The sequence below is a fragment of the Okeania sp. SIO1H4 genome (genome assembly GCF_010672695.1).
GTDB classification, from domain to species: domain Bacteria; phylum Cyanobacteriota; class Cyanobacteriia; order Cyanobacteriales; family Microcoleaceae; genus Okeania; species Okeania hirsuta.
Genome location: NZ_JAAHGB010000054.1, coordinates 1 through 50,084 on the forward strand (window position 1 = coordinate 1; position 50,084 = coordinate 50,084).

A 50,084-nucleotide genomic window follows, 5' to 3' on the forward strand; every position below is an offset into this window, starting at 1 on the left:
AGTGCGCAGTTTTTTGTCAACTTCAACTGGTTCTTTCTGGATTTTTTTCTCCTTGTTTTTCAAATCCGATACAGATGCGTAGTTGAAAGTCAACTATTAACCATCTCTGTTGAATCCCCCCGTAGGTTTTTGAGAGTTCTTGATAGCTATATCCTTAATTGATTGATGCTCTTGACAGGAGTTTAATTCCTCCTGTGTTTTCCGCTGCTAACAGAACTTCCTAGTTCACCAGGAATACTCATTTCACATACTTTTTTATGTTCTATCAATTAATTTGTTAGCTAAAATTCTGATGATGATTTATGTATTCTTTTGTAATACAATTGAAGTTTAAAATGTAGTATAGCAATGATCTAAGTGAGTAAACTAGCATTATAGTGATCAACAAAATACCAAATTGCACCAATATGATTGTCGAGAGATTTTGAGAATGATCAAGTTTTACTTACTCAGCTGGAAACTCTTTGACGTCAAGTATGATTGAATCGTTCAATATAACTTGTATCACCAGTTTCTTGGCCAACCCCACGGTGACGCTTACTGGGTAATACTTGTGAGTAAGCTGGCCCAAAATCGGTGTCACAAATAGCCCATTGACGGTAAACTGGAGCAAGTGAGTGCCACAATTGCTTTGCTGATTGGCTAGTGCGATCACCAATATATACTCCCATAATTTCTCCTGTTCTGGCCTCAATCGCAAGCCAAATCCATTGTTTTTTTGCTTTTGACCCTACATCTGACCACATTTGATCCATCTGGACAATTAATCGACCTGGTTTTTTTTAGTCACCTCAACTTGTTTGGGAACCTGGTAGTATTTCTGATTGACATAGTATTGAAGCCAAGGTGACGAAACTCCAGTTACGCGAGCGATGGCAGCCAGCGACATCCTTTCCAGTAGAAGTTGATTGATGAATTCACCTGTTGAGTGATTAATGGGTTGTCGGGTTGGCTTTCAACAAATTGTCGCCCACAATTGTTGCATTTGAATCTTTGTTTCCCGTAGTGAGTATGTCCATTTTTGACAAATTTTTGGGAGTTACATTGAGGGCAAGGCATATTTCAATCTGGATGCAACAAAGCCGATTATATCATTACTATGCACCACTACCCAATATTTTATTTTTCAATAGATTTACCGCTCTAAAATAATAAGGGTCTGATATTGTAGCGAGCACGCCTGGTTGCCGATATAAGCGCCGTTTTTGAGAATCTGTCAAATTTATACTTACGTCAGGAGTAACACCTTTTTTACTAATATCAGTTCCTTTAGGAGTGTAATAGTGAGCAATAGTTACTGCTAAACCCGAACCATCTGATAAAGAATGCACCGACTGTACTAAAGCTTTACCAAAAGTTTGATCTCCCATAATAACAGCACGACCATTATCTTTAAGTGCCCCTGCTAGAATTTCACTAGCACTAGCTGAGTCACCATCTACCAAAACGACTATTGGTTTATCAGTTAAAGCTGAACGGTTTGCCCGCAATTCTTGCTTTTCTCCATTACGGTTAACTGTGCTAACAATAGCACCTTGATCCATTAACATCCGAGCAATATCTATACTAATGCGCAATAAACCGCCTGGGTTGCCCCGCAAATCTAAAACATAACCATCAGCATTTTGATTATCCAGATTTTCGATCGCTTTCTGCATTTGTTCTCCAGCGTGGGCACTAAATTCTTGTAAATGAATATAGCCAATACGTTTATTCCCTTCACGCTTAAGCTCGTAACGAACTGCTTGTAATTCTATTCTCGCCCTGGTTAAAGTTACATCAAATTCTGTTTCTCCAGAACGCATGACTTGCAGTACAACATCTGTACCCACATCACCTCGAATTAGTTTTGCTGCTGCTGATACACTCAAACTAGCAGTAGGTTTGCCGTCAATTTCCAGGATTTGATCTCCTGGTAATAAACCTGCTTTCATAGCTGGAGAATTTTCTACAACGTTCACTACCGTAATTACTTTGGTCAGCTCATCCTCCTTTAGCTGCATTCCCACTCCAGACATTTCCCCTGATGTTTGATTAGTCAAAGTTTTGAACTGCTGCGGGTCTAGAAAACGAGTATATGGGTCATTAAGTTGATCTAATGCTTGACGTAATGCTTCATAAGCTTGTTCGCTAGAAGTATAGTTTTTCTCTAACAAAGTTTGCCTAGTCGCTTGCCAATCTGTCTGATTAAAACTACCATCAACATAGTCTCGATTGACAATTTGCCATGCTTCATCCAGAACTGCTTTCGGGCTATTTTCTAAATTTGCCTCAGCAGGCTTACTCAGGGTAGGAGCCAATAAAGATAAAGCTGTGGTTGTAGCGATCGCTCCACTGTACAAAATGGCTTGAAGGATGGAGTTGCGTTTTGAGGCTGAGTTCATTGAATTTTTTTAGTAGTTGGACATTTATTGATATTGACATTCCCACTAATTTATGATATATGGGATAGTATTTTTTTGAAAGAAGTCTAATATACTACAATATTAGCTGAATATATTTATTATTGTATCTATAGTGACAAGGGAATTTATTGTCTAGTCAAATTTTACCGTTACGACTATTGTCTCTAACTCTATATTTGAGAAGAGTTAAGTAATTAAAATAAATTAACTGATAATCCTCTTACCGAAAAATTGTGGTTTAAAGCTTCCCCTTTTAAGGGGATAATAAAGAAAAATTTTCATGATTAGTCAATCCTATCTGTTTTAAAGGAGAGGTAACTATTAATTATTAATTGTTGAAAGTACTTTTTAGGATGAATAAGTACAGTTTAACTTGAAGTAAAGAAGGAAGAGGGAAAAAAGATGATTAATTTTCCTGCTTTTTTATTCCTATTCTATGTTGCTAAAAGCCGGATCGACTTGTAACTAAATTAAGTCGAAAACTACTGTAATTTTTGATCTCTCGCTCGTTAGTTTTCTTTACATAAAAATTTAAGACATGATGGAAACAAAAGCCAAAACCTCAAATTGGCTAGGTTCATTCGTAAATCTAGCCGTTTTCATAACAGCTTTAGGAAGTATAATAACTTTACAAGTATTCTGGCCTTCAGAAAATTCTCCCTTAAAAGAGAAAATCGTTTTAGATTTGGCAGAAGCAGTAGAAGCTGAAGAAAAAGAAGCTCTACAGCTAAAATTATTGAAGGCATCTCCAACTTTTGGATTTGATAATTTGATTGCAGATTGGGTGTTTCTCCAATTTTTGCAATATTTCGGGGACGACACTGCCAGAAATCAAACAGGTTATTCTCTTAGTGAAGATTACTTTGATATCATCACCCGCTTAGATCCAAGATGGGTTGATACATATCTATTTGTGTCTAACTCTTTATCTATATATGAAGGTAAACCAGAAGTCGCGGTAGAATATATGACTCGTGGTACCGATGTACTTTCTTCAGAAATAGATCCGAAAGCTTGGCAAGTATGGAGATGGAAAGGTATAGATCAATTACTGTTAGTAGGTGATATTCCTGGAGCAATTGATTCTCATGAAATGGCAGCTGAATGGGCTGAAAATACATCATATCAAAGCTTAACATCTCTGTTTAGACAAACAGCAGAATTTCTGAAGCGAGACCCCGATAGTAAATTAATCAAGTTTAATGCTTGGTTGTGGGTATACGGTCAAACAAGAGACCAAAGAGTACGCGATCGCGCTCAACAAGAAATTCTCAAGCTTGGAGGGAAAGTAGAAATCGATCAAAATGGAGAAATGCGTTTTGTCTTACCAGAATCTTCTGAATAACTGTGGTGATTAATAGACATAGGTGCGAAAATAATGTAGGGAGTTCCCTAAGAATTTCACTATTGTATTGTAAGAGAAAGTTTTTCAATCAGATTCCATGAGGACTTAAAATTATATGAAATATAAAAAATTGTGCAAATATTCGAATCTCTCCATCTCCCCATCTATTTTTAAATAGAACCCATTTGGGATCTATAATAATGCAAATACAGTCCACCCTTAGCCATAAGATAGACACTAAAAATGGTTCTACAAATAAAATCCACTAAACCAGAACCAACAGTAACTTGGAAAGCACTACCAGCAGACTTTACCTTACCAGACGACCCAGTGGAAAATATTCAACAACCTATTCTTGCTGCTGCTCTGACTGATGCTTTGGGAGCTGCATTGCTCATTCAACCTCAAATGCTCATTGGTTCAAATTTCGGATTAGTAGCCACTGTCAACAAAAAAATAGTTGTCAAGGCTCCCGATTGGTTTTATGTCCCCCAAGTACAACCAGTGCCAGAGGGGGTAATTCGCCGTAGTTACACTCCCCATCTAGAAGGCGCTCCTGTAGCTGTAGTGATGGAGTTCCTCTCAGAAACAGAATGTGGGGAACTATCAGTGCGTTCGACTCCACCATACGGCAAACTTTACTTTTATGAACATATCCTCAAAGTACCAACCTATGTAACTTATGACCCCTACGAAGGGAGTTTAGAGGTGCGCAGTTTGCAGGATGGAAAGTATTGCTTCGAGTCAGCTAATGAGAATGGACATTTTTGGATACCGGAATTAGACTTGTTCTTGGGAATTTGGCCAGGGGAAAGACTAGGGCAAAATATTAGCTGGCTTAGATGGTGGGATAAGTCCGAAAATTTGTTGTTGTGGAGTAGCGAACAAGCCGAACAGGAAAAGCAACGGGCCGAACAGGAAAAGCAACGGGCCGAAAAATTAGCTGCTAAATTACGCGATTTGGGTGTCGATCCAGATTCGCTCTGATATAGGAAATTATATCTGATTCATCAATAGTTATAGCGTTATGGGACGGAAGTGAGGGAATGGGGAAGTGGGGGAAGTGGGAGAGTAGGGGAATAGGGAGCATTTTTCTACCTTTTTTCCCTATTCTATTTCTGAATTTCCTGACTTCTATGCCAAAAGCACATACCATCTACAAGGATATCAAATGGGTTCTATAAAAAATAGGAAACAGGAGGAGCAGTGGGCAGATTAGAGGTAAGCTCAAATAACCCGCTATAATTTCTATGACAGGAAATCCAAACATTCGTGGCAATCAGAAAATCAGGAAAATATTGCTGTTTTTGCTTTTTTCTATACTTTCTAGTCTATTAGTGTGGTTGGTGGGAAGTACTATTTCACTCCAGTCTGCAGCAAAATCTCCTGTGGATACTTATTTAGTTTTAGGTGGGAGTATTAAACGGGAAATTTATATTGCTCAAGTGGCTAAACAATATCCTCAGACCCCAATATTAATTTCTGCTGGATCTAAAGACCCTTGTCTTGTGGGATTATTTCAACGGGAAAATGCTCCTGTAGAGAAGGTTTGGTTAGAACATTGCGCTAAATCTACTTTTGGTAACTTCTATTTTACTTTGCCAATTCTCAAGAAATGGGGAGTGGAGCATATTAAACTGGTAACATCTCCTACTCATTTACCCAGAGCTAAATGGTTAGCACAGATTATTTTGGGTGCTAATGGAATATGGGTAGAAACTGATATTGTTGAGGAAATAGGGGTGCCTGGTAATAGAGAATCTCATCTCAAGACTGGTTTAGATGTAATTCGTAGTTTATTTTGGGCTGTGGGAAGTAAGATAATAGAACCAAAATGTGCTGATGTGCTAAAATTGACACAGGTAAATATGGCACAATGGTGCAAGGATGGTTTTCGCTGCGAGCATCAAGCAAAATTGAAGTCTGAGTCAATTTGTAGGAAATAGCTTTACATCATGTTCGTTTGAATACTTATAAATAACGATTGAGGAGTCAGGAGTCAGGAGTCAGGAGTCAGGAGGGAAGAAGAAGGAAGAAGAAGGAAAAATCTTGTGCTTTACCTAATAATAATAGGACTTACGCAGATACGCTATATATAGCAGTCGAAACTATTGTCCAATAGTTAATTGAATCTATACATAGTGCCTTTGCGTAAGTCCTGAATAATTAAGATTTAAGGTTTCAGCCTTATTAGGTTGAAAAAAAGTGCCAGCTTTTCGGTCAGTAAAGCTGAAAAAACTAGCATTTTGTGCAAGAGTTGGGGAGAACAATCTTGGGACAAAACTTAGCTCCTACCTCCTCGCTCCCAAGCCATGTCTCCTGTCTCCTGTCTCCTACTAAAAGACTTTTTCAGCAAACCCTAATTATCAATTGTTGAATATTTTTCCTCTTCCTTTTCTAATACAGTTATCGCAGTGACCGCAACGCATATTCTGAGCTTCCTTAGAAAAGCCAAATGCTTGTAGTAAAAACTGCCATCGACATTTGCTAGTGGTGAAATATCTATTTGTTTCCTGAATACCGGAATTGTAATCTAAGGATGCTGTTTTGCCAGTAGCAGATTTATTCATAATATAGTTAAAGGGATCGCGCCATCTCAGTTTTCCAGAAGAGTGCAAGATAGAGAGGGCGATCGCTGCATCAGGAAATTCATCTGTTACAGTATCAATATTTCCTGTAGTTGGCAGTTGTTTGATTAATTTTTGGGCTGTTTGATGTTGCGATCGCAACTTATCCACTAGAAATTTTTGTCTTTGCTTATCCTCTGGGTCTAACCAACCAGTAGGTTCGCTGACTAATGTTAAAGCTTCGGCAGGTTTCCCATCTCTACCTCCTCTACCGACTTCTTGAATATATTCAGACAAAAGTGATGGTGCTTGAAAATGTATTACCCACCGCACATCTGGTTTATTTATTCCCATACCAAAGGCAGATGTACAGACCACAAAATTTATTTCTCCACCTATCCAAGCTTTCTCTATATTTCGTCTTTCTTCTGCACTTAAACCTGCGTGATCAGCTATAGTTTTATAATTTTTTTGTCGTAATATTTCTGCTAAGTTTTCACTGTCTTTTCTGGTTCTAACGTAAATTAAACCTGCCTGTTTTTCTCTGGTTTTGATAAACTTAAATAACTGTTGACGGCGACTTCTAGGAGTACAAATTTTTTGAATTTTTAAATATAAGTTATTTCGGTAGGGGCTAAGTAAAAATGCTTGTGGGTTTTGCAGTTGTAAAGTTTTTTTGATAATATTTTGGGCTTGGGGGTCGGCAGTGGCGGTAAAGGCGGCAATAGCAATTTTAGTACTTGGAGCTTTAGATTTAATTAGTGCTGAACGTACTGCTCCTAAACGACGATAAGCAGGACGAAAAGTTTCTCCCCACTGTACTAGACAATGAGCTTCATCTAATATTAAACCGTTGATTTTTATCTGGGGTTGGCAGAGCAAATTCCAAACTTTTTGATTAAATAATGTTTCTGGGGAAAGATAAAGTAATCTTAGTTTTTTTTGTTGTAATGCTTGAAGGGTTTTTTGTTTTTGGGAATTGGGAATTTGACTATGGAGAAGAGAGGCAGGAAGTGAGCGATCGCGCAATTCTTGAACTTGATTTTCCATCAGGGCAACTAAGGGGGATATTACTAAAGTTAAGCCTGTTTTTAGTAGAGCTGGTAGTTGAAAACAGATTGATTTTCCTCCTCCAGTTGGCATGATTATTAAGGCGTCTTTTCCTTTTAATAAGCAACTAATTATTTCTCCTTGTGGTGGTCGAAAATTATCATATCCCCAGATTTGGCGGAAGGCTTCGATGATGTTATTCCAAGAGGTTTGTTCGGAACTATTCATGGTTTAATATTGTTTTTTTCTGATGTTTGAAGTTGTAGGGTAAATAAATATTAATTTCTTTGTTCTAGGGTTTTTATGTTGAATAAAACATCATGTGTAGGGGTGAGTTCCACCCACTAGCATTATACTATCAAAATTTGTTTGGGGATGCAAGCTCATTTTTGATTCCCCGCCGACTTTTTTTGGTGCTCAATAAAATGATTATTTTTGATTAAAATAATATGGGTCGCGCAACCCCGCCTTGATCGGCGAAATATTTTTGGAGCTTTTCTCAAATCCCCGTTACAAAAATAACTTCTGTAGGGGGGGAACGGCCGTTCCCCCCCCTACTGACTTCTGAGTTCTGACTTCGTTAACCCTGGGGTGGTTTTTCTGGAGATTGGCGATCGCCTAGCTGTCAATTTATGTTGAATAAAACATCATGCGTAGGGGCGAAACCGACCCACCAACACTATACTATCAAGTTTGATTTGAGGATGCAAGCTCTTTTTTTGATTCGGCTTTCTGGTGCTTCATAAAATGAAAAATTATGTTGTAGGTGATGGTTGACTCTACTCCGTTTGTTTAAAGTGTAATTACTAAGTAAGATTGAGATTGCTTCGGAAGATAAAATAAAAAGCCAAAGCTAGCTACAGTAACTTGAGAAACACTTTTAATTATGGTTTATACTCGCAAAACTTTAAATTTACCTGATATTCAACTTTCTTACTTGGAGTGGCAGTCAGAGGAAAGTCAAGAGAAAAAACAGCCACTTTTGCTATTACATGGTTTGGCAGATGTGGCTTTAGTTTGGTCAAGTTTAGGAGAGTATTTAGCGGATAAATATCATATTGTTGCGCCAGATATGCGCGGTCATGGAGAAAGTGGAAAACCAGAAAGTGGGTATACTTTTGAGAAAACAATTACTGATTTAGAAGCGCTCATGGAGCATTTAAACTGGTCTGATGCTCATATTTTAGGTCATTCTTGGACAGGAAAATTAGCTTGTATTTGGGCAAGACAAAATTCAGAAATATTTAAAAGTATGATTTTGATAGACCCAATTTTTATTGGCAAAATGCCAGGATTAATTAAAGTTACTTTTCCTATTCTTTATCGGACTTTAGAAACCCTCAAAGGCATGGGTCCATTTGATAGTTTTGCTGAGGCAGAAGCTCAGGCAAAGAAGTTAGGAAAATATGCAGGTTGGAGCGAATTTCAACAGATGGTTTTTCAGGAAAGTATGGAGGAAAAAGCTGATGGTAAGTGGGGAAGTAAATTTGTGATTCCGGCGCGGGATGAAATATTTGAAGAGGTGATGCAGGTGTCTGGTTTAACAGAATATATTGATGTGCCTACCTTATTTATTCAACCGGAAAAAGGTGTAAATAGAAGTGAGTTGCAAATTAAGCCTTATCGGAAATATTTAAGGAATTTAAAAATGGAAAAAGTTCCGGGAAATCATTGGGCATTTTTGGTAGATCCAGAAAAATTTAATCAGACAATTGGGCATTTTTTAGAGTTTTTTGAAATCTGAAAAAATCAGCAGTAAATTGAGGTAGCATAGTGTCTAATATTATGTTTGTAGTTTGGCTTTAGCCCTAAGACAAGTATTTAAAGGGATAGAACAAAACTATAGAGAGAAATTTTATTATATAGCTATAAGCATTTCCTACGGAATGCTACACAAACAGCTATCAGCTAGAGTCAAAACTTTTAACTGTAATGTTTTGAAGTTTCTTAGCTGTCCTCATCTTAATGCGTAGTGCTATAATACCATCTTCGGACGTGTCAGTTATAAATAAAATTTAAGAACTGACAGTACCGAAGAAATACTGAAATTGTTTTTACTTTTCTACCTTCCTTTTTTCTTCCCTCCTGACTTCTGAGTCCTGAGTCCTGACTCCTCACTAAGTTATTTATAAGTATTCAACCGTTAGCGTAGCTCCCCCGGAGGGGGAACATGATATAACTCATTATCCAAAAATAATATAACTAGGGTGAAAATCTATAATCAAATATTCTATCTTTCTTAAATATTAAATTCGTTTTGGGCATAAATAATGAGCTTTTAAAATATGTAATTGCTATGACTGTTAAGCTGATTATTGACTAACTATTACACGAGATTATTTCGTAACCAATCAATTACATCATCAGGATTTCTATCAGGCGGGAATACTGGATAGAAAACTTTGAGAATTTTTCCTGCTTGTGCAATTAATGTAACTCTTTTGAGTAGTTGCTTTCCTTCTATTTCAAATATTGGCAATTTTAACGCTTGGGAAAAGTTTAAATCACTATTACTCAGAAGTTCAAAAGGTAAATGAAGTCGCTTCGCTGCTTCTATCTGATATTCAATTTTTTGTGTGCTGAGGCCAAATACTTGCACTTTGAACTCTGTTATTTCTTGGTGGTGGTCTCGAAAAGCGCATGATTGAGGGGTACATCCTCTTGCTCCAGGAATTTTGTCCCATTGTTCGGGTAGTAGAATACCTGGTTTACCAGTCATGGGATAACAGTAAATAACGACGTAACCTGAAATTTTAGATAAATCTACATATCTGTTATGGGTTGAAGGTAAAGTAAGTGATGGCAAAAACAAACCTTGTAGGTGATTACAAGTTCCATCATCTACTGGGATAGGAAGATTTGCAGGTAATTCTGTAAAATTGCTCATAAAAATCTCCATTTTAGGCGTGACATTTTTTACATACAGCAGTAGCTATAGCTGTTAGAATGGTCTAAGGAATGGTTAGGACATACTAAAAGCTTAAAAATCAAACGACAGCAAATTTTTCGGCGTTGCTGAGTGGTAATGATTTTGAGATTAACTTTGGGTGCAAAACATCAGTTTTTCAATTTTACCTTTAGCTAATAGACATCTCCAAGAATCAAAAATCAATATCTATATCCCAAAGAAATTATCAATTCTTTACCCCTACAGCAAAGCTGCCTACTCCCTACTGCCTATGGGTGGAGTAGATGTCTAATTATCATTACATTTAAGCAACGTCAATTTTTCTTTCTTCCTTCTGCTATAGAACATATCAAAAGCCTAATACTGAGAGTGTTGGATAATTTTAATATCATGTCCGGATAAGAGGGTGATAAAAAACTTTCTCTTTCTCCTCCTCTTTCTTCTTTTTTATTTCCTCCTGAGTCCTGACTTCTGAGTCCTGACTCCTCCGTCGTTTATTTATAACTGTTCAAGCGGACATAATATAACTTCTGCTTTTTAGCCAAGTATCTCTTGAGTTTTCCGAGCGATCGCTCTTCATCTCCATCACAAAATATCAAGGCGATCGCTCATACCATCCTAAACTTTTAGTTCAGTCATTGTTACTGTTTCTCCAATTATTTTTGACTTTTGTCTTTTAACCTTTGACTTGTTGTAAACTTATGAATTGATTGGTAACTTTTCACTTAATTCCTCTTCATTTTCACCCCATTTTTCCAGCCAATCTCCATCAATATTTTCCACGTATAAATTGACATGATTTATTCCCCAAGTTAGTCGGTCTTCTTGTAATTTTTGAGCCTCTTGGAGAGCGTGCCAAACTTTTTCTAAACGTTCTTTATTTGACAGAGTTTTGCTAATTGTTACCATGTATCCTGCCTAGTGTTAAAATGTGTAGTTTGATGTGCAAGTTGAAATATAATAGGAATTGAGCAAATTCCTATCTAAAACAAAATTTAATATATTTAGCCTCCGTTAAATGTTTGCTGTTATGCAGAACAAGATTTACTAATTGAATAACTGAGCGATCCTGTCCGGGATTATAACTAACAAAAATACCCCTTCTAATTTTCCATTGCTGTAGTGTATCTTTCCATTCCTTATACTTATGATTACATAATTCTCCGGACATAGTAGTAAGTTGAACACAGAGAGGCTTACCTGTGCTACTACTCACAATTACATCTGTTGCCATAGACAAGTCTGCTATATAACGATGAACAACACACCCGTCACGACTTTTAATCTGACGAGAGACAGATTTTAGTAGTTCAGCATCTTCTTGATTAAATTCCCCCGATCTTAACTTTTGTTTCCATATATAAAATTTATGATCATTTTCATTAAACCATTTTGGAAAAAGATTTTCATACCAGTAAGATACTGGTGATGGAAGATGTTTTAAAAATAGTTGCCTTTCTTCATTTGTTAAGGATTGCAATTTCAACCAAAATTCTCCATCCTTGATTAATTCTAACAAAAATCCTACTAAGACTCCTTTCTGCATTAGCAACCCTGGCCTAATATCCTTAATCCAGCGTGTTACTTCATCTAACCTCTGGGCTAACGCAGGTTCAGTTGACCAGGCAAGATTGCTAAGTTGTTTTAGCTTAGGCTCGATTTCTCTTGCTTGCAATCATCCTCCTACATTAAGACCCATCTTAGAATCTGTAAAAAAGTTTTTTTATATCACTATAAATATTGTAGCGCTTGATTAACAGTATAAAGGGTTAACTATTAGGATATTATCGCCCCTTCGGGCTAAGGAGTCAGTCCTCAGGAGTCAGGAGCCAGAATTAATCAGAATGTTTTTTGAATTTTCTTGATCAGGCCCTTGCTGATTTTGGGTTAAATACCCCATCTTCTACCAGTTGACAGAAATAGGTTGAGATTCTCACTCCCATCCCAATTTCTCTCCTGACTTATGGCTCCTGTATTATCATTTCCCTTATGGGTTTAATACCCCACCGTCAACGGGGGTGCTCAAAATTGTTTGGGGTTAGAGTCCCCATGCAATTTTCCCTTCTGCCTTCTGCCTTCTGCCTTCTGCCTTCTTCAAAACTTCTTCTTCAAAACTACTCAAAATATTTCTACAAATATTGAGATTAAAATACTTTCATCTATTGACTAATTTCTTTCTAAATGGTATTGATTCTTGAACACAAGACAGATGGGTATTACCCTCTACAAATCTTAAAGCTAGCTTAAAAAAAATAAAGATTCTGATGTTCATTCTAGGTTAACAATAATTATTAGAAGTAACTATAAAATACAAAAAACAAATGTCAGAATCAACTATCGAATCAATCCTAGAAGAAAAACGTCTTTTCCAACCACCGGAACAATTTGCCCAAGCAGCCCATATTAAAAGCATAGAGGAATACAAACAACTCTACGAAAAAGCTAGAAATGACCCAGAAGGATTTTGGGCAGAACTAGCCGAAACAGAATTAGACTGGTTCCAAAAATGGGACAAAGTTCTCGACTGGCAACCACCTTTTGCTAAATGGTTTGTTAATGGCAAAATTAACATTTCCTATAACTGCCTTGACCGTCATCTTAACACCTGGCGACGAAACAAAGCAGCCCTAATATGGGAAGGAGAACCCGGAGACTCTCGCACCCTTACCTACGCCCAACTGCATCGGGAGGTTTGCCAGATGGCCAACGTTTTCAAGCAATTGGGAGTGAAAAAAGGCGATCGCGTGGGTATTTATATGCCGATGATTCCTGAAGCCGCAATCGCTATGTTGGCCTGTGCAAGAATAGGCGCTCCCCACACTGTTGTTTTTGGTGGATTCAGTGCTGATGCCTTAAAAAACCGCCTCGTCGATGCTGAGGCTAAATTAGTCGTCACTGCTGATGGAGGTTGGCGTAAAGATGCTATTGTTCCTCTCAAAGAACAAGTAGACAAAGCATTAATAGCAGGTGCCCCCACTGTGGAAAATGTCTTAGTTGTCAAACGCACTGCCCAAGAAATTCACATGGAGTCTGGGCGAGACCATTGGTGGCATGAACTCCAAAAAGGTTCTTCTGGCGAATGTGCAGCGGAACCGATGGATAGTGAAGATATGCTATTTATTCTGTACACAAGTGGCACAACAGGTAAACCCAAAGGAGTCGTACACACTACAGGCGGTTATAATCTTTACACCCACGTTACCAATAAATGGGCATTTGACCTCCAAGACACGGATGTATATTGGTGTACTGCTGATGTAGGTTGGATTACAGGTCACAGTTATATTGTCTATGGCCCCCTTTCCAACGGTGCCACTAGCCTCATGTATGAAGGCGCACCTAGAGCGTCTAATCCTGGTTGTCTCTGGGATGTAGTAGAAAAATATGGTGTTACCATCTTCTACACTGCTCCTACTGCTATCCGGGCATTAATGAAAATGGGAGAAGAACATCCCAACTCCAGAAATCTAACTTCTCTACGTTTGTTGGGAACAGTAGGAGAACCGATTAACCCAGAAGCTTGGATGTGGTACCATCGTGTCATTGGTGACAGTAAGTGTCCAATAGTTGATACTTGGTGGCAAACTGAAACAGGTGGATTTATGCTGACTCCTCTACCCGGTGCAACTCCGACTAAACCAGGTTCGGCGACTTTGCCTTTTCCTGGCATTATTGCTGATATTGTTAACCAGGAAGGAGATCCAGTGGATGGTAGCAGTGGTGGTTATTTGGTGATTAAGCATCCTTGGCCTTCCATGATGCGCACTGTGTATGGTGATAATGATCGCTTCCGTCGTACTTATTGGGAGTATCTGAGTCCGAAGAATGGTGAGTATCTTTATTTTGCTGGTGATGGTGCTCGCAAAGACGAGGATGGTTATTTTTGGGTGATGGGTCGTGTTGATGATGTGATTAATGTGGCAGGTCATCGTCTGGGTACTATGGAGGTAGAGTCGGCATTGGTGTCTCACTCTGCTGTGGCGGAAGCTGCAGTTGTTGGTAAACCTGATGAGGTTAAGGGTGAGGATATTGTGGCTTTTGTGACTTTAGAAGGCGATCGCGAAGCAAGTGAGACTTTGGAGAAGGAATTGAAGCAGCACGTTGTCCAGGAGATTGGAGCGATCGCTCGTCCTGGTGAGATTCGCTTTACTGAGGATTTGCCTAAAACTCGTTCTGGTAAGATTATGCGAAGGTTGTTACGGTCTCTGGCGGCAGGTCAGGAAATTGCTGGGGATACTTCAACGTTACAGGACAAGAGTGTATTAGATAAGTTACGGGGTGGAGCGTAGGGAAGTCAGAAGTCAGAAGTTAGAAGTTAGAAGTGAGTGTGTAATTCTGAGGTCTCCTGCGGCGCTTTTCTGGTGCGGAAATGTTTCCGCACACATTGCCTCCAGAATGTATAGCGTTGTGCGCAGGCAACAGCTCCGGAAGGGGGAATAAATTGCCGATAATATAAGACTTTTAGCTATTTTGCCCATCCTGCAATTTGTAAATATACCAGCGCTCATTGCTATAATATCATGTCCGGATAATTAGTGATAAGAAAACTCTCTCCTTCAACTCCAGTTCTTCTTCTTCCTTCTTCTTTCTTCCCTCCTGACTCGCCCCTCCACCGGAGGGGGAGGGGAAGGGGCGAGGGGTGGGTTGGGAGGGGTTAGGGGTGGGTTGACTCCTGAGGACTCCGTAGTTATTTATTTATCACTGTTCAACTGGACATGATATAAGACACACTCAAGACAGTCAGAAATTATATCATGTCTGGATAATTAGATATCTCCAGAAAAGAGGGAGTAAAGAGGGAGTAGGGAGTAGGGAGTAGGGAACCCACCCCTAACCCCTCCCGGGAGGGGAATAATTGATAATTTATGTGCGATAATTGATTTGATTTTTTATTATTGGAGATGTCTATTAGTGATCAAAAAAACTTTCTCTTTCTTCTTCTTTCTTGCCTTCTGACTCCTGAGTCCTGACTCCTTTTAAATTTGTAATAGAGAACCAGGCTTAACAATACCTTTAACTGTTGCAGTTCCCAATAAACCATCACGAGATTCAAAAATTAATTTAGCAGCGGATTTTTCTTTTGAATTTACAACATTAAATACAGCACCTGTTGTTAATTCAGCAATTTTTTTTATATCTAATCCTCCTAACCAAATTTGAGCTAGATCGCCCTTAATTTCTGTGACTACTGCATTAGCAACAGGACTGGAATTTTCAGTCAAATATATAACTTTACTATCTAATTTAGTACCTGTCTTAACTTCATAAAGTGAATTCTGTTTTAACCTATCTGGAATTTGTCGATTGACATAAGCGATCGCCTCTTTTGGTGTAGCTGTTTCTTGCCATAAATATTGTGTGAATAAATAACTAAAAATTCCAGCATGAAAATCAAGAATTTTCACATCTTTAGCAGTTTGAAAAGGTTTAGCAGAAGCAAAAACTACTCCTTTTGCTACACCACTTTGATAACCTTTCACAAATTCATCTTCAGACATATCGAGCCGAGATAACCATTTTTCTTGATAAGCCTTTTCTTGGGATACAACTTCTATTTTTTCCCCTCCTGCACGAGAACGAACAGTAAAATCTCTAGTCGTCATTCCCGAAAAACAACTATCAAGAATTCCGGTAAAATTATCTGTCTTTAAAGCTGAAGTAAGTAGAAACAAAGTATGCCCCATAATATCATTAACAGTACCACCAACATTAGGATATCCTTGAGGCAGAGAACTATCTACTGGAACTAATGTACCACTTAAACCACTACCATCCATCAAAGAAGTTTTGACAATAGGATTAGGATCTTTGACGTGGGAACCATGACCGGAATAATGAAAAACTGCTACATCTCCTGGTTTTGCTTGTTTAATTAGGTGTTCTTCAAATGCTTCTAAAATACCTTGGCGAGTTGCTTTTTCATCAGTAACAATATAGATATCTTTTGGATTAAAACCAAAGCGGTGAATTAATAGATGACGTTGCATTTCTGTATCATATACACAACCTCTTAAAGGGGCTTTTTTATATTTATTAATTCCTACTAATAGAGCAAGTTTGCGTGGGGTACTTTCAGCTAATACTTTGCCATAATTTTCGACTTGGGAGAGAAATTTTAATTGACTTATACCAAGGGTGGCAAGTATTGAACTAGCAAATTGGAAAAAATGACGGCGAGAGATGAGAGGCATTTTGAATTATTCCTTATTTCTCGGTTTTGCTAAAATTTTAAACTAATTTAAACTAAATATTATTTCAATGTTTAAATCTCTATAGAATTTGCTGCTAACCACTTCCCTAGAGATTCTTGATTTTCTTCTCCACTTGCTAGTTGTTCCATCATTTTTACAACTTCTGATTCGGGAACTTCTAGCAAATAATTATTTAGCCCTAAAAAAGTATACATAACCATAAAAGCTGTTCTTTTATTCCCATCAATAAATGGATGATTTTTCTCTAGACTATAACCGTAAGCTGCTGCAAGTTCAAATAAGTTTGGTTGACCATAAGTAAACAAATGTCGAGGTCTAGCTAAACTAGCAGAAAGTAAATTTTCATCTCTAATTCCTGGACTTCCTCCATGTTGAATAATTTGGTCTGCATGAATAGCTTTAGCAATAATTTCATCTATCCAAATAGGTTCTTTCATTATGCTAATTCTCGCAACGCATTTTTATATTTTTCACTTCCTTTTTTATAAATAGCCATAGCTTTTTCAAAATTAGCTTTGTTAGTTTGATTAGCTTGTATTTCTTGAGTTTCAGAATCTTCTGGCATAAGAATAATAACTCGCACATTTGTAGGAGTATTTATTTCTAGAGGATGTTCTAAAATTAGATTGCCATTTTTATCAATTTTGCCGTTAATTTCTATTGCTTTCATTGACATTAGCTAAATTATTTAGTGATTATTATAAATATTCTAACATCAAAATTTAAAAGTAGGTTGGGTTAAGCGATCGCGCAACCCAACAGATACCTATTTTTGTTAGGTGTTGTTGTTTATTCAAGCAATTTTTTGGGTTTCCTCCGTCAACCCAACCTACATCTTTTAACTTCTGACTTCTGTACGTCGCCAATCCGACGGCTCCCCTATTAAACTTCTGACTTCTACTCATTCCACTCACCCTGCACAACAAATGCTGCCCAGTAATAGGGTGCTTTCCAATTATCTGAACTCAACATTTCTAATTGAGTTTCTCTCATTGACTCCACAGGATTTTTACCTGTTTCTAATATTTTCTGATAATAATTTTCCATTAATTCAGCAGTCGAATTATCTGCCACACTCCATAAACTTACTACTACTCGTTTAGCTCCCGCATACATAAATCCTCTGGTTAAACTGACTAATCCTTCCCCTCTTATTTCTTCCCCAACTCCCGTTTCACAAGCACTTAATACCACTAATTCCGCTGGCATTTCTAAATTAAATATATCGTTTAATTGTAAAAATCCTGGTTTTCCTTTGCCAGTTTTATCATACAAAGAAAGCACTAATCCTGATAATTCTGGTTGAGTTTCATTTAATAATCTGTGGGTAGCTAAATGTACTATTTGATATTAGGATAAGTTGGGATTTATTGCGCTTTCTCGATTGGCATCGAAGTCTAAAGATAGTTGTTCTAAATTATCAGGAACTAATGCTAATATTGCTTCTGCTTCTTGACGGGTTCCTTCTAAGCGAGAGAATGATAAACCGAGAAAATCTTCTAGAGAACGGGTTAATGCCATTGCGGTTAAATTATTAGTTTCGGTTTCTTTTTTTGTTTGAGAAGCTGTTTGAAACCGGGGGTCATTATCTGCAAATACTGGGTCAGCAAAAACGGCTACTTTTTTCGGTGCAGGGGTTCTGCCTTTGACTTGTTCTCTGAGAATATCAATGCTTGAAGCTGAAGGTAAGGTGACAATTTCATGGTTGACAATTAGGGGTTGATAGTTGGTTTGATTGAGATTTTGTGGCAGTGGTAAAGCTGCAAAAGGAATGGTCTGTAATATTCCATCTCCTACTATTAGTAGTCGTTTATTTTCTAATTTATTTGCTACAGGCGACAATAATATTTCACTTAATTTAGTTCCAGTTTCTGGTACTGGGGAAAGAGAGGTTATTTCTTCTCTAAATTGTTTAGCTAATTCTTCTATTTCCGTTCTTGGAGGTAATTCATAACTGCGCTATTGTAGACACCGCCAATATTATGGAGAGTGGCAGCTTCCCCTCCTTTATCCCCTACTTGCTCATATAGAGGTAAAGCTTGATTGTAGAAAGTGAGTGCTTTTTGTTTTTCTCCTAAGCTATTGTAGACACCGCCAATATTATGGAGAGTGGCAGCTTCCCCTCCTTTATCCCCTACTTGCTCATATAGAGGTAAAGCTTGATTGTAGAAAGTGAGTGCTTTTTGTTTTTCTCCTAAGCTATGATAGACAAAACCGATGCAAAGGAGTGTGCTTGCTTCTCTTTTCAGGTTGCCCGTTTTCCTAAATAGTAATAGTGCCTCTTCCCATTTAGCGATCGCTCCCCTCAAAGATTCTGCTGTACCTTGCTTAAATAGTTCATGTCCCTGCTTAAATAATTTTTCTGCCTCTGCATTGGGGTCTGTCTGAGCAATAACTTCTCCCCCATTGACAATATTGGGCAACATTAATACAGGCAAACTGACATTAAATAACATCAGACTATTCACACTGAGAATAGACAACCACCTCTTGGGAGAAACCATAGATTTAACCCTTGCCTCACAACTAGAAATTTTCAATACTATTATATTTCTAGTTTCAAGGAAGATATGCAATTTCAGTTATCAGTCATCAGTTATCAGTTATCAGCTCCCATAAATGTCCTACGAGAAACTGAGTTTGCGTAAACTCAATATTGAACTCTGGATTAAGTCGCTTATTTTATGGCACAATAGTGAAGGAACCAAATTGACGAAAATGGCGATCAAAACTAAATGCTTGAGTTATATCATGTCCGGTTAAACAGTGATAAATAAATAACTACGGAGTCCTCAGGAGTCAACCCACCCCTCGCCCCTCCCCTCCTGGGAGGGGAAAGACCGAGTCAGGAGGGAAGAAAGAAGAAGGAAGAAGAAGAACTGGAGTTGAAGGAGAGAGTTTTCTTATCACTAATTATCCGGACATGATATAATATAGATAATATTTTCTCTAACTCGCTTACCTCTGTTCCATCCCACTTGCATCAGAGCATAGCGATCGCTCTGTTCATCAAAAACAGTATCCAATCTAATATTTCCATGAGAAGGACGTAATTTAGCATATTTCCTAATTACTTGTTTGACGATTTCTCTATAGGTCTTTGGGGTATCAATTGTAAAACCTCGACTTTTTCTAAATCTACAACCAACAATTTCTTATGCAAATTATTAATTACTAATTTGCCGATAGATTCACTAAATATATTATTATAAGTAAAGCTACTAATAGCTAGATAAATTTCCCTTTCATTAACTGTTGAAGTTTCTCATATTGTGGTTCATAAAAAAATCTGTGGTCAGAAAAAATTTGTTAATTGTTGTTCTAACTCATCTAACCCTTAACCAGGAGAAATTCCTAAAGCTTGTTTCTGCTCCATAAAACTGATACAAAGCGTCACATAACGTAACAACTTGATGTTTACTTCCTGCTTCTACTGAGGCCGTCGGCGGTTACTCATCCACAGGCATTCATGCGCAGGCATTCACGGTCGAGCCGACCGCATTTCTTAAATTTATACTGGCGTTTAAATCTCTATCTATTGACAACCCACAATCTGGGCAATCATAAGTTCTCAGATGCAAGGGCATATCTTGGACATGACCACAGTTGGAACAAGTTTTTGATGATGGGAAAAACCTGTCAACTACTACTAGCTCAGAACCGTACCATTCACACTTGTACCCAAGCTGTCTCCTAAACTCATAAAATCCTTGGTCGGCTATTGATTTCGCCAGCCTATGGTTAGCTAACATACCCCTGACATTCAAATCTTCTATGACTACACTGCCGTGGTTTTTGGCTAAGTATGTTGTCAGTTTATGAAGTGCGTCTTGACGGATGTTTGCTACTTTTCTATGCGATCTGGCTATCTTCTGTTGTGCTTTTTTCCAGTTGGCAGAGCCTACTTCTTTATGACGATTTAGGTATTGCAGCCTAGACAACTTAGCTTCAAATTTCTGATATGCTCTCACACTCTCAAATACTTTCCCATCACTTAATGTAGCTAAGGTTTTCACACCTAAATCTACACCTACTACATCAATTTTTTGGGATGTAGTGTGAAAATTAAATTCATAGCTACAGCTTAGATACCAATCACCTGCTTGTCTACTAATGGTGATTTTTTTGGTTGTTGCTTCAATGGGTTCGTAAGTTTTGACAATACCAATAAAAGGTAATTTGTGACTCCATCCATTTAATTCTATTGGTTTTCCGCAATTATCTATTGTGAAAGAGTCAGACCTACCTTTTCTCTTAAATCTTGGATATTTACCCAACCCTTGAAAAAACCTCTTAAATGCTTCACCTAAGTTTATGTTTGCGCAGCATTCCGTAGGAAAAGCATATTGATAGACCCGGGAGGACAAGTTTTTCATCCAAGGATAAAGAGGTTTTGTGTGATTGGTAAAAACTTCTCTAATTATACGAACATTGGGTTTATAACCATTTTTATAAGCGGCATTCCACAAGCTTAAACCCCAGTTATAACACCATCTGGTATAACCTGCGTGTTGAGCCAACAGGGTTTTCTGCTTGTTATTTAGTTTGAGCTTTGTACGAATTGACTTGTACATATTTCTAGCCCTTTTTTAAACTGTATTTTTTCACGTCTGTAAAGAACTATCAAGTTATACTACGTTATAACGTAAATTGTCAACTAGGTCAAAACTCTCCCAAAATTGCCCGATAAGTTTTTAGTTCATTAGGGTATGTTAATTGGGTTATTGCAAAAACTTATAGTGTTTCTCTGTTGCTTGTTGCCTGTCCCCTAAAATTCAAAACTTTTGTATCTCACCAAATTTGAGAACTACTGAGAACTACTATCTATAGCAGTCGAAGCACGCGGTCATGGACATATCAAAAGCTTAAAACTCAGACAACGCCAGATTTTTCCTTCTCTCCTAGATAACTAAAACCTTCTTTCTTTTTCTTTCTTTCTTCTTCCTTCTGCTATACTTTGTCATAGATTGTTCTAATTTATCAATCCCATAGATTTTTCGGCGTTGGTAAAGCGCGTGTATGATATTCATCTTAATTCTTTAGGACTCAACCTACCCCTAACCCAACCCACCCGCGCGCCCCTCCCAGGAGGGTAACTCAGTCGGACTGAGTCAGGAGGGTAGAAAGAACCAGAAACCCCGAGTAGAAGGAGAAAGTTTTTTGGTGGCGTAAAGGTAACGGAGTTCTATCGCGCTCTTATCGGGACATTATATCATACCTCTTTTCACCAATGCCAATATAAGGAGTTGGTAAATGAAGGTATGATTTATATTTGGGGTAGCGCTCTGTAATATCATGTTCGGACGGGTCAGTTATAATAAAATTTAAGGACTCCGGGTATCGACAGTACCAAACAAATACTTAAATTATCAATACCCCCAATACCAATATTTGTTCTTTTTCTCCAATATTTCCTCCTGACTCCTGAGGACTCACAACAGTCATTTATAAGTATTCAACCGTTAGCGTAGCTCCCCCGGAGGGGGAACATGATATAACCTATCCCGGTTAATCATTGGGGGATTGCCCCTACAATTTTCATCTTGTATAGCAATGAGCGTTGGTATATTTACAAATTGCAGGAGGGGCTAAATAGCTAAAAGTCTATATTATCGGCAATTTATTCCTCCAGAATAGCTGTTGCCTGTTGACTGTTGCCTGCGCACAGCGCTATAATTTATCAACACCGATTTTTCAAATGACAAGTACTACCTTGCAATGATAAAATCATGTAAGGTAGTACCTATTAAATATAATGTTGCAATAATATGTGTTAAACAGATGCGTAAGCTTGTTCTAGTTGAGAACCAACTTGCGGAATAGACAGAGCATTTACATTCTGAGTTTTACCAGAACACTGCCAGAAAGCTTGAGCTACTCCTAAGTATCCTCTGGAAACTTTAGAAACGTTTATAGCTGTGCTGATAACTGTTGGCAAACAAGGACTGGGTATGAAGGTTGTTAAAAAGGTATTAACCATAGAACACAACACTATAGTCCAAAAGAATCCTAATGCCGGTAATAAAACTAATTCAGGCGTGACGAAGCGACAGATGCGCTTCCATACAGCTTGTTGAGGTATTACAATAACTACGGCAAGCGTCGCAAAAAAGGGAATATTCAGTTTTTCTAACATTATTTTAGATCGTCAGAGTCAGGTTTATCGGGCGCAACAAATCAGACCTATACAAACCAAGGATACTGAATTGACAATCTGTCTAAATTTTCATAGAAAGTTGGCTCTTCATTCTCCTCTCAATGCCTACGAAGTTAGCTGACGGGCTAGGGCTGAGAGATTCCCTTCTCTGTATCTTTGTTTTTCTACATTCAAAGACTTCTAATCAGAGATAAGCCCCCTGTATTTGGTTCCTCCGCTCCAGCTACACTCTTACTGTGTCTTTACTTGCCGGATTAGGCTGACTGTCTTTTGCTTTTGATATTATATTAACTTTTTTCTATCAGCTTTGTCAACACTTTTTTACAGATTTTTTTTTTAAATTGTATCAAAATTTTCAGCCTGAAATTTGAGAATATGGTTAGTAAAGTATTGAACTTTGGTTATACTGTTGCTCCCACAAGGTTAAGGTACACCTAATATGTTCCTAATACTTAGTACAGTTTTCCGGAAAATTTTAAATTTAGTGATTTGCAACATAAGTCACTAAGCCCATTGTTAGTTGTCACATACTAATAGTGATTAAAATCACTATTAGTATGTGATCACACTTACTATATTAATGTTGCATAAGTATGTAACAATGAAAAATTATTAATACTATAACTCTAAAATTTAAAGGTGATTCTTATGTCTGTAGATCCTCCTGTCCATCTTCTTCCATGTGCGTTAGGAGACCTTTTCGCTCAAGCCAATGAAAACGGCTACATTACCCTAGCTGACCGCTATGGATTAATGGCTGCTATATTTGATGAATCTTTACAAGAATATGAAAAACGCTCAATAGACCTACTAATTCGTTCAATTTATAGAGGACGAATTAAAGTAGTTGATGAAATATCTGCTGTAGTATTAAATTATACTTAACAAAATAGTAAATTCAACTGTATCAAAACCTTTGCATAAAAACCTAAAAAGCTTCGGGAGGAAGTACGCAGCGCCCGTTTTAACGGCTGGTTGAATAACGACACGCGGGTAATAAAGCGGAGTGAAGTTCTGCTATAATAGAAATAGTAAGTAAGAACAAGGTTTGTTGCCATGATCTCTAGCTAGTGCGGTGAAATTCCGGTGGACAGGAGACGGGGAATTGATTTCCTACGACGGCTGTTAGCTCCGCATTCAGCACCGAAAAGCAAGAAGGCAGCTAGAGCAGCGAGAAGATTGCTCCAACATATTGAGAAAACCACTCGTGAAAGCTATTCAAAAAAAGTAAGCTAACAGCTAGATAATAGTCTATGCCGAGAAGCCTAGAAGTCTGCCCTTCAGGCTTGAAGCAAATGTGGATTTATCCCATTTGCGGTGGGTTAACCGCAGAATCCAGGGTGTTTCAACCCCTGGAGATGTCAATCCAATCGACAACCTCTATATTTTTGCCATTAGAGCAATCTCTATTTTTTGTCATTAGAGCAATCTCCTTTTTTACCACTAGGTAGAGTAGCTCCACAAAAATCTGTTTGCTCTAATTTTGCTTGATTAAGATTTGCATTAGATAAATTAGCTCTGTTTAATTTAGCTTCCTCCATATATGCCTGGTACAAATCAGCCCAAGATAAATTAGTATCTGTCAAATCTGCCTTTTGCATAGTTGTACCATGCATAATTGCACCTGATAAATTAGCCCCTGCTAAATTTGCTTCAATCAAATTAGCACCGCTGAGAATAGCACCTCTTAAATTAGCTCCTGCTAAATTTGCTTTTTGTAAGTTAGCTCCTAATAAATTGGCTTCACTTAAATCCGCTTCGCTTAAGTCCGCTTCGCCCAAATCACAACCTTGACACTCATAAGTACTTAATAAACGCTGAATAGTTTTGATGCGTTCCATTGAATTAGATTTAGATTGAGCAAATACTGGAATAGTTAACCAGGATACTGTTAATAATGTCGCTGTTAATGGGTATAAAAATTTCATATTTTACTTCTTAATAAATTACTGAATTTAATGTTATTTTAGATATTTAATTTTGTTGACATCATATCATAAAAATTACATCATCATTTTTGCTGATTTTCATAGCAACCCTATCTCAAGACATTTTAGTTTCCATGCTCTTGTCTCTGACTGAGAATCAGAGTGACTTATCTAGTCGTCCACAAGGCTATGAATAACTATGTAGTATCTATTTTGTTTTTAAGGTACAGATGACTTGGTTTGCTTTGATCTATATTTTTATACTACATAAATAATATAAGACAAAAATTTCAAGGGTTGGAAGGAAAAAAAATTTTTTAACTGATTTGAGTTTGAGGCAATTACTCTTGACTAGGCCAAAACATAATTATGTAGTACACTTGATTAGTAATTTGAAGAAGGAGACAGGAGACAGGAGACAGGAGGAAAATTACATGGGGATAGTCTTCGACAAGCCGTTCCGCGTCTACGCTCCCCCAAGTAATTTTGAACACCGTGTAGACGGTGGGGTATTAAACCCACAAAGAAAATGATAATATACAAATTCCCCAATGGGACAAAAATATTTTTATGAGGAGTTGGAAGCGATCGCGCAATAGAGTTTTATGCTAATTTTATTCCTTCTTCCTTCTTGCTTCTTCCTTCCTCCTTCCGATAGTATGATGATGAGAAATTGTATTTTCATCTCCAAAGGAAACAGTCAAGATGACGAAAACACCGCCCCCAGAACAGTCTAAAAAGTTGGGCATAGTTAATCAAGCACTTATTTTTATTGAAAAAGTTGGCAATAAATTGCCAGACCCAATTACATTATTTTTCTATCTTTCTATTGCAGTAATTTTGATTAGCGCGATCGCTAATTTGACAAATCTATCTGTTGTACATCCTGCAACTCAAGAAACTATTAAAGCAGTCTCTCTGTTTACTCCTGAAGGTATCCGCAGAATAATTACCGAAGCGGTGAGTAACTTTGTTAATTTCCCTCCCCTGGGTACCGTACTTGTAGCAATGTTAGGGGTAGGAGTCGCAGAGTCTACAGGATTAATTTCTGCTCTACTGCGTCAGGTAGTGTTAGTTGCTCCAGCAAAGTTTATTACTCCAGCGATTATTTTTTGTGGGGTAATGTCTAATCTTGCTTCTGATGCTGGATATGTGGTTTTAACTCCTCTTGCTGCGTTAGTATTTTTAGCATATAAACGTCATCCCATAGCAGGTTTAGCTGCTGCTTTTGCTGGAGTTTCTGGAGGTTATAGTGCTAATTTATTAATTGGATCTATCGAACCTTTATTAGCAGGAATTACTGAAAATTCGGCTAAATTAATTAATTCTGAATATACAGTTAATCCAGCAGTTAATTATTATTTCATGGTAGTTTCTACATTTGTTATTACTTTAGTTTGTTGGTATATTACGGATAAAATTGTTGAGCCTCGTCTTGGTAAATATCATGGGGAAATTAATCAAGAAGAAATTCCAGAATTGACTACTGCTGAACGAAAAGGTTTGCGTTGGGCTGGATATTCTTTATTGGCTTTTGTAGTGCTTTTATTAATATTAGTTTTACCTCCAGAAGGAATATTGCGCGACCCCGAAACTTTAACTATTATTCCTTCTCCTTTTTTCCAGGGAATTGTACCAATAATAATGGTAGGATTTATTCTGCCTGGTATTGTCTATGGAAAAGCAGCAGGTACAATTCAGAGCGATAAAGATATTGCTCAAGGTATGACTCAGGCTATGAGTTTAATGGGTTATTATATTGCTTTATCATTTTTTGCTGCTCAATTTGTTGCTTATTTTGGTTGGAGTAATTTAGGCATTATCTTAGCTGTTAATGGTGCAAATTTTCTCAAAGCTACTGGTTTTACTGGGTTGCCTTTGCTCATAAGTTTTATTATTGTTAGTGGTTTTATTAATTTATTTATTGGTTCGGCATCGGCTAAATGGAATATTATGGCTCCAGTATTTGTGCCGATGTTAATGTTAGTTGGTTATACACCAGAGTTGACACAAATGGTTTATCGAATTGGAGATTCTACAACTAATATTATTACGCCTCTGATGCCTTATTTTCCAATTATTGTTGCCTTTGCTCAGAGATACGATAAAAATACAGGAATGGGAACTTTAATTGCTACAATGCTACCTTATTCTTTAGCTTTCCTAATATCTTGGTCAGCTTTATTTATCTTCTGGTTTATTTTCGGAATTCCCATTGGACCGGGAGCAGCAATTAGACTTTAAAATAGCACTCAGCGGTCAGCGGTCAGCCATCAGCTCTCAAGGGATAAATTAGGTGTTGCATAAATGCGGGATGATTTTAATAGTTTTGTGCGTGGGGGCATCTTGCCCGTTCCCGTTCCTGATATTTTCCCGTTCCACCTTCTTCAAGAAATAGCGATCGCCTCTGATATCAAATCCGTTGGCTTCGGAGCAATATAATTCTGTCGTCGTCATACAATGGTTAGAGGCGAATGGCATTCGCCCCTAAAATATGGACTCTTATCTTTAAATAGGGCTTGCTGATTAAATATCAAAGCATTGACTGATATTGGTTTTAGCATTTTTTGGTCTAAAAAAGTGCCAGTTTTTCAGCTCAAAGAGCTGGATAAAGCTAGTATTTTGGGACGATTATGGCAGAAAAATCACTCTTACAATTTTTCCGACTACCTCCTCTATAATTCCCATTTCTCCTGTCTTCCCCTCCTGGGAGGGGGAGGGGCGAGGGGTGGGTTGTCTCCTACCCCTACTAAAAGACTAGTGAAGCGCAAACCCTACTTATATCAAGGAAACTCAAGTTGTGAACTATAAAATAATCTTTCGACTACTCAAAAAAACTTTTCAAGGATGGCAAAAAGATAAAGCACCAATTTTAGCCGCAGCTTTAACTTATCATACATTGTTTTCTATAGCGCCATTATTTATTATTGCAGTGGCGATCGCTGGTTTTGTATTTGGCAAATCTGCTGCTGAAGGAGAGTTAGTTACACAACTAGAAAATTTTATGGGTCAGCAAATTGCAGAAACCATTGAACAACTGGTAATCAATATTTCTCGTCCCCAGTCAGGAATTGTTGCCACTCTCATCGGTTTTGCTACCCTGTTTTGGGGAGCATCAAATTTATTTGCCCAATTAAAGCTAGCTTTAAATATGATTTGGAATGTTTCACCTCCACCAAATCGCGGTATTGTCGGATTTATTCAAGACCGTTTGTTGTCAGTGGGGATGGTCTTAGGAGCGGGTTTAGTATTAATTTTATTATTGGTAGCTAGTGCTGTATTAACAGCAATTAATCAATGGCTTAATAAAATACTTAATACTCCAGATGGTATTTGGAGTCTGATTGATGTTTCTATTTCCTTTGGTATAGTAATGTTATTATTTGCTGGAATTTATAAATTTTTGCCAGATGTAAAAATAGCCTGGAGTGATGTTTGGATCGGTTCAGCAATTACTGCTGTATTATTCACAGTTGGTAAAAGTTTAATCGGATTATATTTAGGTAATAGTGGAGCAGGTTCAGCTTACGGTGTTGCGGGTTCTTTGGTGGTACTATTATTATGGATTAATTACTCCTGGCAAATTCTATTTTTTGGGGCAGAATTTACTCAGATTTGGGCTAATAAATATGGTTCGAGAATAGTTGCTAAAAGTAAGGAAAAATTGCATAGATAAATTTAGTTAAATTCTTCAAAATAAATGATGGTGAGCGATCGCTGAATTAATATTATTTATTAGTAATTGGAAACTCATCAAAAAACTTTTTGTAGAAGTTGGCAACATTTTGCTGATTATAGTCAGGATATTTCTTTAATGCTTTATAAGCAATTGGATGGCGAGTTATTTGATATATCTTGTCTAAAGCAGGTTCAACTTCTTCTCGAACACTACTAATTGGATCGTTACGCCACCTATCAATTAAGGCATTGATAACTGGTGTTGGATCAATATTTTCATCTTCTTCTGAAAGCTTTGATTGTAAGTTTCCTAGTGCTCTAACAATGTACTCCCGTGCAATCCAATCTCCACGTTCTACTTTTTTGAGTTTACCGAGCAGGGGTTTTAAAGTGAGTAAATTACCTATTTTACCTAGTGCGTCAGCAGCAGCAGCAACTATACTTGGATTTTCATTCTCTAGCACTTTTATCAATACGTTATTTGCATCATCCATAAATTCTGGTTCTTGGCAATTACCAAGAGTTTCAGCAGCTTCGATTAGTCGATCGAGCAGTTCGTTACTCAAGCTACTGAAATTACTAAGATATCTTAGAGTTTCAATTGAAGTTTCTATACCTATTTCTAGCTTTTGTAATCTGTCTGGGTGCATCAGTTGAAGGTGACGTTTCGCTCGTTTTCCTATCAAAGTATCTAGATTTGCTATTTTTTCTAATGCTTGAGAAGCAACTTCACGCACCTGCTTAATAACATCTTGCCGACAAGCTTTATTGAGAGCATCTACAATTTCTATCGTAGGTGTCAATCTTCCCAGGGTTATTGCTGCTTCTTGTCGCAGATAGCGATCGCTATTCTTATTATTGAAGTCTAGAGCTTTAATCAGTTCTGGCACTGCTGAGTCGGCAGCAGGTGAACCTTTTTCTCCCAACTCTCTTGCCGTGGCAGCTAGAATGTCTAGGTCATTGAGCTGGCGAAGAAATTTTGTGAGCAACTTTACTGCTTCTGACTTACTTGAAGGGAGTTCAGAAAAACCTTCAATTTGTAAATATTCGTGGAGTATTTCATGGTAAAACCTACTAGCTTCTTGATTATTTTCGCGCCTCCAAGTTCGGTCAACTTGGATAATATTTGGGTGTGGAGAAGGTTGCTTTAGTTGCTCTCGAACCTTATAATAAATTTTTTCAAGTGATTCTTTAGTGGCATCTCGCACCTGACTAATTTCATCTTTACGAAGAGTTTGAACTATTGGTTCAACTGCTTGCAATAAGATTTTCTGAGTAACATCTGCATCAATCATCCTCCCTAAAGCACGCACGGCAGCTTCACGAACATAACGATCTGGATGTTTAGTTTCTAACGGGTAGAGAAAATCATCCAATTTTTGGACTGTGAGTTCAGGGTCGTGGCGGATTAATGATTCAATTTCTTCCCATTTTCTCTGGCTAAGTAATTCCTCCAAATTATTGGATTGAAAGTCAGTTAGTAAAACCAAATTTCCTTCTAATTGTCCTAAAACCTGAGCTTTCAAACGAGCAAACGGACGAAGTTCAGAATCTGACGAAGATGCTAACAAACGAGCTTCAAACTCTAGCACAGACAAACCCAAACGTTTAGTAATATACTCAGAAACTTTTTCTATAACTAAAAGAGTCTGACTTTTAGGCACAGACTGCAGCAATAACTCTCGTACTCCATCATAAAATTCATACTCAATATATTCTACCTCTGTTTCTTCTAACGACACCCGTTTCAACAACCCACTCATAAATACTTCTGCTGCATGAACTTGCTTAGACTGAGGTAACATCGTCTGTTGAATTAAATTAACTACAGGAAAACTAACTGGCGCACCTGCTATCAACCCTGCCAAACGACGTGCCAATTTAGAGGCAGTCGCACGAAACCGACTTACTCTTTCCTGAGCAGTTATAGTTTCTTCCTGTGGTTGAGGAGAATAAATTTCAGACTCTACTAAAATAGGGGAAAATATAAATCCTGCAGTTGTATTGCTGCTAAAACCTGCTATGACACGAGACCAACTAGCAAAAGATTGAGCTTCGAGAGTAATAACTGGTACTTTGACTACATCGGTTAACTCCTCTTCTTCTTCTAACTCATCACCAATTTCCCATTCCGCTTTGAGTTGAGAGTTGAAAGTTCCGGGAGTCAGAGAGCTTAGTTGAGTAGAGATACCTTGAATTAAACCAGTGCGATGCCAAAGTCTTTCTGGAAATAATTGTAGAATTGTCAGTAAACCTCGATCGCCCCACAAACTCAGCAGTGGATAAATGGAACCATTTCGCCAGGAAATAGAAACACAGTCACTCACCAGTAATACTAAACGTTGCCCTCGTGGATGAATAATTTCTTTCGGGTTACGGGGACGTTGTTGTTTGTTTTTACTAATATTTGGAAATAGTTGTGCCTTGGTGCCATTCATTTCTAAACGCCACACTCGCACATCCCGAAATGCTCCATGGTATGCCAAAAATTCCTGAAGTTCCTGAATAGTTTGCTTCCAAATAATTGTAGAGTTACTTTCCTCAATGACTAATGCTAACTCCAACCATTTTTGAGGTGCTGGTTTGAGAATAGGTAGCCAGATTTTTTCATCGACAATACGTCGAACTGTGGTAGGTTCATCCAGGATTTTTTCTGTAGAGGAAGATATTTTCCGCATTAAAGGGCGTATTGCTCTAGCTAAAGCTAAGGTATTTCTCAAAGCAGGAGCAGCAGGAATTTTGATAGTTGTTCCAGTAGTGCTGGTTTTGGGAAGATATACTTCAGCAGCTTTTTCTTTTTTTGTCTGAGAAGCAGAAGTTTCTGGGATGGCTTTGCTTGCCAAAGATGGCGATTCTATTTGATGTTCAGGAAATGGTGGTTTTGGAAATTGAGCAGATGTAGATGTTTGTAGTGGTTTCCCACCTTCTATTTGCACAGCAAACCACAGAATTTCTGCCAACTCTCTACCAGTTAAGTCAGACTTGACTTTTTCAAGAATATTTTGCAGACGTTGTAGTTTTTCCTCTAGAGATATATCAGAACGAGAATCATTGTTTTGTGTCATAGCTCTTCAGAGTAGGTCAAATATTGGAGTATTTTTTCTACCAACTCTTCTCGTTTAGAATCCGATGGAGATTTTTCACCGCTCAATAGATAGATGGCATTTAATAATTGGTCTGTCGCTAACTGTCCTTTATTCCGTCGTTTGAGAAATATTTCAATTATATCTTCTGCCTTCTCAACAATATCTTCTCCTAAATGAGCTATAGCGATCGCTGTTAACTCATTTTTATCGGGTTCTTTCAACTCTAAGCACAAACATCGTCGCAGAAAAGCAGGGGGAAATTCCCGTTCTCCATTACTGGTCAAAATTACGAAAGGAAAAGCCCCACATTTTACATTTCCTAAAGTGATTTTAGCATACTTTTGGTCACTGGTTCTCACAGAAACTTCTGGAGGTAGGCGATCGGCGATGCGTGCCAATTCAAGAATTTCAAACCACCCTTCCTCAAATATATTTAATAAGTCATTGGGTAGGTCAATGTCACTTTTATCTATTTCGTCAATTATCAGTACCCGAGGATGCTCGCTAGAAATGAAAGCTGTGCCTAAAGGTCCTAATTGTATATATTTGCCAATCTCAGATAAATTATCTTTTCCCTGAGCATCTTGTAATCTACCAATAGCATCATATCGGTATAATCCTTCCTGGAGAGTAGAACGAGTAGTAATATTCCAACGTAATACTTCTCCTAGTTGCAATTCTTTGGCCACAGCATAAGCTAAGGAAGTTTTACCAGTACCTGGTTTACCTGTAACTAATAGAGGACGTCGCAGGTAAAGAGCAGCATTAACCAGGTCTATTTCTTCTCCCTTGGGTTTATAAGTAGCACCCCGTTGTTCTTTGCTATTGCTAAAGTCGCGCCAACTAGGGGGTTTAGGCAGATGCTTAATCCCGTTATGGGGTTGTTCAGGAGTTCCCTGAAAGATTTTCCAAGATGTCATCATGGCATTGAATAGTAAATGTTAGGTGGAATGGAATTTGGGTCTTCCCAAAATAATGATATATGATTTCCTATATGTTGGGATTGTTTTTCCTCAAAAGCTGTTTTACGTTGTTGTTTAACTTCTTCTAGCAAATCTTTAACTTTTACTGCAAAAATACTGTTGATACATTCAACATCTTCTATATTATTTCTAAACCAAATAGCTACTGGTATTGCTGCTTGGTCAATTTTTTTCAAAGTTTCTGGACATGGGGTTTGAGTAAGTTTTAAAATTAAAGCTTCATCATTACATTCTTCAGTCAAACAACAATGACAAAAATCGTGTAATTTTTCAGATAAATAATTCCATCTATTCATCCATTTATTGCGGTAACGATTTTTCAGATAATTTTTTTCCAGACGCTGACTAGAACGAATAACGACTTGATTATCAACGCCAACAGGTTCTAAATCTTCAAGAGGTTCAATTTCCCAAAGTTCCACTGCTTGAGTTAATAATTCTCTAGGTAGAAATAATTCAACAATAGTTTTTTGCTCGCCATGGCTTTGAGGAACGTATTTGTCACTTTCATCCCAAAAATCTTTGAGCAAATTTATAATTTCTGCCCTGGAAAAATCATCTTTTTTTGTTTCGAGAAAGTAACAATTTTCAGGATTTTGATAATTATATTTTTCGCGGTTTGGAATAAACCAGGCCGACACTAAATATCGCCGATTATCCTTTTCTAAACAACTAGGTTTTACATATATCATTAAGCAACTTTTTAAATAACTGGTTTGCTGTTCTTCTCTAACATTTTTTAACTTTTCTAATAATTTATCTAAATCAGTGTAATTATTTTCACCCCAATTTTTTAATTGCTGATAATATTCAGATTTTTTAATTTCTGGTTCTATCAACAAACGGGCAATAAACTCTATCAGCGAACTATAAGAATTCTTGCGCGGAGGCATATCCAGAAGATAATTTATCATCTCCTTAATATTCTGAGGATCAGTGTAGGGCCAGTCTTCTGGGCAACAATTACCATAGACTTTTTGGAAAATTTTCCAGTCTTTTTCTTCCGCAGAAAAAACTAGACTGTTTAGTTGAAATTGCAAATCAAAAGTAGGAGGTATTTCAGACCAAATCTTTTTCAAAGCTTCCACAGAAATAGCTAGTCCTACTTTTCCCTCTCTCTCCTTATTAGTAGCGACACCCAAAACAAAACCTGTTTTTAAATCAACAATAGGTGCCCCACTATGACCTTTTTTAAGGCAGTCACTTTGAGTTATTAACAACTCCCAAGCTATAACCCTTTCATTACTTTGAGTGAGGAAATCCTTTTTACCCAAAACTCCACTAATAATTTCGAGCCTTCTTTTGTTCTCTTCACCATAAAGATAGTTACCTGCTATCTGAAAACTTCTCTCTTTTGCCTCGGATAAACATATTAGTTGTAGCAGTGGAATATGCAAAAGTCCCTCAACTCGCAACACGGCTAAATCAAAACTTTTAACATCTCCTATTGCTACAATTTCTGCCGGAATATTATTCACCAATACATTCCCATCGCCACCCACATCTTTAACAACATGGGCACAGGTAAGTAAATATGTATAAATTTTTTCTCTATAAAAAGGAAATCCAGTACCAATGTTATTTACTTCTGGTTCTTCTTTACTAGCACTGGAAATTAAAACAATAGATTCTTCTAGCATTCTAATCATCTTCTGGCGGTCTTGGTTTCAGCACTAATTTAACTTTTAAATTTGCACCCGCTTTTGCTTGAGTAATATAAAGATTACCTTTACCTTCAAAATTAAAAGCTACTTCTACCTCAGCTTGTTCTACCTTCATATCTTGATCAATTTTTTTCCAAGCTTTAGCAATAGGACGACTAATATTAGCTAATATAGGTTCAACTTTGTCAAAAGTAGATTCGACTTTTTTTATAGTACTACTAGATATGGTCTCTGCTTGATCGTCAGGAATTTCTGCTTCTACTAAAGTCCCATCTTCTAATTTAATTAATCTAGTGACCATTTGCTTTAATTACTAAATTTAACTACTATTTTATTAAAGCATATAGCATTTCTTACAGCACTTCTCATTTAAGTATCTTGGGCATTGCTGAGGGATGGGATGAATATAAGTGGGGTGAGTATCCTGCCTGCGGTGAAAATATTAGGAATGGGTAAGATGCACATTCCACAAAACACAATATAACAATTATTAAAAATTATTAGAAATGCCAGCTAAAGATATTTATCATAATACTGTGAAAACTGCCCTAGAGAAAGATGACTGGATTGTAACCAATGACCCCCTAATTATTCGCTGGGGAAAAAGAGATTTATGCGTTGATTTAGGAGCATAAAAATTAATTGCTGCTGAAAAAGATAGTCAAAAAATTGCCGTTGAAGTTAAAATTTTTTGTTGGTAAATCTGCTATAGATGATTTAGATAAAGCGTTAGGTCAATATATTCTTTACTATGATTTATTAGTAAGAACACAACCAGAAATAACTTTATATTTAGCTATTCATCAAGAAACTTATGTTGACGTTTTTGAAGACCCCATTGGTCAAGTTTTATTAGAAAATCAACGACTTAAATTATTAGTTTTCGATTAACTTCAGGAAGTAATATTAAAATGGATAACTTAGACAATTTGAGAACAGTTATTATTGAATCTCTGGGTTATTATGCTAATTTATGTTATGCAACAGGTGAAGTGAACAGGTTACTAATTGTTGATCAAGATTCTGATAATTATCTCATTCTTTTAGAGGGATGGGAAAATAGAGAAAGAGTACATGGTTGTTTAGTTCATTTGCAAATTATAGATCATAAAATCTGGATACAAAGAGATGGAATAGAGGATGGTATTGCTACGGACTTAATGGAAGCTGGCATTCCTAAAGAGCAAATTGTTCTGGCATTTAAACCGGAACATATTCGTCCTTATACTGAATTTGCAGTTAAATAGTAGTCCATATTACTAATGTGGAGCGATCGCCAATCATTCACACAGTAAGTTGGGTTTTGCTCCGCTTAAACTCAACAGTTAAGCACCCCAAATAGTAAGATTTTTTGTCGTTTTTTACCGCCATTCTCTAATGTTCTAATTAAGTCAACCTCTTATCACTTTTTCCTATATTTCTAATGCTAGTACTTTGCTAATCAACTAAAGCATGAATCAGAATATCTGTGAGAGATTTTTGCTTAATTTCATACCAAAACTTCGTGTCAACAATATCACATTTTGCACCAGCTTTAACGAGATGATCGTCTAGGAAAGTCAAACATTCTTTTGTCTCTGGATCTTCACCAATTTGTAAAAAACTAATTCCTAGTTCATAACTATTTTCTGTACCTGGAATTAGGTCGATTTTTTCAGTAGCATTAATAATTAAATTTACCAAAGCTTCTTGTTCATCAGAAATTTTATCTACTAATACTAGAATAATATCCCCATTTTTAGTTTTCTTTGCATCTCGGCGTTGAAAATAGTCATCCAGAGCATCTTCTAGACTACTTACTACATCTATTATTTCTGGAGGATTTTTTAGCTGAAATAGTTGAGCTAATTTTACTACTTCTGTGTTTGTATGCTTGATAAAAGGACTAGAAGCAAGGTAAACAGTAATTCCATCATCATCTAATGATTGACAATGCTTGGCTAAATCAATGATTTTTATTTGTGCTGCAATCCAATCTTCATAATACACATTAGAAGCAGACCAGCTTTCAAAACTTCGAGCAAAAATAAATGTGTAGTCTCGATTTTTTAGTAATGAAAGATTATCAGACATAAACTTTTACCTAGAATTTTAGTTGGGAGCAATATAGTTTTTTGCACTTATAATCAAAATAGTAACAACTCAAATAAGTGTATGTCCATTAAATTAATATGAAATTATATCATGTCCGGATAATAGCGTGATCAAAAAACTATTCTTCTTTCTTCTTCTTTCTTCTTCTTTATTTCCTCCTGACTCCTGACTCCTAACTCCTTATGCAAACCCTAAATAGGTATTAATGCTGTGACTGCATAGCGATTTGGAGATAAATATTTTTTAGCTAAATTGAGTAATTCTTGTGGTTGAAATGCTGCTATTTTTTCTGGATAACTAATTGCTAACTCTGGATTTGCTATAGTAAAATAATAACCATAAAGACCTGCTAGCTGTCCTGGACTTTCAATGGAAAACACATAATCATTACATAATAAACGCTGACACCTAGCTAATTCTACCTCTGAAATCTCTTGATTTAATAACTCATAAAGCTGATCGCCAATTCGTGCTTCTACTTCTGGAATATCTTTCGGTTCTAGCATGGCGCTAATTGTAAATAAACTTGAGTCTTGCTGCAAAGAGAAACTGCTAACAATTCCTTGCACTAAACCTAAATCTTCGCGCAATTCTCGAACCAATCTAGAATTTCTACCATCGGCTAATAATATTGACAGTAAATCCAATCCATAAGCATCATCTACCTGTTCGACTCCAGGTCCTAACCAAGCCATTGTTAGACGACCTTGTTCTAATCTTGGCAAACATATTTCCTGGCGACGAACTTCAGTTATTAACGGCTCTGCTGCTATCTCGACTCGCGGACAATGAGAAGATTTTTCGGGAAAATTGGCAAAAGCTGCATTGACTAATTCTATTACCTGGGTTTCCTCTACTCTCCCAATAACTACCACTGCCATATTCTCTGGTTGATAGTAATAATTGTGAAAACAACGCATTTCATCAACTTCTCGCTCTCTCAGAAGTTCTGCCGTACCCATAACTGAACGTCGGTAGGGATGATATTTGTAAACATTCTCCATCAATGCTTGAAAACCTATCGAATCAACACAGTCTTCTGATTGACGAATTTCTTCTAATACCACTTCCCGCTCTCTAGCAAATTCTGATTCTGGTATGGAGGCACGCAACAATAATTCTGCCAATGGATGTACTACTTCTTCTACATATTGGGCAGCAGTTGTAATAAAAAAATGAGCATAGTCGTGACTTGTAGCAGCATTTGCTATTCCGCCACGATTTTCAATTATTTGATCAAAGATTCCAGGACCTAATTTTTCTGTTCCCTTAAAAATCATGTGTTCTAGGAAGTGAGCCATACCTGACCATTTATCGGGTTCCTCCCTAGCACCTGCTCTTACCCACACATCTATCACCACTGCTGGAGTGACTGAAATATATTGATGAATAATTGTTAGACCATTATCCAGCTTGAAAACGTTAGCTGGAAAATTAGGAGTAGAAATTACTACAGACAATTCTTTTAATAATTAAATTTGGGCTGAAATTTTATTTGCATTGAATTTTAAAATTATATAACTTTTGTATAAGATGATTTGTAATATTTAATACAATTGAATTTTAACCGTAAGTAGTATGCACCCTACAAATTTTGCAGAAAATTAGGTGTGTCAGTTCACTACTGGAGTACTTGATTGGTTGGTTTTGGTTTTCTCTTAGGAGCACAGAGCGATCGCCCTGTTTCTTCTTTCTTTGATTATGGTGCGTTACATTTCATTAATGCACCCTACTGGACTTAATTATTCGGTAAAATATATTTATATTAATTAAATTTATGAAATAGTCTCAAATATATTTGGAATTTAAACTGATTTTTGCCAAAAAAGTTGAAATGAGCTATTTAGGGGAAAAAATGGGGGAATTTGGGCTGCGATAGCACAGCTAAACGTAGTTATCGCTTCTCGTTGGCCATTTTTTCAAAGTATTGATACGTAAGAAATACAGGGTAGTTGCTTGTCAAGAAATTTTCGTGTATTTTTGAGGTAAGTGATTCGCTCTGCGTAGGTGCTTATTAAAATGAAAAGAGGATTAGTGAGTGGGAGTGCGATCGCGTAGCTGAAAAAAGTAAAGTGCGGGGAGGGTGGGAAGACAGGGAAAGTAGGAGGAATAATGGTTCTTTGATTTTTATGCCCCCCTCACCCCAAAATTCTCACTTTTAAAGGGTAAGTGAATTGAAACAGGCGTACTTTTTGGGGTCGAAAAAAGTGCCTGGTATCACGTCTAATATCATGTTCGGTTGAATACTTATAATATCTGTGGACCAAAGGCAGAAGGCAGAGGGCAGAGGGCAGAAGGGAAAGAGCAAGGTTAGAAGGCAGAAGATTTATTATAACTGATTATCCGCAATTCGTAGCTCCCCCGGAGGGGAACATGATATAAAACGCTCAAAAAGGAGCGTATTTTAGGCGCATAGTTGGGCAGAACAATCTTAGGAAAATTCTTACTCCTACCTCCTGGCTCATTCCCATTTCTCCTGTCTTCCCCTCCTGGGAGGGGGAGGGGCGAGGGGTGGGTTGTCTCCTACCCCTACTAAAAGACTAGTGAAGCGCAAACCCTAATTATCCGGACATGATATAACAGGTCAAAAAAACAAAAGCGTAGTCAAATTTCCCAAAATGATTGACTACGCTAAAAATTTAATTTTATAGTTCTATCTCAGTTTCCACCCTGAGTTTTGTTGCTATCTAAATATCTAGATTTATCTCGATATTTATAGACGGATATTACCAATATTAACACCAGGTACATTAGCACCACCAAAAGTGCTGATAAATACTGGTTCATTAGGACCAGGAACAGTTTGAGTAAAGATTGCTGCCTGATCTGGGTTTAGGTCTTGCCGAACTGTATAACTAGCATCTGCTAAGTTTGAGAAACCGTAATTACCGTTGGCATCAGTAGCAACGAATATTTCATCAGCATCTCGAACAGAGTTGTTGTTTTGGTCGAAGTAAATAACAACACCGCCAATACCAGGTTCGCCAGCATCTAGGAAACCATTACCATTCAGGTCTTCAAAAGTTATCCCACTAATGCTACCAGTACCAATAGGTGGTATGGGTGGTTGAGGTGGTATAACTGGTGGGTTAGCACTGTTGCCAAAATTGACAAAATTAGCATCATCCCCTGCAAACAGAGTTAGAGTTGGGTCTTGGGTAGTCTGGAATAGACCTGGTGGAGGAATTTGCAGGACTGTATAGGTACCAGGAGGTAAACCATCGAAGTCGTATACACCCAGTGAATCAGTAATCGCAGTACGTTCCTCATTGTCTAGAATTGAGTTATCGTTGCGATCGAGGAATACTGTAGTACCAGGAATACCATTCTCTCCTGGATCTAACAGACCATCACCGTTGATATCATTGAAAACAATACCACCAATACTAACAACAGGAAGAACAGCTTTTGGTAACCCTGTTGGGTCGTTGGCAAAATTAACAAAGTCAGCGTTATCCCCTTCTATCAAAGTGATTATCACTGGTTCTGGAGTAGTAGAGTCGGTAAAACCAGGAAATGGTTCCTGACGAATTACAAAAGTTCCTGGAGATACATTGGGGATATCATAGAGACCAAATTGATTGGTAAGTGCAAATCTTTCGCCATCATCTCGTTCCCCATTATCGTTGGCATCTATATAGATAACAGCATCAGGTAGTTGAGGTTCACCTGCATCTGCTAAACCATCTCCGTTTTCATCTATGAATGCAATACCTGAAATATTAGCAAGACCAGGAGGAGGAATTATCGGAGACTGGCCAAAGTCAATTTCCAGATTGGAATTTTCAAACTCATCAACAGTAATTGTGAGGTCTGTTAGAGTAGTAGAAGTAAAGTTGTCCGGATTTGGAATCAGACGTAGTGTGTAAGTACCTGGTAACAAACCAACAATTGCATATTCTCCATCTGTGTTTGTAAAGGTATTAGGTTCAATATCGTCATTATCAAGAATGCCATTTTCATTGATATCGACATAGATACGGAAACCAGGAACACCCCTTTCTACAAATTCGTCAGGGTCAAGGATGCCATTACCGTTAGTATCGTTAAAGTCTTGGATACCGTTACTGTTAAAGTCTTCAAAAACAATTCCAGTAATTAAGGTTTCTGGTTGGTTTCCAAAGTTGTAAACAACACTACCGTCAGCTGATACAAATGCTGGTGGAGTAGTTTGAATGAACCCTGTGCGATCAAGAATTTGTAGAAGCGGAAATGAGCCTGATACATCAGATGTATCTAGACCATAAGTACCACCTGGACCACTAATTTGATTTGGTTCAAAGCCTTGTATCTGTCCATCTGTGTGCACATCTAGGAACACCTCAACACCAGGCAAACCTACTTCCCCTTTTAGAGGTTCAAATAGTCCGTTACCATTGTTGTCAGCAAATACAATACCACTAACAGTATCTTCATCTGGTGATGTGACGTTAACACCAACGTCAACATCATTTAGACTCTGACCGAGAGGAAGATTAATTGGAGTGGGTGAGATATTGGGATCTGGTAGTACCTGACCAACAGTAACACTAATAATGGGATTACTGCTAGTTAGGAATAAGTTTTCTTGCAGAACAACATCAACTGTGTAATTCCCTGGGGTTAAACCATTAAAGACATAACGACCATCAGGATCGGTGAAAGTTTCAGGTTCACTTATATCAAGGTTTCCGTCACCGTCTAGGTCTTCGCCATCATCCAGTACACCGTTAAGGTTGAGGTCTTCACTGCTATCTAGGTTTCCGTCACCGTCTAGATCTAGGAAAACTTGAGCAGTTGGAATACCTGCTTCCCCAGGATCTTGAAAACCACTGTTGTTACTATCAGTGAAGATTACACCACTAATGCTGGTGTTGGGGTCAAAAATACTACTATCACCGAAGTTATAAACGACAGTCTGACCAGGAACAACAGGAACAATAGGAGTAGGAGTAGTGTTAACAAAACCAGCAGGTGGTGTTTCTCGTACTCTGTAGTTACCTGGTGGCAAGGTAAACCGATATTCCCCGTGAGCATCTGTAAGCGTAAATGGTTCATTAGCTTCCGCTAAACCATTATTATTGAGGTCTACAAAGATTTCGACACCTATAAGTCTTGGTTCATCCGTGTCTGCTAAACCATCACCATTGCGGTCGTCAAATTTAACACCAGTAATTGTACCCGTGCTATCAGTATTTACAATTGGGGTAGGAGTTGGAGTTGGAGGAGGGGTAGGAATTGGAGTTGGAGGATCGGGAATTATTTGTACATCAGGTTGGTTTCCAATATTCACGAAGTCAACGTCGTCACCCCCAACTATGGTAATTACTGGATCGGGAGTAATTTGTATAAAGCCTGGTTGTTGAACTTCCCTGACTACATAAGTATTAGGTGGTAAACCTTCAAAGCTATAGCTACCATCTACGTTTGTAATAGATGTAGGTTCATCGGGATCTAGAACTTGGTTATTATTGGTATCTAGGTAAATAGTGAATCCACCAAGACCAGGTTCATCTGGATCTACTATATTGTTGCCATTATTGTCACTAAATTTAGTACCAGCGATTCTGCCTGTTAATGTAACTTGACTACTAATTCTGGTAGCTTCTGTTGTAGCAGTATCAGTATCAGTGGTTACTTCTGCTGTGGCAGTGCCAGCATCAGTGGTTACTTCTGTTGTAGCAGTGTCAGCATCAGTAGTTTCCTCTGCAACAGTGCCAGCATCAGTGGTTACTTCTGTTGTAGCAGTATCAGTATCAGTGGTCACTTCTGCATCAGTGCCAGCATCAGTGGTTACTTCTGTTGTAGCAGTGTCAGCATCAGTAGTTTCCTCTGGTGCTGGTTCTGGAACTGGTTCTGGAACTGGTTCTGGAACTGGTTCTGGAACTGGTTCTGGAACTGGAACTGGATCTACAATTACAGCATTACCAACATTCAAGATAATGGGAGCATCACCTTGCAAAACGTTAATAGGTGCATTCAGAGTAATTTCTTGATCTGGAGTAGTTTGCACAAAACCTGGTTGGGGTATTTCTCGCAGAAAGTAAGTTCCTACAGGAGGATTAGTAAAGCTAAAGTCACCAGCAACATTTGATATTGCAGCAGGTTCTGTAGGGTCTAGTATATTGTTGCCGTTTTGGTCTAAGTACAGGGTAAAGTTTGCTAAACCTGGTTCTCCTGGATCTAGAATTCCATTTGAATTAAAATCGTTGAACTTATTCCCAATTAAGTCACCCTGAAGTAAAGGGGTGTCAGGAGCAGTACCAATATTTACGAAGTTAGAATCGTCCCCACTAGTGACAATAATAACTGGATCTGGTGTTGTTTGAGTAAATCCTGGTTGAGGTACTACTCTGACAACATAAGTATCTGGTGGTAAAGTATTAAAGCTGTACTCACCTTCATTGTTAGTAATTCTGAATGGTTCTTCTGGATCAAAGATCCCATTTTCGTTGAGGTCTAGATATACAGTAGAGTTTGATAAACCTACATCTCCTGGGTCAATAGCACCATTGCTATTGTTATCTACAAAATTGACACCGGCAATTACATTTCTTTCAGCATTACCAAAGTTGATGCCCAATAAAGTTTCTCCATCAGGTACATCAACAGTCTGAGAATCAGTTGTCAGATTGAATCCTATTTGTTGCTCTGCCTCCCGAATAGTCAGGCGAGTTGCTGGAAGATTAGGTAAGAAGTAAACACCATTAGTATCAGTGATATCAAATGGTTCACCCACATCTAGAATGTGATTACTATTGAGATCTGCATAGATAGTAAAGTTTGGTATTCCAGGCTCGTCAGGATCTAAAATACCATTAGCATTAAGATCGAGATATTTCGCTCCTTCAACATTACCAGTCCCGCTAGGAGTAACTATACCAATATCTAGAGCTATATTTGGTTGTTCTTCTTCTAGACCAGTAATTATAATTACTGAATTAGGAGTTGTTCTTGCTTCGTCTAGTTCCCTGATAACGTCAATGTTGTATTGGCCAGGGAATACGTCTACATATGAATAAAAACCAAATTCATCTGTAAAAGTACTGGCTTCCCCCTCCTCTAAAATGCCATTTCGGTTGGCATCAAGGAATACTTGGCTGTTAGAAATTCCTGGTTCCCCAGAGTCACGGACACCATTAATATTTAAGTCTTCAAATAATACACCACTAATATTACCTCTACCTGGTCCTGTCACTGGAGTGGGAACTGGAGTAGGTTCTGGAGTGGGAACTGGAGTGGGAGTTGGTGTTGGGCTACCTATGCCACTACCAAGAGCTATCCTGCTCTCTCTGACCATACTTCCACCGACTATGCTCACTGGTACTGGCAGTGGTGTAGTTGAAACAGTGCCACTGGGTGGAACCTGTCTGACAAAATATTCACCATCTACTAATCCCAAAAAGTTGTAGACACCATCTGAACGACTAATGTTAGATAATTCATTGGGGTCTTGAATACCGTTGTTATTCTGATCTAAATAGACTGTAACACCAGGTATTGCTTGATCTTCTGTATCAAAAATTCCATCCCCATCTATGTCATTAAATGTGACACCTACTATATTACCGCTCCCGCCAAGTTGGGAGCTGTTTCTCATACCATCATTCACGTTCTAACTCCTCCACCGTAAATTTATGCTATTGACACTCCCAGCGTTAAATCGCTTGATTATAACGGGGGATTCTTGCTTCACAAACTCTTAACTAGATAACAAATCAAACAAGTTGAGCTGTACCCCTGCCAGACCGTCTCCACAAGCTTTTCTTGCTCCGTCTTTACGCTGAGGAAACCTCAGCGCAGGCGGTGCGCTTTTATTGAACGGTGTGCCCCACCGCTATTAACCCTTTACTAATTCGCTACCACTCAATTAATTTACAACTTTGAAATTCATCTCATCGCTAAATCTCGCGATTATAGCAGGAGTTCTCTTTCAAGATTTTTTGATAGCGATTTGTATTTAACTAATGGCTAAAAACCACTACACCAATAATACAGATATACCTTAAATCAATATAATGCTTATCACCCAATAACGAGTAAAGCTAAAGCGCGGACGCTGAGGATTATATCAGGTTGACAAGAATGTGACAATTAGATTAGAAAATAGACTAGAATACTTTATTTTTGAGCCCATAAACAAAATTTAATTATTGAATCTTTTAGTAATATTAAGCACCCACCTAATCAAAAAATAGGGGGGTGCTATGGTGTCGGGACGTTATTAATCTATGACAAGTTCCAATTCCAGAAAAATTTTCTCCTATTTCCTGAAACCTTAAGAAAATAGATAGAAATTGACTTGAATGTAAATATCAAATCAAGCTAATTTTCTCTGTTTAATGTTTTTTTACCAATTGTCTAAAGGCTATTATTACTAATACTACTTAGGTCAAAAGGTCAAAGTTTCAACCTAAAATTTAGTAGGCATCTTGTAATTCATAGAATTCTGGAGAAATATAATCTTTACGCAATGGCCAACCCACCCAATCTTCAGACATCAAAATGCGTTTGAGATTAGGATGTCCTTCATAGATAATCCCATACATATCATAGGATTCCCGCTCTTGAAAATCAGCCGATTTCCAGATCCAATAAACGGAAGGAAGTCTAGGATCGTCTCTGGGCACAAATACCTTTAAACGTAATTCTTCTGGTTGGTCTACATCGTCCTTGACCTTAACTAAGTGATAAACACTTACCAAGTCTTGTCCAGGACCTGCATCATAAGCACATTGACATTGTAGATAGTTAAACCCATAAGCGTATAAAGCTGTAGCTAAGGGAATTAAAAATTCTCTGTCAACTTTGATCATTTCTACCCCCAGATGATCTGGTTCTAGAAACTCATGCTCAAAGCCATTTTCTGTCAGCCATTTTGAAGTTTGACCTGCTTCAACTATTGGAGCTTCTGATTCAGCCACGATTTACCTCCTCTTTTTGTGCAGCTTGCAGTGCAGGTGGTATAGGCATACCTATTGCTTCTGTCAATTCTTTTGGTGGTGTTTCACGGTCTGATGTCTTGAGATACTTACCATTCAGAATTGGTTCAACCACTTTCATATTGTGTTTAACAGTGTAGTAGCGATGTACCTGCTGCAGTTGAGCACGTTCTTGCAAAGATTCATTAGCAACTTTTTTTCTCAGCTTAATGACAGCATCAATAATTGCTTCTGGACGTGGTGGACAACCAGGAATGTAAACATCTACTGGGATTAATTTATCTACCCCACGAACTGCTGTAGGTGAATCCATACTAAACATCCCGCCAGTAATTGTACAAGCACCCATAGCAATTACATATTTAGGTTCTGGCATCTGCTCATAAAGACGCACCAAGACTGGGGCATACTTCATGGTAATTGTACCTGCAGTAATTAGTAAGTCTGCTTGCCGAGGGCTAGACCGTGGCACTAAGCCAAAGCGGTCAAAGTCAAATCTAGAGCCGATCAGAGCTGCAAATTCAATGAAGCAGCAGGCTGTACCATACAGTAGAGGCCACAAGCTAGAAAGTCGTGCCCAGTTGTAAAGGTCATCAACTGTAGTTAACACAACATTCTCTGAAAGTTCTTGAGTAACCTGGGGAGATTGCTCAATAGGATTTATAATGTTTTGGTTTTGATTAGGACTTAAGACCATTCCAAAGCTCCTTTACGCCATGCGTAGACTAAAGCAACAACTAATATTGTGATGAAAATTAGGGCTTCTATAAATGCTAGAAGTCCCAATTGATGAAAGGCCACTGCCCAAGGATATAAAAATACTGTTTCTACATCAAAGATGACAAAGACCAGGGCGAACATATAATAACGGATATTGAATTGTATCCAAGCTCCACCAATTGGTTCTACACCCGATTCATAAGTAGTTCGTCGCTCTGGGCCACGAGTTTTAGGCCGCAGTAGTTTAGATGCAGTTAAGGCAATAACTGGAACTAGGCTGCTAATTAGTAGGAAGCCTAGAAAATATTCGTAACCACTAAGAGTAAACACAATTAACCTACATTTCCTAAGTAACTAGGACTTTTATCTGTGAACATTTTGACACTTTCTAGTTAAGTTAAAGATTATAACGAGAGATTATTTTTTTAGCGATTGTTACGATTGTGCTGTTTAACCCTCATCAGACTAGAGCCACAAGCTTTTGTCACTCTAATTTTTAACTCAAAAGTCACAACAAAAAGGCTAAAAGTAGCTGTATCAAGTTGGGTATTAATCATTTGTCAATACTCATCTCCTCGAATTACACCAATTCTGTAATAATAATTAAAGATGTTCTCATAATTGCTATTCAATCTTTTGGAACTATGAGCGAGCAAGTCACTGAGGCCACAGAGGAACAGGATCGGTATGAATGTCGAGCCTGTGGATATATATATGAACCGAAGAAGGGAAGTTCTACTGGTAATATTCCGCCCGGAACTGCTTTTTCAGATTTACCCCCTGGTTGGCGCTGTCCTGTTTGTGCAGCAACTAAGGTTCAATTTGTGAATGTTGGACCAGCTGAAGGTCCTTCCGGATTCAAAGAAAACCTTGGATATGGTTTTGGTGTTAATACACTCACACCAAGCCAGAAAAATATTCTAATTTTCGGCGCTTTAGCCGCAGGATTTTTGTTTTTCTTGAGCTTATATGGTTTACGATAAGATGGCCTAAAGGCTTATTAATGATTTAATGTGATGCACTCAATAGTAAAGTCCTGGAAACAAATTTTCATAATACTAGCAGCAGTTATACTTTGTAGTGGCTGCAAAAATGCCTTTTTACCTGGAATAGGTTACAATCCCTGGGAAGTAGTTCAACTACCAACTGAGGCTAAGTTATTTGATATCGGATTTACAGGTAATCTTGACCATGGTTGGATTGTTGGTGGTAATGCTACTCTCTTAGAGACTACTGATGGTGGTAAAACTTGGCAACCTAAAAGTATTGATATAGAAGAAAGAGTTCGCTTGACTTCAGTGAGTTTTAATGGTAAGGAAGGGTGGATTTTAGGACAGCCTTCTTTACTTCTACACACGGATGATGAAGGAGAGTCTTGGAATCAGATTCCTCTAAGTTCTAAATTGCCAGGTGCCCCTAATACTATTATTGCTCTTGGGCCTAATTCTGCTGAGATGACTACTGATGTGGGAGCTATCTATCGCACAGAAGATGTTGGCCAACATTGGCGCGCTCAAGTAGAGGATGCTGTGGGAGTAGTGAGAAATATTTCCCGTTCTCCTGATGGTAACTATATTGCTGTTTCGGCAAAGGGTAATTTTTACTCTAGTTGGGAACCAGGCCAAAGAGCTTGGACTCCTCATAATCGTCAAGACTCTCGCCGTTTGGAAAATATGGGGTTCACTGATGATGGTCGTTTATGGCTATTAGCACGAGGAGGCCAACTGCGGTTTAGCGATCCAGAAAATCCTGAAGAGTGGGGAGAAGCTATTACTCCAGAATATGCCACAAGTTGGGGTTTATTAGATTTGGCTTATCGAACTCCTGATGAAATTTGGGTCTCTGGTGGTAGTGGTAATTTACTTCGCAGTGTTGATGGCGGTCAGACTTGGGAAAAAGACCGTGATGTAGAGAATGTTCCAGAAAATTTCTACAAAATTGTTTTTATTAACCAAGAAAAAGGTTTTATTCTTGGTCAAAGAGGAACTGTGTTGAAATACAATGGTTCAGCAGTTTCAGAAGCAGCTTGAAACTCAATACAATATGCGGTCAGACCCCGCGACGACGCCAGTCGCAAGGGAACGCTGACCAAGAGATCAGAGAAAAATTCTTCCTCATAATTTTAATTGAGTAGTATCACTCAGGTGGGAAAATTTAATTTCTTGATGTTGCTTGAGTAGCTGAAAATTTAGACTGGATATGTTATAATTGATCCCGTCTAACTAACAGATAAAAATAACAGATTTTAAAGAAGGCAAAAAGTTAGTCTATCTTTAGTTGTTAACAAAGACAAAAAACTCAAACCATTAATTAGTGATGGGATGAGGTATTTAGAAAGGTTTTAAAACTATCATATTAGATGATGGTTAGAGATAATTTGGAGGATAAAATTAGATGGCTGGCGGTAATACAGGTGAGCGTCCGTTTGGAGATATCATCACAAGTATTCGTTACTGGGTAATACACAGTATCACTATTCCAGCTCTGTTTGTTGCAGGTTGGCTATTTGTAAGTACAGGTTTGGCTTACGACGTTTTTGGTACACCTAGACCTAACGAGTATTATACTGAGCAAAGACAAGAATTACCAGTTGTATCAGACCGTTTTGAAGCTAAAAAACAAATTGATGAATTTATTGGTGAATAGTTGAAAATTTAGGAGATTTTTATTATGACTAGCGGAAATCCAAATCAACCAGTTAGCTATCCAATTTTTACAGTTAGATGGTTAGCAGTTCATACCCTTGGCGTGCCTACAGTTTTCTTTTTAGGTGCGATCGCAGCTATGCAGTTTATTCAAAGATAGGAGTATATTATGCCTTTAGATCGTAGCGAAAATACTAATAAACAACCAGTAGAGTTAAATCGTACTTCACTCTACCTTGGTTTGTTATTAGTATTTGTTCTTGGTATTCTGTTTTCCAGTTATTTCTTTAACTAATTTGAGAAATAAAACAGAGAAATTACTAATATTAAGTCACCCTATTGGGGTGACCTATTGTTAGTAAGATTTAGTAGAAAGTTAACAAGTATATTGTTGAGCAATTACCTTGTAGGTAAAAATTTTTTAGTACGAAGTAGTTTTGAAATAATGAGGTGAAATATTATGATGTCCGAACCAGGTAGAATTCCTTTATGGTTGGTTGCTACTGTTGCCGGAACTGGCGTACTTGTAGTTGTGGGTCTTTTCTTTTATGGTGCCTATGTTGGTGTAGGTTCTTCTTTATAAGAAAGATTTGAAGTTTGATTTTGTTAAATAATCTCACTATGTTTGAAAGTGGGATTATTTTTTTTGAGGTATAGAAAAGTTAAATTTCACAATCATTTTGGTGACAAGTTACAGCAGTTTTTCGGATAGTGATATACAGCTATACAGCGTAAAATTAACCTTTTTCTACTTTTCTTCTTCCTAGTTCTCTGCTCCCTAAAGTCCTAAAACTTTGTACCTATTCAACTAAAAAATTGGCATAAGATTTTGTACCATTTGTCAATCATTTAGTTACAAAATGTTACAAATTATCAAAGTACTAGCTATTTCTAGCTTTTGATGGTTTACTCATTTCGGCAAGGACGGTTCTCCTTTAATTGGATGTGAAACGTACAACAGAAAGATCCCACTCCCTATTCTGAACCTCCATCCCCTCATGTGGCAATTATGACAGGCTTTTTTGTTCCCCGAGGAAATCCTCCAGCGGCGGAAACTGATGGCCCCATTGGTTGCGCTCACCTCGCAGCAGGATTACTTCGAGTTGGCATCCCGGTCCCTTTAGTGACCGATCCTTTATGTCTGAACGCTGTCAAGGTTGCTGCCCAAGCAGCCGGAATATCGGATCAAGTTTCTGTTGATGTTGTTCCTGTCAATGCAGCTAGTGTAGAAGATCCCTCTGTTGCTTCTATTGTGAATGCCTGGCAAAGTGCCAAACCACAAGTTTCTCACGTTATTGCCATTGAAAGAGCTGGTCCCGGTTACGATGGTATTGTCTGGAATATGATCGGCAAGGATATCACTGCTGATACCGCTCCTTTGCATCTCCTATTTACTCTCAATGAAATCATCTCCATTGGCATTGGTTATGCTGGCAACGAATTGGGTATGGGAACCCTTCCTAGAGAACTCATTGCCAAAGGTGTCAGTACGGGAGAAAAAATTGCTTGTAGCTGGACTTTTGGAAAAAAATGTGTTAAAATAGTACCGAATCATTATATAGCAATACTTTTACCTGAAAATACTCTAGCGATCAGAGAAACAATCCTATCTGCCTTACCTCCATGCTTTGAAAAGTGGTGTCAAAAGTTTGATGATTTATTTAAAACCAAAGGTCAAAAAAAGGGATTCCGTTATTATTTAGCAGGATTACTTGGAGAAA

45 protein-coding genes, 3 pseudogenes and 1 riboswitch are annotated in these 50,084 nt (G+C 37.8%); of the genes and pseudogenes, 20 read left to right on the plus strand and 28 right to left on the minus strand.

Annotation, left to right across the window (positions count from 1 at the left end; all coding sequences use genetic code 11):
- Positions 1-353: 353 nt before the first annotated feature.
- Positions 354-1,059: pseudogene (locus F6K06_RS25260) on the minus strand (IS1 family transposase).
- 38 nt (positions 1,060-1,097) lie between these two features.
- Positions 1,098-2,384, minus strand: a complete 1,287-nt coding sequence (gene ctpB, locus F6K06_RS25265) for a carboxyl-terminal processing protease CtpB (protein WP_287243458.1) — start codon at positions 2,382-2,384, stop codon at positions 1,098-1,100.
- Positions 2,385-2,943: 559 nt separating this feature from the next.
- Between ctpB and F6K06_RS25270 the strand changes: the two genes are divergently transcribed.
- From F6K06_RS25270 to F6K06_RS25285, 4 genes are all read left to right on the plus strand, one after another.
- Complete coding sequence (locus F6K06_RS25270) at positions 2,944-3,750, plus strand: hypothetical protein (protein WP_192901186.1); 807 nt, start codon at positions 2,944-2,946, stop codon at positions 3,748-3,750.
- A gap of 243 nt (positions 3,751-3,993) precedes the next feature.
- Complete coding sequence (locus F6K06_RS25275) at positions 3,994-4,737, plus strand: Uma2 family endonuclease (RefSeq protein WP_124146859.1); 744 nt, start codon at positions 3,994-3,996, stop codon at positions 4,735-4,737.
- 263 nt (positions 4,738-5,000) lie between these two features.
- Positions 5,001-5,696 carry a YdcF family protein gene (locus F6K06_RS25280; RefSeq protein ID WP_124146860.1) on the plus strand — a complete coding sequence of 232 codons (696 nt, stop codon included), beginning with the start codon at positions 5,001-5,003 and terminating at the stop codon, positions 5,694-5,696.
- Positions 5,697-5,734: 38 nt separating this feature from the next.
- Entirely contained in the window at positions 5,735-5,872 is a 138-nt protein-coding gene (locus F6K06_RS25285) for a hypothetical protein (protein WP_287279648.1), read from the plus strand.
- Between the two features lie 244 nt (positions 5,873-6,116).
- Here the strand turns inward: F6K06_RS25285 and F6K06_RS25290 are convergent, their stop codons facing one another.
- On the minus strand, positions 6,117-7,595 hold the full coding sequence (locus F6K06_RS25290) for an ATP-dependent DNA helicase RecQ (protein ID WP_287243459.1): 1,479 nt from the start codon (positions 7,593-7,595) through the stop codon (positions 6,117-6,119).
- A gap of 658 nt (positions 7,596-8,253) precedes the next feature.
- Here F6K06_RS25290 and F6K06_RS25295 point away from each other — a divergent pair.
- Positions 8,254-9,111: an alpha/beta fold hydrolase gene (locus F6K06_RS25295; protein ID WP_124146862.1), complete on the plus strand. Its 858-nt coding sequence runs from the start codon at positions 8,254-8,256 to the stop codon at positions 9,109-9,111.
- Positions 9,112-9,693: 582 nt separating this feature from the next.
- Here the strand turns inward: F6K06_RS25295 and F6K06_RS25300 are convergent.
- The 3 genes from F6K06_RS25300 to F6K06_RS25310 form a co-directional block, all read right to left on the minus strand.
- A complete protein-coding gene (locus F6K06_RS25300) occupies positions 9,694-10,254 on the minus strand; it encodes a peroxiredoxin (RefSeq protein ID WP_124146863.1) in 561 nt (186 codons plus the stop codon).
- A gap of 720 nt (positions 10,255-10,974) precedes the next feature.
- Positions 10,975-11,184 carry a hypothetical protein gene (locus F6K06_RS25305; protein WP_124146864.1) on the minus strand — a complete coding sequence of 70 codons (210 nt, stop codon included), beginning with the start codon at positions 11,182-11,184 and terminating at the stop codon, positions 10,975-10,977.
- Positions 11,185-11,254: 70 nt separating this feature from the next.
- Positions 11,255-11,950, minus strand: coding sequence for a hypothetical protein (locus F6K06_RS25310; protein WP_124146865.1), 696 nt, complete (start codon positions 11,948-11,950; stop codon positions 11,255-11,257).
- 646 nt (positions 11,951-12,596) lie between these two features.
- On the opposite strand from F6K06_RS25310, the gene acs reads away from it, so the two are divergent.
- On the plus strand, positions 12,597-14,564 hold the full coding sequence (gene acs, locus F6K06_RS25315) for an acetate--CoA ligase (RefSeq protein ID WP_124146866.1): 1,968 nt from the start codon (positions 12,597-12,599) through the stop codon (positions 14,562-14,564).
- Positions 14,565-15,251: 687 nt separating this feature from the next.
- Here acs and F6K06_RS25320 read toward each other — a convergent pair.
- The 10 genes and pseudogenes from F6K06_RS25320 to F6K06_RS25365 form a co-directional block, all read right to left on the minus strand.
- On the minus strand, positions 15,252-16,466 hold the full coding sequence (locus tag F6K06_RS25320) for a caspase family protein (protein WP_287243461.1): 1,215 nt from the start codon (positions 16,464-16,466) through the stop codon (positions 15,252-15,254).
- 71 nt (positions 16,467-16,537) lie between these two features.
- The gene (locus F6K06_RS25325; RefSeq protein WP_287243462.1) at positions 16,538-16,924 is read right to left on the minus strand and encodes a type II toxin-antitoxin system death-on-curing family toxin; all 387 of its coding nucleotides are present in this window, start codon (positions 16,922-16,924) and stop codon (positions 16,538-16,540) included.
- Positions 16,924-17,163, minus strand: coding sequence for a hypothetical protein (locus F6K06_RS25330; protein ID WP_124146869.1), 240 nt, complete (start codon positions 17,161-17,163; stop codon positions 16,924-16,926). The genes F6K06_RS25325 and F6K06_RS25330 overlap by 1 nt, the downstream gene beginning before the upstream one ends.
- Positions 17,164-17,209: 46 nt before the next feature.
- Positions 17,210-17,392 (minus strand): hypothetical protein, encoded by a 183-nt coding sequence (locus F6K06_RS25335; RefSeq protein ID WP_124146870.1) that lies wholly within the window; start codon positions 17,390-17,392, stop codon positions 17,210-17,212.
- Positions 17,385-18,329 (minus strand): annotated as a pseudogene (locus tag F6K06_RS25340) (CHAT domain-containing protein). Before F6K06_RS25340 ends, F6K06_RS25335 begins: the two are co-directional and overlap by 8 nt.
- 83 nt (positions 18,330-18,412) lie before the next feature.
- Positions 18,413-19,027, minus strand: coding sequence for a tetratricopeptide repeat protein (locus F6K06_RS25345; protein WP_240039139.1), 615 nt, complete (start codon positions 19,025-19,027; stop codon positions 18,413-18,415).
- Positions 19,028-19,396: 369 nt separating this feature from the next.
- Positions 19,397-19,639 (minus strand): element excision factor XisI family protein, encoded by a 243-nt coding sequence (locus tag F6K06_RS25350; protein WP_338043241.1) that lies wholly within the window; start codon positions 19,637-19,639, stop codon positions 19,397-19,399.
- Positions 19,558-19,728, minus strand: a pseudogene (locus F6K06_RS25355) (element excision factor XisH family protein); the annotation flags it as partial. The pseudogene F6K06_RS25355 and the gene F6K06_RS25350, both read right to left, overlap by 82 nt.
- A gap of 226 nt (positions 19,729-19,954) precedes the next feature.
- Complete coding sequence (locus tag F6K06_RS25360) at positions 19,955-21,061, minus strand: RNA-guided endonuclease TnpB family protein (protein WP_124146872.1); 1,107 nt, start codon at positions 21,059-21,061, stop codon at positions 19,955-19,957.
- A gap of 1,199 nt (positions 21,062-22,260) precedes the next feature.
- Positions 22,261-22,467: a hypothetical protein gene (locus F6K06_RS25365; RefSeq protein ID WP_124146873.1), complete on the minus strand. Its 207-nt coding sequence runs from the start codon at positions 22,465-22,467 to the stop codon at positions 22,261-22,263.
- Positions 22,468-22,731: 264 nt separating this feature from the next.
- Positions 22,732-22,915, minus strand: a riboswitch (cyclic di-AMP (ydaO/yuaA leader).
- Between the two features lie 377 nt (positions 22,916-23,292).
- On the opposite strand from F6K06_RS25365, the gene F6K06_RS25370 reads away from it, so the two are divergent.
- Positions 23,293-23,529 (plus strand): hypothetical protein, encoded by a 237-nt coding sequence (locus F6K06_RS25370; protein WP_287243466.1) that lies wholly within the window; start codon positions 23,293-23,295, stop codon positions 23,527-23,529.
- A 521-nt stretch (positions 23,530-24,050) separates the two neighbouring features.
- Here the strand turns inward: F6K06_RS25370 and F6K06_RS25375 are convergent.
- Positions 24,051-24,572 (minus strand): pentapeptide repeat-containing protein, encoded by a 522-nt coding sequence (locus tag F6K06_RS25375; RefSeq protein ID WP_287243467.1) that lies wholly within the window; start codon positions 24,570-24,572, stop codon positions 24,051-24,053.
- Between the two features lie 347 nt (positions 24,573-24,919).
- On the opposite strand from F6K06_RS25375, the gene F6K06_RS25380 reads away from it, so the two are divergent.
- The 3 genes from F6K06_RS25380 to F6K06_RS25390 all read left to right on the plus strand — a co-directional run bounded on the left by F6K06_RS25380 (position 24,920) and on the right by F6K06_RS25390 (position 28,248).
- A complete protein-coding gene (locus F6K06_RS25380) occupies positions 24,920-25,105 on the plus strand; it encodes a hypothetical protein (protein WP_124142867.1) in 186 nt (61 codons plus the stop codon).
- 172 nt (positions 25,106-25,277) lie between these two features.
- Positions 25,278-26,816 (plus strand): AbgT family transporter, encoded by a 1,539-nt coding sequence (locus F6K06_RS25385; RefSeq protein WP_124142866.1) that lies wholly within the window; start codon positions 25,278-25,280, stop codon positions 26,814-26,816.
- A 556-nt stretch (positions 26,817-27,372) separates the two neighbouring features.
- Positions 27,373-28,248, plus strand: coding sequence for a YihY/virulence factor BrkB family protein (locus F6K06_RS25390; protein WP_287243469.1), 876 nt, complete (start codon positions 27,373-27,375; stop codon positions 28,246-28,248).
- 52 nt (positions 28,249-28,300) lie between these two features.
- Here the strand turns inward: F6K06_RS25390 and F6K06_RS25395 are convergent, their stop codons facing one another.
- Genes F6K06_RS25395 through F6K06_RS25410 form a run of 4 tightly spaced genes read right to left on the minus strand, consistent with a single transcriptional unit; the run spans position 28,301 to position 34,284 of the window.
- Complete coding sequence (locus F6K06_RS25395) at positions 28,301-31,315, minus strand: SAV_2336 N-terminal domain-related protein (protein ID WP_124143442.1); 3,015 nt, start codon at positions 31,313-31,315, stop codon at positions 28,301-28,303.
- Positions 31,312-32,256 (minus strand): MoxR family ATPase, encoded by a 945-nt coding sequence (locus F6K06_RS25400; RefSeq protein ID WP_124143452.1) that lies wholly within the window; start codon positions 32,254-32,256, stop codon positions 31,312-31,314. The genes F6K06_RS25395 and F6K06_RS25400 overlap by 4 nt, the downstream gene beginning before the upstream one ends.
- On the minus strand, positions 32,256-33,959 hold the full coding sequence (locus F6K06_RS25405; RefSeq protein WP_161564353.1) for a trypsin-like peptidase domain-containing protein: 1,704 nt from the start codon (positions 33,957-33,959) through the stop codon (positions 32,256-32,258). Before F6K06_RS25405 ends, F6K06_RS25400 begins: the two co-directional genes overlap by 1 nt.
- A 1-nt stretch (position 33,960) precedes the next feature.
- On the minus strand, positions 33,961-34,284 hold the full coding sequence (locus F6K06_RS25410) for a CU044_2847 family protein (RefSeq protein WP_124143444.1): 324 nt from the start codon (positions 34,282-34,284) through the stop codon (positions 33,961-33,963).
- A gap of 205 nt (positions 34,285-34,489) precedes the next feature.
- Between F6K06_RS25410 and F6K06_RS34265 the strand changes: the two genes are divergently transcribed.
- Genes F6K06_RS34265 through F6K06_RS25420 form a run of 3 tightly spaced genes read left to right on the plus strand, consistent with a single transcriptional unit; the run spans position 34,490 to position 35,230 of the window.
- Positions 34,490-34,618 (plus strand): element excision factor XisH family protein, encoded by a 129-nt coding sequence (locus F6K06_RS34265; protein ID WP_338043129.1) that lies wholly within the window; start codon positions 34,490-34,492, stop codon positions 34,616-34,618.
- Between the two features lie 40 nt (positions 34,619-34,658).
- Positions 34,659-34,874, plus strand: a complete 216-nt coding sequence (locus tag F6K06_RS34270) for an element excision factor XisH family protein (RefSeq protein ID WP_338043130.1) — start codon at positions 34,659-34,661, stop codon at positions 34,872-34,874.
- Between the two features lie 20 nt (positions 34,875-34,894).
- Entirely contained in the window at positions 34,895-35,230 is a 336-nt protein-coding gene (locus F6K06_RS25420; protein WP_124143445.1) for a XisI protein, read from the plus strand.
- A 190-nt stretch (positions 35,231-35,420) separates the two neighbouring features.
- Here F6K06_RS25420 and F6K06_RS25425 read toward each other — a convergent pair whose 3' ends face one another.
- From F6K06_RS25425 to F6K06_RS25455, 7 genes are all read right to left on the minus strand, one after another.
- Positions 35,421-36,056: a hypothetical protein gene (locus F6K06_RS25425; RefSeq protein WP_124143446.1), complete on the minus strand. Its 636-nt coding sequence runs from the start codon at positions 36,054-36,056 to the stop codon at positions 35,421-35,423.
- A gap of 212 nt (positions 36,057-36,268) precedes the next feature.
- On the minus strand, positions 36,269-37,537 hold the full coding sequence (locus tag F6K06_RS25430; protein WP_124143447.1) for a pitrilysin family protein: 1,269 nt from the start codon (positions 37,535-37,537) through the stop codon (positions 36,269-36,271).
- Between the two features lie 1,253 nt (positions 37,538-38,790).
- On the minus strand, positions 38,791-43,668 hold the full coding sequence (locus F6K06_RS25435; protein ID WP_287308907.1) for an SdrD B-like domain-containing protein: 4,878 nt from the start codon (positions 43,666-43,668) through the stop codon (positions 38,791-38,793).
- Between the two features lie 808 nt (positions 43,669-44,476).
- Complete coding sequence (locus F6K06_RS25440; RefSeq protein WP_124143450.1) at positions 44,477-44,980, minus strand: NAD(P)H-quinone oxidoreductase subunit J; 504 nt, start codon at positions 44,978-44,980, stop codon at positions 44,477-44,479.
- Positions 44,973-45,695 (minus strand): photosynthetic/respiratory NAD(P)H-quinone oxidoreductase subunit K, encoded by a 723-nt coding sequence (ndhK, locus tag F6K06_RS25445; protein ID WP_287243473.1) that lies wholly within the window; start codon positions 45,693-45,695, stop codon positions 44,973-44,975. The genes F6K06_RS25440 and ndhK overlap by 8 nt, the downstream gene beginning before the upstream one ends.
- Complete coding sequence (ndhC, locus tag F6K06_RS25450; RefSeq protein ID WP_287243474.1) at positions 45,686-46,048, minus strand: photosynthetic/respiratory NAD(P)H-quinone oxidoreductase subunit C; 363 nt, start codon at positions 46,046-46,048, stop codon at positions 45,686-45,688. The genes ndhK and ndhC overlap by 10 nt, the downstream gene beginning before the upstream one ends.
- A gap of 95 nt (positions 46,049-46,143) precedes the next feature.
- Entirely contained in the window at positions 46,144-46,275 is a 132-nt protein-coding gene (locus tag F6K06_RS25455; RefSeq protein WP_275670445.1) for a hypothetical protein, read from the minus strand.
- Positions 46,276-46,362: 87 nt separating this feature from the next.
- Between F6K06_RS25455 and F6K06_RS25460 the strand changes: the two genes are divergently transcribed.
- From F6K06_RS25460 to F6K06_RS25490, 7 genes are all read left to right on the plus strand, one after another.
- Positions 46,363-46,701: a rubredoxin gene (locus F6K06_RS25460; protein ID WP_124147173.1), complete on the plus strand. Its 339-nt coding sequence runs from the start codon at positions 46,363-46,365 to the stop codon at positions 46,699-46,701.
- 33 nt (positions 46,702-46,734) lie between these two features.
- Positions 46,735-47,748 (plus strand): photosynthesis system II assembly factor Ycf48, encoded by a 1,014-nt coding sequence (locus F6K06_RS25465; protein ID WP_124147172.1) that lies wholly within the window; start codon positions 46,735-46,737, stop codon positions 47,746-47,748.
- Positions 47,749-48,112: 364 nt separating this feature from the next.
- A complete protein-coding gene (gene psbE, locus F6K06_RS25470) occupies positions 48,113-48,364 on the plus strand; it encodes a cytochrome b559 subunit alpha (RefSeq protein ID WP_124147171.1) in 252 nt (83 codons plus the stop codon).
- Positions 48,365-48,388: 24 nt separating this feature from the next.
- A complete protein-coding gene (psbF, locus tag F6K06_RS25475; protein WP_094677274.1) occupies positions 48,389-48,523 on the plus strand; it encodes a cytochrome b559 subunit beta in 135 nt (44 codons plus the stop codon).
- Between the two features lie 9 nt (positions 48,524-48,532).
- Positions 48,533-48,658: a photosystem II reaction center protein L gene (locus F6K06_RS25480; RefSeq protein ID WP_124147170.1), complete on the plus strand. Its 126-nt coding sequence runs from the start codon at positions 48,533-48,535 to the stop codon at positions 48,656-48,658.
- Between the two features lie 165 nt (positions 48,659-48,823).
- Positions 48,824-48,946, plus strand: a complete 123-nt coding sequence (locus tag F6K06_RS25485; protein ID WP_124147169.1) for a photosystem II reaction center protein J — start codon at positions 48,824-48,826, stop codon at positions 48,944-48,946.
- Positions 48,947-49,372: 426 nt separating this feature from the next.
- Positions 49,373-50,084 (plus strand): glutamate cyclase domain-containing protein (locus tag F6K06_RS25490; RefSeq protein WP_287243476.1); only part of this gene is annotated, 712 nt, incomplete at its 3' end.

Coding starts and splice junctions, on each gene's coding strand:
- F6K06_RS25485 (WP_124147169.1), top strand. CDS start 48,824: ATGATGTCCGAACCAGGTAGAATTCCTTTATGGTTGGTTGCTACTGTT.
- F6K06_RS25360 (WP_124146872.1), bottom strand. CDS start 21,061: ATGTACAAGTCAATTCGTACAAAGCTCAAACTAAATAACAAGCAGAAA.
- acs (WP_124146866.1), top strand. CDS start 12,597: ATGTCAGAATCAACTATCGAATCAATCCTAGAAGAAAAACGTCTTTTC.
- F6K06_RS25335 (WP_124146870.1), bottom strand. CDS start 17,392: ATGAGTAGAAGTCAGAAGTTTAATAGGGGAGCCGTCGGATTGGCGACG.
- F6K06_RS25320 (WP_287243461.1), bottom strand. CDS start 16,466: ATGCCTCTCATCTCTCGCCGTCATTTTTTCCAATTTGCTAGTTCAATA.
- F6K06_RS25480 (WP_124147170.1), top strand. CDS start 48,533: ATGCCTTTAGATCGTAGCGAAAATACTAATAAACAACCAGTAGAGTTA.
- F6K06_RS25365 (WP_124146873.1), bottom strand. CDS start 22,467: ATGGTTAATACCTTTTTAACAACCTTCATACCCAGTCCTTGTTTGCCA.
- F6K06_RS25465 (WP_124147172.1), top strand. CDS start 46,735: ATGCACTCAATAGTAAAGTCCTGGAAACAAATTTTCATAATACTAGCA.
- F6K06_RS25460 (WP_124147173.1), top strand. CDS start 46,363: ATGAGCGAGCAAGTCACTGAGGCCACAGAGGAACAGGATCGGTATGAA.
- psbE (WP_124147171.1), top strand. CDS start 48,113: ATGGCTGGCGGTAATACAGGTGAGCGTCCGTTTGGAGATATCATCACA.
- F6K06_RS25400 (WP_124143452.1), bottom strand. CDS start 32,256: ATGACATCTTGGAAAATCTTTCAGGGAACTCCTGAACAACCCCATAAC.
- psbF (WP_094677274.1), top strand. CDS start 48,389: ATGACTAGCGGAAATCCAAATCAACCAGTTAGCTATCCAATTTTTACA.
- F6K06_RS25295 (WP_124146862.1), top strand. CDS start 8,254: ATGGTTTATACTCGCAAAACTTTAAATTTACCTGATATTCAACTTTCT.
- F6K06_RS25300 (WP_124146863.1), bottom strand. CDS start 10,254: ATGAGCAATTTTACAGAATTACCTGCAAATCTTCCTATCCCAGTAGAT.
- F6K06_RS25290 (WP_287243459.1), bottom strand. CDS start 7,595: ATGAATAGTTCCGAACAAACCTCTTGGAATAACATCATCGAAGCCTTC.
- F6K06_RS25425 (WP_124143446.1), bottom strand. CDS start 36,056: ATGTCTGATAATCTTTCATTACTAAAAAATCGAGACTACACATTTATT.
- F6K06_RS25370 (WP_287243466.1), top strand. CDS start 23,293: ATGTCTGTAGATCCTCCTGTCCATCTTCTTCCATGTGCGTTAGGAGAC.
- F6K06_RS25375 (WP_287243467.1), bottom strand. CDS start 24,572: ATGAAATTTTTATACCCATTAACAGCGACATTATTAACAGTATCCTGG.
- ctpB (WP_287243458.1), bottom strand. CDS start 2,384: ATGAACTCAGCCTCAAAACGCAACTCCATCCTTCAAGCCATTTTGTAC.
- ndhK (WP_287243473.1), bottom strand. CDS start 45,695: ATGGTCTTAAGTCCTAATCAAAACCAAAACATTATAAATCCTATTGAG.
- F6K06_RS25420 (WP_124143445.1), top strand. CDS start 34,895: ATGGATAACTTAGACAATTTGAGAACAGTTATTATTGAATCTCTGGGT.
- F6K06_RS25280 (WP_124146860.1), top strand. CDS start 5,001: ATGACAGGAAATCCAAACATTCGTGGCAATCAGAAAATCAGGAAAATA.
- F6K06_RS25325 (WP_287243462.1), bottom strand. CDS start 16,924: ATGAAAGAACCTATTTGGATAGATGAAATTATTGCTAAAGCTATTCAT.
- F6K06_RS25410 (WP_124143444.1), bottom strand. CDS start 34,284: ATGGTCACTAGATTAATTAAATTAGAAGATGGGACTTTAGTAGAAGCA.
- F6K06_RS25455 (WP_275670445.1), bottom strand. CDS start 46,275: ATGATTAATACCCAACTTGATACAGCTACTTTTAGCCTTTTTGTTGTG.
- F6K06_RS25275 (WP_124146859.1), top strand. CDS start 3,994: ATGGTTCTACAAATAAAATCCACTAAACCAGAACCAACAGTAACTTGG.
- F6K06_RS34265 (WP_338043129.1), top strand. CDS start 34,490: ATGCCAGCTAAAGATATTTATCATAATACTGTGAAAACTGCCCTAGAG.
- F6K06_RS25385 (WP_124142866.1), top strand. CDS start 25,278: ATGACGAAAACACCGCCCCCAGAACAGTCTAAAAAGTTGGGCATAGTT.
- F6K06_RS25330 (WP_124146869.1), bottom strand. CDS start 17,163: ATGTCAATGAAAGCAATAGAAATTAACGGCAAAATTGATAAAAATGGC.
- F6K06_RS25305 (WP_124146864.1), bottom strand. CDS start 11,184: ATGGTAACAATTAGCAAAACTCTGTCAAATAAAGAACGTTTAGAAAAA.
- F6K06_RS25395 (WP_124143442.1), bottom strand. CDS start 31,315: ATGACACAAAACAATGATTCTCGTTCTGATATATCTCTAGAGGAAAAA.
- F6K06_RS25405 (WP_161564353.1), bottom strand. CDS start 33,959: ATGCTAGAAGAATCTATTGTTTTAATTTCCAGTGCTAGTAAAGAAGAA.
- F6K06_RS25270 (WP_192901186.1), top strand. CDS start 2,944: ATGATGGAAACAAAAGCCAAAACCTCAAATTGGCTAGGTTCATTCGTA.